Origin of the sequence: Alteromonas gracilis, assembly GCF_043642145.1 — a bacterium.
In the GTDB taxonomy this organism is placed as follows: Bacteria; Pseudomonadota; Gammaproteobacteria; order Enterobacterales; family Alteromonadaceae; genus Alteromonas; species Alteromonas gracilis_B.
This window is the reverse complement of sequence record NZ_JBHZRZ010000004.1, coordinates 403,701-444,503: the sequence shown is the minus strand read 5'-3', so window position 1 is coordinate 444,503 and position 40,803 is coordinate 403,701. Positions and strand designations below refer to the sequence as shown.

The window sequence follows — 40,803 nt, the reverse complement described above, 5'->3', positions numbered from 1 at the left end:
TTTACCGTGGTCAACGTGGCCGATTGTACCCACGTTTACGTGGGGTTTCGTACGTTCAAACTTTTCTTTTGCCATTTTTCTCGTTTCCTAAGTTAAAAGCCCGACCCACCAATAGACCGGACCGAACCTTCATTTAGATTAAATTCTAGATTCAATAATAGCCTGCGCCACATTGTTCGGCGCCTCAGAATAATTGAAGAACTCCATTGAGTATGAAGCACGACCTTGAGTTTGTGAACGCAAGTCAGTTGCGTATCCAAACATTTCTGAAAGCGGCACTTTTGCACGTATTATTTTAACACCTGCGACGCCATCTTCCATACCTTCGATCATGCCGCGGCGACGATTAATGTCACCAACTACATCACCCATCCAATCTTCTGGAGTAGTCACTTCAACTTTCATTGTGGGTTCAAGTAACACCGGATTTGCTTCTGCGGCGCCTTTTTTGAAACCCATAGAGCCGGCGATCTTAAACGCCATTTCAGAAGAGTCAACATCGTGGTATGAACCATCGAACAACGTAACCTTTACATCTAGTACCGGATACCCTGCAAGAACACCACTTCGCATCTGCTCCTGAATTCCTTTATCGACCGCTGGAATGAACTCTTTTGGTACCACACCACCGACGATTTCGTTCACAAATTCGTAGCCTGAGCCTTCTTCTTGAGGCTCAATGCGTAACCAAACATGACCAAACTGGCCACGGCCGCCTGACTGACGAACGAACTTCCCTTCAACTTCAACAGATTTACGAAGGGTTTCACGATAAGCAACCTGTGGGTTACCTACGTTACATTCAACTTTAAATTCGCGCTTCATGCGGTCGACAATGATATCTAGGTGAAGTTCACCCATACCAGAGATAATCGTCTGGCCTGTCTCATCGTCTGTCTTAACTTTAAACGATGGATCTTCTGCTGCAAGCTTACTTAGGGCAATACCCATTTTCTCTTGGTCTGCTTGCGACTTAGGCTCAACCGCAATTGAAATTACTGGCTCAGGGAACTCCATACGCTCTAGCGTAATAACATGGTTAGGATCACAAAGCGTATCACCAGTAGTTACATCTTTAAGGCCAATGGCCGCAGCGATGTCACCTGCGCGTACTTCTTTAATTTCTTCACGGTCTTTCGCGTGCATTTGCACGATACGACCAAAGCGCTCACGTTTGCCCTTTACAGGGTTGTAAACCGTGTCACCAGTGTTAACCACACCAGAATAACAACGGAAGAACGTTAACGTTCCCACAAACGGGTCGGTCGCTATTTTAAATGCTAGTGCTGAGAACGGCTCGTCGTCGCTTGAATGACGCTCTGCTTCTGTCTCATCTTTATCGTCAAGTACACCCGTGATGGCCTTAACTTCAGTAGGAGACGGAAGGTAATGAATAACAGCGTCGAGTACAGCCTGAACACCTTTGTTTTTGAAAGCACTACCACAAGTGGCAAGAACAATTTCGTTGTTCAGCGTACGCTGACGAAGGCCTGAACGAATTTCTTCTTCAGAAAGCTCTTCACCTTCTAAATACTTATTCATTAGCTCATCAGATGCTTCTGCAGCCGCTTCGATCATCTCGGTGCGGTACTGCTCAGCGGTATCTAAATACTCAGCCGGAATGTCTTCATAGGTAAATGTCATACCCATGTCTTCTTCATTCCAGTTGATGGCTTTCATCTTCACAAGGTCGATGACGCCATGGAAATTCTCTTCAGCGCCCATGTTGATTTGAATCGGAACACAGTTTGCGCCTAAACGCTTGCGGATTTGACCCACAACACGTTCAAAATCAGCGCCAGCCCGGTCCATCTTATTAACGAACACTAGGCGTGGCACTTGATATTTGTCAGCCTGTCGCCAGACTGTCTCTGATTGAGGCTCTACCCCGGAAGACCCACAGAATACAACGACCGCACCATCAAGAACACGCAATGAACGCTCTACTTCAATAGTAAAGTCAACGTGTCCAGGGGTGTCGATGATGTTGATCCTGTGTTGATCGAACTGTTGCTCCATACCAGACCAGAAACACGTCGTCGCAGCAGACGTGATAGTAATACCACGCTCCTGCTCTTGTTCCATCCAGTCCATGGTAGCAGCACCATCGTGCACTTCACCGATTTTGTGAGACAGTCCTGTATAAAACAGAACACGCTCTGTGGTCGTGGTTTTACCCGCGTCCACGTGAGCCACAATACCAATATTGCGATAACGCTCAATCGAGGTCTTACGAGGCATAAATCTCTCTCAGTTAAATAACGTTGATTACCAACGGTAGTGAGCAAACGCTTTGTTTGCTTCGGCCATGCGGTGAACGTCTTCACGTTTCTTAACCGCTGAACCTTTGTTATCTGCTGCGTCTAACATTTCAGCCGCTAGGCGTTGTGCCATAGACTTTTCGCCACGTTTACGTGCAGCTTCAACCATCCAACGCATACCTAGCGCGTTACGACGAACTGGACGTACTTCAACTGGAACCTGATAAGTTGAACCACCAACACGACGAGACTTAACCTCTACTGTTGGGCGGATGTTATCAAGCGCTTCCTCGAAGATATCTAGGTGTGCTTTGCCGGTTTTTTCAGCAACAATATCAAGCGCACCGTAAACGATTTTTTCAGCGACTGACTTTTTGCCGTCGAGCATTACGACATTCATGAATTTCGCAAGCAGTTGTGAACCAAATTTTGGCTCTGGTAGGATTTTACGTTGACCTACGACTCTTCTTCTTGGCATTTTCTATTCTCCGTATGAATTCAGGGAAAACCCAAAACTCTTAAACTTCAGTTTGGCCTTACTAACGGAGAACCGTTATGACTTAGGCTTCTTCGCGCCGTACTTAGAACGGGCTTGTTTACGATCGTTTACACCTGCGCAGTCAAGAGTACCGCGAACTGTGTGATAACGAACACCTGGTAGATCTTTAACACGACCACCACGGATAAGTACTACACTGTGCTCTTGTAGGTTGTGACCTTCACCACCGATGTATGAAGAAACTTCAAAACCGTTAGTTAGACGTACACGACATACTTTACGTAGTGCAGAGTTTGGTTTCTTAGGCGTAGTAGTATATACACGAGTACATACACCACGTCTTTGTGGACAAGCTTGTAGAGCAGCTACGTTGCTTTTTTCAACGGGCTTTCTACGCGGCTTGCGCACTAACTGGTTAACTGTTGCCATTAACTAGCTCCTGATTAAAAACTACGAAAACCCAATCACTGTGACTGGGTCCATATTAATGCGATTATTCGACTAATCGCTCTAGTTTGTGAATATTGTGCTCGTCAATATTCACTGAGCGCTGATACGAAAAACCGCGACCGTTTATCGAGCCATATGATGGCTATCCAAAATCGGGTCGCGGAATATTAAAGATCATCGCTCTGACTGTCAAGCTGTACAAAGGTTAAGCAGTTAATTTATCTGCAATCTGTACAACTGGACTGCCAAATTGTTAGGAGTACGTTAACGTACTCCTATGATCTTGCCTTATTCGGCAGTATCTTCGTCTGCACCAGCATTAAGCGCTTCGGTTAGTGCCTGCTCTGCTTCAGCAGCAGAAACTGACATTTCTTCGATTTGCTCTTTGCGACGCTGTGCACGGCGTTCGTGGTAAGCGAAACCGGTACCCGCTGGAATTAGACGACCAACGATTACGTTTTCTTTCAGACCGCGTAGGTCATCTTCTTTACCCTGAACCGCAGCTTCAGTTAGAACACGTGTTGTTTCTTGGAACGATGCTGCTGAGATAAATGACTCAGTAGACAGTGACGCTTTAGTGATACCAAGCAGTTGTGTTTCATACTGCGCTGGGATCTTGCCGTGTTTTTCGATTTCACGGTTAGCCACTTTAACGTTCGATACTTCAACCTGTTCGCCTTCAAGGAACTGCGTATCGCCTGGACTTGTGATAATACACTTACGTAGCATCTGACGAATAACTACTTCGATGTGCTTATCGTTAATCTTAACACCCTGTAGACGGTATACTTCCTGAACTTCGTTCACGATGTAGTTAGCTACAGCTGAGATACCACGTAGACGTAGGATATCGTGTGGAGACTCTGGACCATCAGCGATAACTTCGCCTTTTTCCACTTTCTCACCTTCGAACACGTTAAGCTGACGCCACTTAGGAATCATCTCTTCGTACGCGTCACCCTCAGCAGGTGTAATTACAAGACGCTTCTTACCTTTGGTCTCTTTACCGAAGCCGATAGTACCTGAGATTTCTGCAAGTATTGCAGGCTCTTTAGGCTTACGCGCTTCAAATAGGTCCGCAACGCGCGGTAGACCACCCGTGATATCACGAGTCTTCGAGCTTTCCTGAGGAATACGTGCTAGCACGTCACCTTCGTTAGCCACTTTGCCTTCTTTCGCTTCGATAGTGGTGAAGCTTGGAAGACGAATTTCTTGAAGACCGAACTCGTCGCTTTCAAGAATTAGCTTAGGCTCTTTAGCGTTAACTTTCGCAAGGTCTTTAACAACGATACGGGTTAGACCAGTAAGCTCGTCTTGCTGCATTTCGGTGTTAGAGTCATCAATGTCTGCGAAGCTAATCTTAGCTGCACGTTCAGTGATGATTGGGTGACTATGCGGATCCCAGTTAGCAACAATGTCGCCAGCTGCAATCGTTGCACCATCATCCACGCTAAGTACAGCACCGTAAGGTACTTTATAGCGCTCTTTCTCACGGCCTTGCTCGTCGATAACAGTAAGTTCTGTTGAACGAGAAACGATAACCACTTTGCCGTCAGAGTTACGTACGAATTTCGCGTTGTGTAGCTTAAGGCTACCCGCCGTCTTAACTTGTACGCTGTTCTCAGCAGATGCTCTTGATGCCGCACCACCGATGTGGAACGTACGCATGGTAAGCTGTGTACCTGGCTCACCGATTGACTGTGCTGCAATAACACCAACCGATTCACCGCTACCCACCATGTGACCACGTGCAAGGTCACGACCGTAACACTTAGCACAAACACCGAAGTCGTTGTCACAAGTGATTACAGAGCGAACCATGATTTGGTCAACTGAGTTAGCTTCAAGCATGTCTACTAACGCTTCGTCTAGAAGAACGTTACGCTCTACTAGTACTTCGTTAGTACCTGGCTTAAGTACATCTTCTGCTACCACACGACCTAGTACACGCTCGCGTAGTGGCTCAACAACGTCACCACCTTCGATTAGTGGTGTCATTTGAACACCTTCGAATGTGCCACAGTCGTCGTTAGTGATTACCAAGTCTTGTGCAACGTCTACTAAACGACGCGTTAGGTAACCCGAGTTCGCTGTCTTAAGTGCGGTATCCGCAAGACCTTTACGAGCACCGTGAGTTGAGATGAAGTACTGTAGTACGTTCAGACCTTCACGGAAGTTCGCCGTAATTGGGGTTTCGATGATTGAGCCATCTGGCTTAGCCATCAGACCACGCATACCTGCTAGCTGACGAATCTGAGCGGCACTACCACGAGCACCCGAGTCGGCCATCATGTAAACAGAGTTAAATGATGATTGCTCTTCTTCTTCGCCATCGCGGTTAATTACGATGTCAGTCTTAAGGTTATCCATCATGGCCTTAGCAACTTTTTCGTTGGCATTTGACCAGATATCGATAACTTTGTTGTAACGCTCACCCGCGGTAACAAGACCGTTTTGGAACTGTTCCTGAATTTCAATAACTTCTGCTTCCGCTGCATCAATAATGTCTTTCTTAGCAGCAGGAATAACCATATCGTCGATACCAACAGACGCACCCGCGATCATCGCGTAGTGGAAACCGGTATACATGATTTGGTCAGCAGCAATTACTGTGTCTTTCAAACCTAGCGTACGGTAACAAGCATTCAATAGTTTTGAAATTTGCTTCTTGCCCATCGCTTGGTTGATGATTTCAAACGGCAGACCCTTTGGAAGGATCAATGAGAAAATTGCACGACCAACGGTAGTGTCAGTTAGCGTTACTTTCTCAGTTTTGTTGCCATCTTCATCGATGTCATACTCAGTAATACGTACTTTAACGCGAGAGTGAAGCTCAGCATTACCTGTACGGTATGCTTTTTCTGCTTCATTCGGGCTGGTAAATACCATGCCTTCGCCTAAGCCGTTTACTTTGTCACGCGTTAGGTAGTAAAGACCCAATACAACGTCCTGTGAAGGTACGATAATTGGCTCACCGTTCGCAGGTGACAGAATGTTGTTCGTTGACATCATAAGTGCACGTGCTTCTAGCTGTGCTTCGATTGTCAACGGAACGTGTACCGCCATTTGGTCACCATCGAAGTCGGCGTTGTACGCCGCACACACTAGCGGGTGAAGCTGAATCGCTTTACCTTCGATTAGTGTTGGTTCGAATGCTTGGATACCCAAACGGTGAAGTGTAGGTGCACGGTTAAGTAGTACCGGGTGTTCGCGGATAACGTCGTCTAGTACGTCCCAAACCTCTGGTGCTTCGCGCTCTACAAGCTTCTTAGCTGCTTTAATTGTTGTCGCAAGACCACGGCCTTCAAGCTTACCGTAGATAAACGGCTTAAATAGCTCAAGTGCCATCTTCTTAGGAAGACCACACTGGTGAAGACGTAGTGTAGGACCAACGGTAATTACAGAACGGCCTGAGTAGTCAACACGCTTACCAAGAAGGTTTTGACGGAAACGACCTTGCTTACCTTTGATCATGTCTGCAAGCGACTTAAGTGGACGCTTGTTAGAACCGGTAATCGCACGACCACGACGTCCGTTATCTAGAAGCGCATCAACAGACTCTTGAAGCATACGCTTTTCGTTGCGTACGATAATGTCTGGAGCAGCTAGGTCTAGAAGACGCTTAAGACGGTTGTTACGGTTAATTACACGACGGTAAAGGTCGTTAAGGTCAGACGTTGCAAAACGGCCGCCATCTAGTGGTACTAGAGGACGTAAATCTGGCGGAAGTACCGGAAGTACCGTCATGATCATCCACTCTGGCTTGTTACCAGACTGTTGGAATGACTCAAGCAGCTTCAAACGCTTAGTAATTTTCTTACGCTTAGTTTCAGAGTTGATTGAAGGCAGCTCTTCACGCATAGCTGCAACATCTGCGTCTACGTCTAGTGCTGTAAGAAGATCGAATACTGCTTCAGCACCCATCTTCGCTTCAAACTCGTCACCGTGCTCTTCAAGTGCGTCCAAGTAATCTTCTTCGTTAAGAAGCTGGCTGCGCTCAAGCGTAGTCATACCTGGCTCTGTAACCACGTATGATTCGAAGTAAAGTACACGTTCAATATCACGAAGTGTCATATCAAGCATTAGGCCGATACGAGACGGAAGTGATTTAAGGAACCAGATGTGTGCAACCGGGCTAGCTAGCTCGATGTGACCCATACGCTCACGACGAACTTTAGTCAGTGTAACTTCTACGCCACACTTCTCACAGATAACACCACGGTGCTTAAGGCGCTTGTACTTACCGCAAAGACACTCATAGTCTTTAACCGGACCAAATATACGCGCACAGAACAGACCGTCACGCTCAGGCTTGAACGTACGGTAGTTAATTGTTTCAGGCTTTTTAACTTCACCGAATGACCATGAACGAATCATGTCAGGTGAAGACAGACCGATTCGAATATTATCGAATTCTTCAGTCTTGTTTTGTTGCTTTAGAAACTTTAATAAGTCTTTCACATTACTCTCCCAGCGGAGTCAGTCTCTAGAGCCCGGCGCAAGCGCCGGGCCATCTCATAACATTACGTGGCTAACGCCGTATTACTTTTCTTCAAGCTCGATGTTGATACCCAACGAGCGAATTTCTTTAAGTAGTACGTTGAATGACTCTGGCATGCCAGGTTCCATTCTGTGGTCGCCATCGACGATGTTCTTGTACATCTTGGTACGGCCGTTAACGTCATCCGACTTAACGGTAAGCATTTCTTGAAGGGTATATGCTGCACCGTATGCTTCAAGTGCCCACACTTCCATCTCACCGAAGCGCTGACCACCGAACTGTGCTTTACCACCAAGAGGCTGCTGTGTAACAAGGCTGTAAGAACCCGTAGAACGCGCGTGCATTTTGTCGTCTACTAAGTGGTTCAGTTTCAGCATGTACATGTAACCAACCGTAACTGGACGCTCAAATTCGCGACCGGTACGACCGTCAAACAAAGCAATCTGACCGCTTTCTGGAATATCAGCAAGCTTCAGCATTTCTTTGATTTCAGATTCACGAGCACCGTCGAATACTGGTGTTGCTACTGGAACACCCTTACGAAGGTTTTCCGCTAGACGGCGAACTTCGTGGTCTGTGAAGCTATCGATGTCAACTTCCTGGTGATTCTCACCAAGCTCGTACACCTTCTTCAAGAAGTCACGTAGTTCAGCCAGCTCGCGCTGCTCTTTAATCATGCGATCAATCTTCACACCAAGACCGTGTGCAGCCATACCCAAGTGCGTTTCTAGGATCTGACCGATGTTCATACGAGACGGTACACCTAGTGGGTTAAGAACGATATCTACCGGCGTACCGTTAGCATCGTATGGCATGTCTTCTACAGGCTGAATAGTCGAGATAACACCTTTGTTACCGTGACGACCGGCCATCTTGTCACCCGGTTGGATGTGACGCTTAACCGCTAGGTAAACCTTAACGATCTTAAGTACGCCAGGTGCTAGGTCATCACCTTGTGTAATCTTGCGACGCTTCGCTTCAAACTTCTTGTCGAAGTCTAGTTTGATTTCAGCGTGCTGATCAGCAATTTGGTCTAGCTCTAGCTGTGCATCTTCGCTGTTAAGTGCAATTTCAAACCACTTTTCACGCGGTAGGCTGTCAAGCTTAGCTTGGTCAACTCCAGCACGTAGAAGTGCAGTTTGTGCACGTGCAAAGATACCGTCTGCAAGAATTTCGAACTCGTCAGTAAGGTCTTTCTTAACCTGACGTAGCTGCATATCTTCAATTTCTAGCGCACGTTTGTCTTTCTCTACACCGTCACGGGTAAATACTTGAACGTCAATTACCGTACCGTGAACAGAGTTAGGTACACGTAGAGACGTATCTTTAACGTCAGACGCTTTTTCACCGAAGATTGCACGTAGTAGTTTCTCTTCTGGCGTAAGCTGTGTTTCACCTTTAGGTGTTACTTTACCTACAAGAATGTCACCACCTTTCACTTCCGCACCAATGTAAACAACACCTGATTCATCAAGCTTGCTAAGTGCAGACTCACCCACGTTCGGGATATCAGAAGAAATTTCTTCTGGACCAAGCTTAGTATCACGAGCGATACAGCTAAGCTCTTGAATGTGGATAGTAGTGAAACGGTCTTCCTGTGCTACACGCTCAGAAATAAGGATTGAATCCTCAAAGTTGTAACCATTCCAAGGCATGAACGCGATACGCATATTCTGACCAAGTGCAAGGTCACCTAGGTCTGTTGAAGGACCATCAGCTAGCACGTCACCTGCAACAATCGGGTCGCCAACACTACAGGTAGGCTTCTGATTGATACACGTATTTTGGTTAGAACGTGTGTACTTAGTCAGGTTATAGATGTCGATACCTGCTTCACCTGGAAGCATTTCATCTTCGTCTACTTTAATAACGATACGGCTGGCATCTACGTAATCAACCACACCACCGCGCTTAGCAACTACAGTAACACCAGAGTCAACCGCGATAGTTCTTTCCATACCGGTACCAACTAGCGGCTTATCAGCGCGCAGTGTAGGTACTGCCTGACGTTGCATGTTCGCACCCATTAGTGCACGGTTCGCATCATCGTGCTCTAGGAATGGGATAATGCTTGCAGCAATTGAAACGATTTGCTGTGGTGAAACGTCCATGTACTTGATGTCTTCTTTAGGCATCAAGGTAGTTTCACCGCGGTGACGACATGGAATTAGGTCGTCAACCAACTCGCCAGCTTCAGTTAACGCGATGTTAGCCTGAGCGATTGCGAATTGACCTTCTTCAATTGCAGATAAGTAATCGATTTCGTCTGTTACCACACCGTCAACAATGCGACGGAACGGTGTTTCTAGGAAACCAAAGTCATTGGTACGCGCAAAGCTTGCCAATGAGTTAATAAGACCGATGTTCGGGCCTTCCGGCGTTTCGATTGGACATAGACGACCGTAGTGAGTCGGGTGTACGTCTCGAACTTCGAAGCCTGCACGTTCACGTGTAAGACCACCCGGGCCTAATGCAGAAATACGACGCTTATGCGTTACTTCTGATAGCGGGTTGTTTTGGTCCATGAACTGAGAAAGCTGAGATGAACCGAAGAACTCTTTAACCGCAGCCGAGATAGGCTTAGCGTTAATAAGATCTTGTGGCATCACGTTGTCTAAATCGCCTAGGCTTAGGCGCTCTTTAACTGCACGCTCAACACGTACAAGACCAACGCGGAATTGGTTCTCTGCCATTTCACCTACAGAACGGATACGACGGTTACCAAGGTGATCGATATCATCTACTTCGTCTTTACCGTCACGAATCATTATTAGCTGCTTCATAACAGAAATAATGTCTTCTTTATCTAGTGTGCCTGCGCCAATAAGTTCTTCACGGCCAAGACGGCGATTGAACTTCATGCGGCCAACAGAAGATAGGTCGTAACGTTCATCAGAGAAGAACAAGTTATCGAACAAGGTTTCAGCTGCATCTTTTGTTGGTGGCTCACCAGGACGCATCATACGGTAAATTTCAACTAATGCTTCAAGGCGGTTAGTTGAAGAATCGATACGTAGTGTATCTGAAATGTATGAACCGTGATCTAGCTCGTTAATGTAAAGCGTTTCGAACTCTTTGATACCCGCTTGGCTAATTGCCGCTAAGTTCTCAAGAGTTAGTTCGTCGTTCGCACTTACAATCACTTCGCCTGTGTCTTCGTTTACGTAAGTAGCAGCGTAAACACGGCCAATTAAGTAATCGGCTGGAACTTCAAGCTCTGTAAGACCGGCTTTTTCTAGTGCACGTGTATGACGCGCAGAAATACGACGACCCGTTTCAACAACAACGTTGCCTTCACCGTCAATAATGTCAAAAGCTGCCGTCTCACCACGTAGGCGATCTGGAACCACTTCCATCATTAGTTTGTCTTTGTCGATACGAACGCTTACTTTGTCGAAGAAAGTATCTAGGATTTCTTCAGACGTCATTTCAAGTGCGCGTAAGATAATCGTTGCAGGCAACTTACGACGACGGTCAATACGTACAAATAGGTTATCTTTCGGGTCAAACTCGAAGTCTAACCACGAACCACGGTAAGGAATTACACGTGCGTTATAAAGCACTTTACCTGACGAGTGGGTTTTACCTTTGTCGTGATCAAAGAATACACCAGGTGAACGGTGTAGCTGTGACACGATAACACGCTCTGTACCATTGATAACGAACGTACCGTTCTCAGTCATCAATGGGATCTCGCCCATGTACACTTCTTGTTCTTTAATATCTTTTACGGTACCTGGGGCAGCGTCTTTATCGAACAACACTAACCGTAGTTTTACTCTTAATGGAGCAGAGAAAGTTACGCCGCGAATTTGACATTCTTTAACGTCGAAAACGGGCTCTCCCAGGCGGTAGCTTACATACTGAAGCTCTGAACTACCTGAGTAGCTTTTAATTGGAAAAACGGAACGAAATGCTGCTTCCAAACCGTATTGAGCATCTGCATCGATCTCAATAAACTTTTTGAAAGAATCAAGCTGAATTGAAAGAAGGTATGGAATTTCCAATACCTGTGGGCGTTTGCCAAAATCCTTACGGATACGTTTCTTTTCGCTATAAGAGTAAACCATGGGTTCCTCAGCCTGCTGATTTATGACCCAACCTGCTGCAAAATGCTTTAAAACGCGTGCTATGGGCTAAAAGCTACGTTTCAAATGGCGCACTAAGCAACAAACTTCCACAACCCTTTTTCGGGCAGATACACCAGCATACAACAAAATTTAACCAATTATTAGTTAACTTGTTGGATTTTTATGCTTTTTATGGGTATTTCCGAATGGCGCTTTAAGTAGTGTAGTCAAGGGTTAGATTCTACACACTATACAGCGCAAAAAGGCTGGTGGTTCAAAAAACCACCAGCCTTGCCGTCTCAGGCAATAATCTGACTATGTCAGATTACTTGATTTCTACTTCTGCACCAGCTTCTTCAAGCTCTTTCTTAAGTGCTTCAGCTTCATCTTTGCTTACGCCTTCTTTGATAGCTTTAGGAGCAGACTCAACTACTTCTTTAGCTTCTTTAAGACCTAGGCCAGTCGCGCCGCGAACTGCTTTGATAACTGCAACTTTGTTGCCACCGAATGAAGTCATTACAACGTCGAATTCAGTCTTTTCTTCTGCAGCAGCAGCGTCGCCGCCAGCAGCTGGACCAGCAACAGCAACAGCAGCTGCAGCAGATACGTTGAATTTCTCTTCAGCCGCTTCGATTAGTTCAACCAGTTCCATTACTGGCATTTCAGCGATTGCGTTTAAGATATCTTCTTTAGTTAGAGCCATGTTCTCTAAACTCCTGGGTATAAAATGTTAAAAAAATCAATATGCCAAAAACGCCAATTACTTGGTGTCTTTGACCGCCGCCAATACGCGCACAAACTTGCCAGGAACTTCGTTGATTGTTTGAACGAATTTCCCAACTGGTGCTTTGAAGGTTGCAAGAAGTTTTGCAAGCGCTTCGTCGCGGGTAGGTAGAGCTGCAACTGCGTCCAATTTCTCTGGACCAAGAAGACCACTACCAATAGAAAGTGCTGTAACTTTTAGCTTATCGTTAGTCTTACCGAAGTCTTTGAAAAGACGTGCCGCACCGCCTGGTGCGTCGATAGAGAAACCATAGATAAGCGGACCAGTTAAGGCGCTGTCTAAGTCTGCAAATTGACTGTCTGCTAGAGCACGCTTTGCAAGAGTATTACGTACAACCTTTAGGTATACGCCTTGCTCACGAGCTTTAACACGTAGGTCAGTCAGTTCTGCAACTTCCATCCCACGGTATTCAGCAACGGCTACGGATAGAGCGCGAGACGCAACTTCAGAAACTTCTGCTACGATCTCTTTCTTTGCTGCTAAACCTAGTGCCACTGAGTTCACCTCTTTGTATCTGACTTTGTTTGTAGTTACCTACTTACGCCGTCAGGGTTCACAGATTGATACCAACCCTCATGGTTGATACCGCTCTACGGTGTTTGTTACCCCAGAGAGTCTGAGTCAAACCACCGTCTGCGCAGGTTGTTGTATTAAGCAGTGTGTTGACTGTGAAAGTTCTCTTACCTCTTTCACCACACCGCACCTGCGGTCTAGGACGGGAGCTGCTTATTAGCACTGCTAATTGTCACAGCTCCAACCCATAACCTTTAAGAGATTTCGTTGAGCCTAATCTCAGCGAAATTAAAGACCTACAGAAGCCTTATCAAGAGCAACACCAGCACCCATTGTAGTGCTTAGGCTGATCTTCTTGATGTATGTACCTTTAGCAGAAGAAGGCTTAGCTTTCTTAAGTGCTTCAAGTAGCGCTTCAAGGTTTTCTTGAATTTGGTTCGCTTCGAACGCGATCTTACCGATGCTAGCGTGGATGATACCGTTCTTATCGTTACGGTAGCGTACCTGACCAGCTTTAGCGTTCTTAACTGCCGTTGCAACGTCAGGCGTTACAGTGCCAGTTTTTGGGTTAGGCATTAGACCACGTGGACCTAAGATTTGACCTAGTTGACCAACAACACGCATCGCGTCTGGGCTAGCAACTACTACGTCAAAGTTCATTTCGCCTTTCTTAACTTGCTCAGCTAGGTCGTCCATACCAACGATGTCTGCACCAGCTTCTTTAGCTGCTTCAGCATTTGCACCTTGAGTGAATACTGCAACACGAACGTCTTTACCAGTACCGTTAGGTAGTACAGTTGCACCACGAACGTTTTGGTCAGATTTCTTCGCATCGATACCAAGGTTAACAGATACGTCAACGCTTTCTGCGAACTTAGCCGTTGCTAGTTCTTTAAGAAGCGCTACTGCTTCGTTGATTTCGTACTCTTTAGTAGAGTCAACTTTGTCGCGGATTAGGCGAGCGCGTTTAGTTAATTTAGCCATTCGATTAGTCCTCTACGTTCAAGCCCATTGAGCGAGCAGAACCCGCGATAGTGCGTACCGCTGCATCTAGATCAGCTGCAGTAAGGTCTGGCTCTTTAGTTTTAGCAATCTCTTCCAACTGAGCGCGAGTAACTTTACCCACTTTTTCAGTGTTAGGACGGCCAGAACCACTCTTGATGCCAGCTGCTTTCTTAAGCAGGTAAGACGCAGGAGGAGTCTTAGTTTCGAATGTGAAAGAGCGATCTTCGTATACAGTAATTTCTACTGGTACTGGAGCGCCTTTCTCAAGGCTTTCTGTTTTCGCGTTGAAAGCCTTACAGAATTCCATGATGTTTACACCGTGTTGACCTAGTGCAGGACCAACTGGTGGACTTGGGTTAGCAGCGCCAGCTGCAACCTGAAGCTTGATAATACCGCTTACTTTTTTAGCCATTTTACATGCTCTCTTGTTTGGGTCTAACGCCTCGCAAATACAGAGATTATTTGCTCAATCGGCTTCCCGTTTCCGTTTAAAAGGGCGCGCATTATATAAGGTGATTAATTACTATGCAAGGGCTATTTAGAATAAAAAAACATCGAAAGGATAGTATTTTTAAAGGTTGGGCTTAGGGTCAACCGTTTGGTTAGATATTAAATTAAGAGTACGAAGTTTTTTAGACTTCAAGCACAATAGAAACCACGGCTGAATTCAAGCAAGCATTGACTGTTGAATCTAAAAAAACGGCCCTGTTTATGGGCCGTTGTGCATTAGTGGCGTTAGTTTTTATTATCTAAATTATCGCGTCAAAATGGCCCGTTCACCGCTATTTAAGTCAATTACATACACAGACTCTTTATTGAAGTCTGCAACAAATACGTTATTGGTTTCGCTATCCATCGACATACCATTTGAACCGTATAAAGGCATGGTAGCATTTGACTCTGAGATTACTGTTCTGTCGCCCGTTTCAATGTCTACAGCGACGAGTAAGTCTTGCTTAGCATCGGCCAATATTAAGCGGGAGTTTGATGCATCGTGTACCATCGTATACACCTTATCCAGTATTACCCCTTCGCCTTTTGCTTCTGAAGCAATTTCCACTCTATTGCCAGAGGTTATGTCAACACTAAAAACGGTCCTCACCGAGTAGTCATAGACAAAAAGGCGCCCGTTGCCCATATCCCCTGTCGCCGTCACTGCATAGTTAAGGGCTTCTCCACTGCCTAAACTAGCGTTAGCCACTACGAACGGCCTATTGGTAGAAAGATTATAGCCAACCACTTCATCGTAGCGATAATCTGCCCAATAAAGCGTGTCGTTTTCTCTATTGTAAACCAATTGATTGGTGTAAAAGTTAGAACCTATTTCCTCAGAGTCGACAACTACGCTTCCAACACCTGTCTCTGTATCCACTTCAACGATGACTTTTCGCGTATTAGAAAGTCGGTCAACAACAAACAAGCGATTAGCTTGCTCATTAAATTCAATCGCTTGAATATAAGAATAGTCGTCTTGCGAGAATACTGTTAAAGCAGGCGTTTCCGTTGCTTTATCAGCAACATAGATGGCATTTCTATCAGCAACAAACCAGCGTTCGTTCACACCATCCCAAAGTGCACTTGTTGGCTCCTTTAACGCGGCGTCTTCATCTTGGGTAGCTAAATTGGTGGTGGTCCCAGCTGCAATATCAACGTGAAATACGGTTTCAGCGCCACTATCCAACAACCAGTAGGCCTGATTGTCAGCGCTCAAAATAATATCCTGTAGATACAGAATATCGCTAGCACCGTCTGTGCTTGCGTCGTTAATAATTGAAATATCATTGGTTATTAAGTTAAATGCGTAGACCGCGGATTTTGGCTCAGCTTCGCTAGTTCGCCCAACAAAATAAAGCGTATTGCCGTCAGCAGATATCTCCATATTAAAGATATCAGTATAAATCTCACCACTTCCGGCAGCGCCGTCGGCAATTTGAGTACGCTCACCCGTTGTTAAATTAACACGGAAAATTTTGTCGACAGCACGCTCTGTAAAGTAGGCAACATTATTTGCACTATCGATGGTAACCGCATCAATGTTCGAGAAATTATCGCCAGAGCCTGTATTTGCACCTGTTACTGCAACACGAGCACCTGTGCTTGGGTCAATTTTCTCAAGAACGGTGTCGTAATTAGAGGTTAAATACAACGCGTCATTGGCAATATCAAAAGCCACATCGTTTGGCGTGAGGCGTTCAGACGTGTCTAGCAAATTCGATTCTATAAAAATTTCTCTTGAACCATCTGCTACATTTACTTTAATCACAGCATCTAGAGTCAAGTCTGCCACAAATATTGTGTTTCGCACACTGTCATAGGCTAGGCTGCGAGGCATATCTAGCGCTATTCCTGAACCAACACTTGGACCAGAGATTTCGGTGACTACGCCTGTGGTTAAGTCTATAGATACCACTGCATTTAACGAAGCATCTACAGCAAGAATGCGGTTATTGGCTTCATCCAAAATACCGCCAAGTGGCGATTCTAACGTGTAAAGAAGCGTTGAATTCGACACGGAAACGTTAGCTTCTGCTCGCACCTCTTCGATAACAAGCGCTCCTACAGATATAGTCATTTCTGTTGATGCAACCGGTATCGCTGACGCCCAAGTAGCAGACGCTAAATCAATAGTTGCTTCAGTTTCATTTACATTAATCACTGATACATCAGTAGGGAGTACAACACCGTCTTCTTCATCTATAATACTTCCTGATACGCTTACTGTTGTGGCATCCCCACCTAAGTTTGCGCCACTGGTAGGGTAATCAACATTAAGAGATAACAGCGACTCATCAAGAACTTCAATAACAATAGTACCTTCTGCTTCTGCCCCCGCTTCATCGATCGCACTAAATGCAACGCGGTATTCGTTTGTCTCAGCCGCACTGCTTGGCGTCTCAAAGTCGGGTGCACTTAAAAACACAAGCTCACTAGATGACGCATCAATAGTAAATAGAGCACTGTCTTCTTCACCCAGTAATGCAAACTCTAGAACTTCACTATCAACGTCTGAGACTAAGTTGTTCAAAAAGATGTTGGTAGACACGCTATTTTCCAACATTTGAGCATCTTCGCTGTCTTGCACAACAGGTGCATCGTTAACAGGCAACACGTTCAGAGTTACTGAAGCGGCACTTGAAGCAGCGCCATCGTCGTCTATTACCTGAAAAGTGAATACGTCTTCGCCATAGAAGTCAGCAGCTGGTGTGTAAACAAGGTTGTTTGCACTGCCTGATAATGTGCCGTGCATAGCTTGCGTTACAATCTCATAACTACCTATGCTGCCATCTGAATCTGTACCACTAAGCTCAATAGCAAGAGTGTTATCTTCTTCTAAAGTGAGTGATTGCCCTGTTGCAACAGGTTGAACGTTGGCAGGAGGCGTATTGTCGGGTGGTGTAGAGTTTGAACTGCCACCACCACATGCACTTAGCATGAATGCTGCGCAGCAAACAACAATGTTTGTTTTCATTATACATCCTTAATTGCTGTATTATTTTATGTGCCGACGAGTTAGCACAAGGCAGTGGTTATACCAGATAGCAATACAACAGTGTTCAATAGATGCACAATGAGGGTGCAGACAATTGTTACAAATTGTTTTCCTTGAATTTTGGGCATAAAAAAAGACGGTCAAGCCGTCTTTTTTCAAATCTTTATAAAACTTAGCCTTTTTCTACTTGGCCAAATTCTAGGTCTACTGGTGTAGAGCGACCAAAGATAAGTACCGATACTTTTACGCGGCTCTTTTCGTAGTCTACTTCTTCTACCACACCATTGAAATCTGCAAATGGACCGTCGATAACACGGATAACTTCGCCCGGCTCGAACAATGTCTTCGGTCTTGGCTTATCAACGTTTTCTTCAAGACGATTTAAGATAGCGTCAGCTTCTTTTTGAGTAATTGGCATTGGACGGTCAGACGTACCACCGATGAAACCAAGTACGCGAGGCACGCTTTTCACTAAGTGCCATGACTCTTCGGTCATCGCCATTTCTACCAACACATAACCAGGGTAGAATTTACGCTCAGATTTACGTTTCTGACCAGCACGCATTTCAACCACTTCTTCTGTAGGTACAAGTACCTGACCGAAGTAGTCTTCCATGTTGTGCATTTTGATGTATTCAAGCAGGGTCTTCTTAACGCGAGACTCGTATTGCGAATAGGCTTGAACTACGTACCATCTTTTCTTTACTGCTTCTTCTTCAGACATACGCTTATGCTCCTATTCCAGTAATAAAGCCAACTACACGAACGATGATGCCGTCTAGTCCCCATAAAATTAGTGCCATGATTAACGTCGCTGCAAGCACAATTAATGTGGTTTGATTCGCTTCTTGGCGAGTTGGCCACACAACCTTGCGAACTTCTGTGCGAGACTCTTTAGCAAAGCTCAAGAAGGTACTACCTTTTTCAGTAGTCGCCGCGATGAAACCAGCAACAGCAACAACGACAACAATTGCGATGGCACGGTAAAGTACCGAAATCTCACCGTACATTGTGTTGGCGGTTACTAAACCGGCAAGTAGTGCAAAAACCACTACCCATTTAAACATGTCCAACGCATTGGACTGATTTTCCGTCTTTTCGCTCATGTTACGATCCTAGCACTACAGCGTCGTTGTCTTACGCGCTCAAAGAGGGCGTAAATAATAAATTTGTTCATAAGTAAATTTGGCAGGGGTGGAGGGACTCGAACCCCCAACCATCGGTTTTGGAGACCGCTGTTCTACCAATTCGAACTACACCCCTGTGGTGTCAAATAGACAAAATTTACTTACACTGCCCTTGTGAGTTGTGCGTCTTTTCTTAGGAAAGTGCGGTATCGCAAGGGAGGGACGCGTATTATACTTAACCACTTTCAAGATACAAGCGGTTTATCTCTCCCAGCTGCGATTGCTCGCGATTTCATAGCTAAGTTATTCAACGCCGATAAAGCCGCCTGTTTGATGCGCCCAAAGCTTGGCGTATATACCATTATAAGCGATCAGCTCAGCATGGGTGCCCTGCTCCACAATGTTCCCTTTATCTAACACAAGTAACCTGTCCATTTGGGCAATCGTTGATAATCGGTGAGCAATTGCAAGCACGGTTTTGCCCTCCATCACTGTGTCTAAGCACGCCTGGATAGCCGCCTCTACTTCCGAATCTAGTGCTGAGGTTGCCTCGTCAAGCACGAGAACCGGCGCATCTTTTAGCAATACGCGAGCTATAGCAATACGCTGACGCTGTCCGCCAGAAAGTTTCACACCACGTTCACCTACGTGGGCGTCGTATCCGGTTCTCCCATGGCTGTCTGTCAAGGTAAGGATAAAATCATGGGCTTCAGCCTGTTTGGCGGCGCGGATCATATCCTCTTCAGTCGCATCGGTGCGCCCGTAAAGAATATTGTCGCGCACCGAGCGGTGCATCAGCGAGGTGTCTTGCGTCACCATACTGATTTTTGCGCGAAGGGTTTCTTGGCCAACTTGAGTAATGTCTTGCCCGTCAATCACAATGCGGCCACTTTGCGTGTCGTAAAAACGCATAAGCAAATTAACAAGGGTTGACTTGCCCGCGCCTGAACGCCCAACTAACCCCACCTTTTCACCCGGCTTAATCGCTAGGTCTAAGTTGGTGAATACATCAATGGGTTTGTCGTCGGCTCCCGAGTAAGAAAAATTCACATTGTCAAAATTGATACCACCGCCGTTTACTTGCAATGCATTCGCTTTCGGCTTGTCTTTTACCGCAATAGGCTGAGCTAGGGTATTAATCCCATCCTGTACAGTACCTAAATTTTCAAAAAGCCCAGACACTTCCCACATTACCCAGTGCGACATGCCGTTTAGTCGTAAGCATAGACTAATCGCTATGGCGATATCGCCAGGGCTCGCAACATTTTCCATCCACAAATACACAGATAGCGCACCAATGGTGAAAATAAGAATGGCATTGGCCATTTCTACGCAAAACTCTAGCACGGTAACTAAGCGCATTTGCGGATATACCGTTTTTAAGAAACCGTCCATGCTTTCTTTCGCGTAATCCGCCTCTCGGCGACTATGCGAAAACAGCTTTACCGTGGTGATATTGGTATAGCTATCAACAATGCGTCCAGTCATAAGCGAGCGGGCATCTGCTTGTTTTTGCGACACGTCTTTTAATTTGGGCACCAGCACTTTCAAAATGCCGATATAAACAAAAAACCACACAATTAATGGCATGGCCAAACGCCAATCCGTGCTAAAGATAAGCACAACCATGGATATGAAATAAACGCTAATGTACACCAGAAGGTCCAGCACTTTTGTCACGGTTTCTCTTACCGATAGTGCGGTTTGCATTACTTTGGTGGCAACGCGTCCAGCGAACTCATTATGAAAGAAGGTCAGACTTTGGCCTAACAAATATCGGTGCGCTTGCCACCGAATACGCATGGGGTAGTTACCCATCAACGATTGGCGAGAAAACAAAGAGCGCAATAATATGAACAAGGGAATAAAAATGAGAACCGTAAGCCCCATGCTGATAAGCGTAAACTTTTGGTCTTCCAAAAACGTTTCGCGGTTTTGTTCTGAAAACCAATCGACTAACTGACCAAGGAACCCAAATAGCGCCACTTCCAACATGGCGACGATAGCACTTAATATCGACACTGTGAGAATGACTTTCCACATACCTCTGGTGTAATACTTACAAAACGCAATAATGCCCTTAGGCGGCTGTGTCGGAGAAGCATCGGGAAAAGGCTGTGTTAGCCTTTCAAAAAATGAAAACATGTAAAACTCGTTTTTTTAGCCAATTAAAGTGCGTTTTGCCGCACGCCAATTTTTCAGAATTCAGTACGCAATTCTACACGATACGTTCAAATATTGATTGGGAACTTATTAAATAACCGTTATTAGAAAATGGCTCACTGAACGAGATAGCATTCTCAATCACACCTTAAGAAAAACTTTAAATTACGCTGCGCTTGCGTAAAGACGGAGGCATTTTATTGGCTACGGCGATTCAGCATTTTCTGATGATGACAACCCGGCTTATATCGCACTGAGCAAACTGTGTTTATAAAATTCAGCTACGCGTGGCTTTATTAGGCCATGCGTAGCAGCGATAGCTTTATGTATTAGAGCATTTTGCATATCGACAATTATTTATTCTTCAAACCCTAACTCAGCCAGCGTTTGTTCAACTTTCTTCGAATGCTGCGCTTGCCATTGCTCTAGCGTCATCGACTGGTCTTTCTCCATACGCGCAAATGCAATATCAAAGGCTTTAGCGGCGTTGGCTTTTGGAATAACAGCAATACCCTCTTCATCTGCCACAATAATATCTCCTGCGTTAACCACAACACCACCGCAGTTCACCGGCTCATTCAGCGGCGATATACGTTTCTTGGCGCCAGGTTTCGGAACCACACCTCTAGCAAACACTGGAAATTTATTTTCGCGAGTTTCGGCAATGTCGCGGATAACGCCATCAATGACGAAACCTTTTATTCCTCGTGATTGAGCAATAGCACAAACGTTTCCTCCGGCAACCGCAAATTCGTCATCGGCTTTAACAACAATAATATCGCCAGGGCTTGCACGATAAATAGCGGCATGCAGCATAAGGTGATCACCCGGCTCACACTTTACCGTAAAAGCTGGCCCAGCTATTCGCGGCATGCCTTCCCACAATGGTTTTATCGCGTAATGCATGAACTGCTCTCTTGGCAGTGCGTCTGCGTACTCGCAAGGCGACACTTGATGAAAAGGTTTATCGTGTAGGTCCATTTTTAATCCTTTTTAAACGAGATGCGTGAAAAAACCACTATAGCGAACTTGGGGTTACAAGTTGTTACAAGCTATGTATTTTCAACATAAATACTTTTTCTATTGCCTTCGCCATGCTAAAACCTAACGCGACAATTAAAAATAGAAAGGAAAACTCGACATGTTACGTAGCGTTTTAAGCTTAAGCGTGGCACTGGCTTTAACGGCTTGTAGCCCACAAAACTCATCAACAGAACAACAGTCTGAAAGCGTTGCCAACGAAACCGCACAGCAGCAACTTTCTTCAGGTGTAATCAAAGAAAACATGGATCTTTCGGTTGACCCTGGTGATGATTTCTTTCGCTACGTAAACGGCAAGTGGTTTGATAATTTCGAAATTCCAGCCGACAAGTCTAGCTATGGTTCGTTCGTTATTTTGCGCGATGAGGCGCAAGATCATGTGATGGACATCATTAAGTCTTCTGCAGAAGGTGATTTTAAAGCAGGCAGTGACGAGCAAAAAGTGGGGGATTTTTACCGTGCTTACATGGACATGGAAACCCGCAACGCACTGGGAATGACGCCACTTAAACCTGAGCTTGAAAAAATTGACGCTATTGAAGACTACTCTGGCCTAGCGGAGTACTTTGCCTACGCCGCTCGCTACGGCTACGGCACACCATTTAGTTTAACCCAATACCCTGACCTGAAATCGCCAAAAGAATACCTGATGTACACATGGCAAGCAGGTCTAGGCCTTCCTGAACGAGAGTATTATTTTAAAGACGATGAAGCATCGCAAACCATTCGCGACGCTTACGTTAAGCATATTCAAACCATGTTTGAATTAGCTGGGTTTGAAGCACCTAAAGAAAGTGCTGAGATGCTGTTTGCGCTTGAAACCGAAATTGCCAAGCTGCACATGAAAAAAGAGGAAGCCCGAAATTTCGCGGCTAACTATAACAACCTCACCATTGAAGAGCTAAAAGCATTAATGCCCCAGTTCGATTGGGACGCGTATTTAGCTCAGGCCGAGTTGGGCGACGTTGCTTCGCTGGGCATTTTGCAAAAAGACTACATGCAAAACCTTGATAGCGTTATTGCACAAACTTCGCTAGAAGACTGGAAAACCTTCCTTAAATGGGGCTTGTTGAATGCGTCAGCCAGTAAACTTAACGCCGAGCTAGATGAAGCCAACTTCAATTTCTATAGCAAAGTACTGCGCGGTGTTGAAGAGCAGCAACCACAGTGGCGTCGCGCAGTTAGCTTATCGAATGCGCATGTTGGCGAACTTATTGGTAAAGTTTACGTGAAGCAGCACTTCCCGCCAGAAGCAAAAGAACGCATGCTGGAAATGGTAAACAACCTATTATTGGCCTACAAAGAGAGTATTGAAAATCTTGATTGGATGACAGATGAAACCCGTGCGCAAGCGCTTGATAAACTGTCTAAGTTTACGGTGAAAATTGGCTATCCGGACCAATGGCGAGACTATTCTGCCCTAACCGTAAATGCGAGTGACTTGTTTGGTAACCTGAAACGCTCTTCTGACGTTTTGTATGAAGAAATGCTTAAGAAACAAGGGGGCCCGGTATGGACGCACGAATGGGGTATGACGCCACAAACGGTAAACGCTTACTACAACCCGCCATTAAATGAAATTGTGTTTCCTGCCGCTATCCTTCAACCGCCTTTCTTCGACATGAATGCAGAAGACGCGGTGAATTACGGCGGCATCGGTGCAGTTATCGGCCACGAAATTGGTCATGGCTTTGACGATGCGGGCTCTACTTTCGATGGTGACGGCGTATTAAGAAACTGGTGGACTGATGAAGACCGCAGCGAGTTTGAATCACGCACCGCAAATTTGATTGAGCAATACAATCAGTTTGAAGTACTGCCAGATTTACATGTAAACGGTGAATATACCCTAGGCGAAAACATTGGCGACCTTGGTGGAATTAGTATTGCGCTTAAAGCGTACCACTTGTCTCTTGATGGGGAGCAATCCCCTGAACTAGATGGTTTTACGGGTGATCAGCGAGTATTCATTGGTTATGGTCAAGTATGGGCAAGCAAATACCGTGAAGAAGCATTGCGCACCCAAGTTCAAACCGATACCCATTCACCTACGAAGTTCCGTACTAACGGTGCAGTGCGTAACGTACCTGAATTCTACGAAGCGTTTAACGTAACAGAAGAAGATGCGTTGTACTTGCCACCAGAGGAACGCGTAAAAATTTGGTAATTCACGTAAGTAAATAGCCAACAAGAAATACGTTACCTGAAGCCCCGTGTTTGATGCGTCAAACTGGGGCTTTTTTATTGTTTACTAGTAATTTCGCAGTTTCAGAAGGCCAATTATGAATGTAAAAGCAACCATCGTCTTTGTTAGCTTTGCGCTGGTTTATTTAACAACGCTGCCGCTTGCACCCTACGCGTCGCAATTTCTACCTAAGGCTATCCCTATTGGCGTACTGGCAGTTATCGCGTATGTGAAGCTTGATGCCATGCCTCGATATATGGTGCTAACAGCGCTACTTTGCAGTCTGGCTGGTGATATCAGTCTCGCCTTACCCATTGCTGACAGTTTCATTATTGGCTTGTCGTGCTTTTTTCTTGCGCATTTGGCCTATGCGGTATGCTTTGCTTCGCTGCATCGCTACAAACGAAAAACGCCTACCAGCGATATCATATCGCGCAAAGTGAAGTGGCTAGTAAGTATTGTCATTGTTAGCTTTGCCGCAATAATGGCAGCCCATATACTGCCAGCATCAAAAGCCTTGTGTTACCCAGTAGTTGCCTATATAAGCGTTATCACTTTGATGGGTATGACCGCGGTATGGTTGGCGCAAACCAAGCTAATTGTAACCGGTGCGTTACTTTTTGTAATATCAGACGCCATTCTTGCCCAGTCGGTTTTCAAAACCCCGCTTCCACTGTCTACATTTTGGGTAATGACGACTTACTATGGTGCGCAATATTGTTTAACGGTGGGGCTTATCAATATGTTTTTGAGAAAAGAGCACAAGCAGAACTAATCGGACAGCGAAGTTAACACCTCTAGCGCTAGGTCGACTTTTTCGGCGGGCACAAAAATGTGGTCGTGATAGTAAGCTGCCACCACGTTGGCACTTATCCCGGCTTTACCTAACGCAGTAGACATAGCTGCGGTCATACCTACCGCTTCTAAGCTAGAGTGAACTTCGCAGGTTATGCAGCGATAACAACCTTCAAATTGAAGCTTGGCTTGTTGGGCTTCAGCTACCGGCAAAATAAGCGTGGTGCCTTCGCGCTCTTGAAACATGCCCTTGGCCACTGAAATCAACGTACTGGTTAGCTTGTCAGCCGGCAAAGTAGTGAAAACGTAATTTTCACTGCTTGCTACAGGGTTCAAGTTTTCAAGCAACACGGCTAAATCAGTTTCAGCGACCACGCTTAGCGTCCTTTGTGTTAATTATAGATTCTCTATTAAAGCTTTCTGGCTCTAATTCGCTTTCCTTTAATCTTACCTTCCCTAAAGTGCGCCATGGCTTTTTTTACGCTTCGCGTTTTTACTGCTACAAAGCTCATGCTGTTTTGCACTTTAATTTTTCCTAGGTCATCGCCAGGGATCCCCGCATCTTTGGTAAGGGCGCCCACTAAGTCGCCGGGGCGAAGCTTTTCCTTTTTACCCGCACTTAAAGATATACAGGTAAAATCAGGCTGAGTAATTTTATTCTTATGAAAACGTAAGCTTTGCGCACCTTTAAGCGGAATATCGCTTTCTTGCAACACTTCTATCTTTCTTAAAAAGTGCTCTTCTTCATCGCTAACCAGTGTTACCGCCATGCCTTGTGCACCCGCGCGTGCCGTACGACCAATACGGTGAATATGAGTTTCAGGCTCTTCACTTACGGTGTAGTTTATAACACACGCCACATCATCAATGTCTAGTCCGCGTGCAGCAACATCGGTGGCAACCAGTACTTGAAGCGCGTCGCTGGCAAACTGCATAAGTACCGCCGTTCGCTGATGCTGCTCCATATCACCCTGCAGCCCAGCTGCGCTAAAACCGTCTTCAAGCAACTCGTCTACCACTTCGCTAACCTGCGCTTTGCGGTTACAAAATACAATTGCGTTTTTCGGTTGATAATGCGTAAGTACAGCTTTTAGTGCCTGGGTGCGAGTGTGTGCCAGCACATTAAAACCTAGTTGAGTAATAGCTGGCTTACTCTCTTGGGCTTCCACTTTACAGGTTACTGGGTTGTGCAAGTACTGCTTAGCAACGCGCTCAATTTGTTCGGTAAACGTCGCTGAAAACAGCAGCGTTTGTACTTGCTTGGGTGTTTGGCCAAAAATAATTCGAAGGTCGTCTTCAAAGCCCATATCCAGCATACGATCGGCTTCATCAAGCACGCGCAGTTTTACATTGCTTAAGTCTATGCGGCGCTTTTCAACATGGTCCATCACCCTACCTGGCGTACCTACGATGATATGAGGGCTATGCTTAAGCGACTGAATTTGTGGCCCCATAGGCTGCCCACCGCACAGAGTTGTCACTTTAATGTTACCAATGTGTTTAGCTGCAGCACGGCATTGCTGAGCAACTTGATCGGCAAGCTCACGGGTTGGGCAAAGCATTATTGCCTGGGTTGTAAAGTCGTTTACTTCAATTTGCTGCAAGGCAGGAATAACAAAGCATAAGGTTTTACCACTGCCCGTTTGCGCTTGCCCAACTACATCTTTGCCTTGAAGCGTTTCAGGAAGCGATTGAGCTTGTATTGGTGAGAGTTGGTAAATGCCTTGCGAGTCTAATGCCTTTACAATGGCGGGGTTGATGTCTAAATGCTTAATTGTTTCAACTGTCATTAATTTGGGTTCCAAAGGTGCACTACACCACGTTCGGTATGATGAGCAATGCCGTATTCTTGGGAAACCATGTCACTCCACGAAGAAAGCCGCTCATTAAATTTTTCACTCATCTTCACTTCGGCCGCCGCTAACTTGAGCTTTTCTAAAACTAAAACACAGGTGTCTTTCTTTGACAGTGCTAGGTAGGCCGTTGAAGTATCGTATTTACTCGTTAGGGTTATTGTCTCACATTTAAATTGATTTGGGTTACAACCAAATTCAATTGCACCTTGTGAACCAAATACGGTATCTATTTCATTATTAATTAATGCTGTCACCAACGCCTGCCACGAGTCGTAAGCTTTTACTCTAAACCCTTTGCTAATGGCAACGTCGTATCGATAATCTGCAAGCAACGTACCTACCCTATACGTTCGCGGCACTTCATCGAAAGAATCGAAATAGGGTTTGTTTATTCCATAAAGGCCGTGCATATTTCGCGAAACCGGTGTAATCCAGTGAAAGACTTCATCGCGCTCATCGGTCCGGATAATAGAAAAGACCAAAACATTCGATTTCGACATGGATTCTTTGGCTATGCGCTCCCATGGCGCAGAGAGAATTTCCTGTGACAGCGCCATTTTATCAAGTACATCTTGCACCAAATCAGCTGCTATGCCTTTTAACTCTCCCCGCTCTCCCCTTTCTGAGAACAAAGGAACGATGTCTGCAATAATCCAGAGGTCATTCGCATCAGCATGTAAGCGGCCAGCAAAACTTATAATTCCATGTGTGACCTCTGCACTTGGAAAGCTTTTCTTCAGCGAGTCTTTTATCTCTTGTGCTTGCGTTGAGAATTCACTGGTACTTTTATACTGGCCGACAAGCTCGCTTAAGCGTTCAGCATATTCAAAGGACACCTTCGTTTTATCAATTGCAATGTAACTCACAGCAATTGACGCTGATGGCCCACCTGCATTAGGAGTACATGTCATGCCGACTTCACAGTCGAAGGCAAAGAGTGGCGATACCCAGTAGTAATCTTGCTCGTTCTTATCGTCTCTAATGAGGTTAAACAATACTTGAGGTTCTCTTGGCTCGTGCTCTAAAGCGTGTTTTGCTTCAAGAGGAATGCTCGATGAGGCGGTTTTTAGTAAATCTATCGAGTATAGATCGATAGTATCGATATCCGCTTGAGAAAATGAATTGGGGAAGTTGTGAACGTAGGCATAGGACAGTGTTTGTGCCCTACTAGCAAAGCTAAATAAGGCACTTAAACAGACAATAACAATTAAAACTACGCTTGAAATGCCTTTTCTAATTTCCACTGCAACGTTTGCCCCGCAAAAAATGGAACCATATCGGTGCCATCAGCTAGGGTAACTTGTTCTGGCACCGTCCACGACTCTTTCACTAATGTCATTGTAGTCGTATTTCGCGCTAAACCATAGAAATCTGCGCCATAATGGCTCGCAAAACCCTCTAGCTTATCTATTACACCAAGCTGCTCAAATACTTCTGCATATAGTTCTATCGCAGACCAAGCACTATAGCAACCAGCACAACCACAAGCGTTTTCTTTTTTGTGTTTAGCATGAGGTGCAGAGTCAGTGCCTAAGAAGAACTTTTTGTTTCCACTGGCTACCATATCACGTAAGGCTTTTTGGTGGGTGTTACGCTTAAGCACAGGTAGGCAATAGTTATGAGGACGCACGCCGCCCACAAGTAAATCATTGCGGTTTAGCAACAAATGTTGAGGGGTAATCGTAGCACCAACAAATTCGCTAGCACCTGCAACAAAGCTTGCAGCATCTGCGGTAGTGATATGTTCAAACACGACTTTTAGTTTTGGAAAAGCCTCTACAATTGGCCCTAAGTGCGTATCGATAAACACTTTTTCGCGATCGAAAATATCGATGTGATGCTCGGTTACTTCGCCGTGAATTAACAACAACAAGCCTTGTTCTTGCATGGCTTGAAATACAGGGTACAACGCCTGAATGCCTTTAACTGCAGCATCTGAGTTGGTTGTTGCTCCCGCTGGGTACAGTTTGCATGCCGTAACGCCTGCTTGTTTTGCATCAACAATATCTTGAGGCGTAGTTTGATTTGTAAGAAACAAGGTCATTAAAGGCTCAAAATTGCTGCCATTAGGTCGTGCAGCTTCAATGCGCCCTTTATACGCCATTGCCATTTCAGCATTCACCACGGGTGGCACAAGGTTCGGCATAACAATAGCGCGCTGAAAACAACGGGCAGTAGCAGGCACAGTTTCTGCCAGCATTTCGTTATCGCGAAAATGAAGATGCCAATCGTCTGGCGTAGTAATGGTGAGCGTTTGCATGCCTTGTCTCTCTTAGTACTTATTCAAACAGAGGGGAAGTTGCGCGCAATAATAGCACAATTCGCACTTTTAGCGCAGAACAACCCGCCTCAATTAGACTAAGAGTTTGTTTGGCCGTGCTCAACCCAAATAAGTTTGCTTACGTCGTATCCGGAAGCCTTTGCTTTTTGTAACAACTGGGCGCGTACCTCATCAGAAATCGAAGGCGTTCGCGCTAAAATCCACAAATAATCCTTATCAGGGCCCGTAATCAACGCATATTGATAACCCGCTTTATCTAGCTCCATAATGACGTAGCTGGCGTAAAAGGGGCCAAAAAAAGACACTTTCAGATGACCCATAGTAGCAGAATCTACAAAGTATGCCTTGCCCTCTGCTTCATCCCATGCGTTATCTTCTTCTGAAAAACCTCGGTTGATCACTTTAACGCCGCCATCATCGCGCATGCTATAGGTTGCGGTAACTTCGCTTAATCCCTCTTCAAAACTGTGATCAAAACGGGCTATTTCATACCACTTACCTAAATACCGAGGAAGCTCGAAACCTTCAACAGGCGTCACTTTATCAGGTACGCCCGTACAGCCCGATAACCCAACAAACAAAGTGCTTGCGAATAATGCAAAACCAATTTTTTTCAACATATGCTCTTTTTCCATGGAATACTGCTATTGCCAACCGTTAACGACGGTTAGGCACCGTAGTACTTAATTCTTACGTGATCCTAAACCTTCCCAATAAGCCATAAACAAGCCATATGCACGCTTAGTGGGCAAATTGTCGATTGATAAATCACACTCGCCTTGTTGAACTTTTAAAACTGTGCTGCTCGTATTACAGTGACATGAGCAATGAATTAATACGGCTTCGAGTGCAAATTAAATCTTGCCCACTTGCAATTTCTTTAACAGGGAGAAGAACTAATGAATGCACATTTTCCTCATGCTAGTCGCCTCATTTACGGGTGTATGGGCTTAGGCGGCGGATGGAACGACGCACCTGTCACAAAAGCCGATATAAGCCAAGCAAGAACTATAATCGACACCGTGTTAGCTTTAGATATTAACGTATTTGACCACGCTGATATCTATACCTTTGGCAAAGCTGAAACCGTTTTTGGTGAGGCGCTTAAAGAGGCGCCACGTTTAAAAGACAACATGATTATTCAATCTAAGTGTGCAATACGCTTTGAAGATGAATTAGGACCAAAGCGTTATGACTTCTCCGCCAACCATATTCATACTTCGGTGGAAGGTATACTTTCACGTTTAGGTATTGAACAACTGGATATTTTACTCCTTCATCGCCCAGACCCTTTGATGGAATTAGAAGAGGTAGCAGGCACACTTCAACTTCTTCAGCAACAAGGCAAAATAAAGCATGTTGGCGTTTCAAACATGCACGGCCATCAAATTAACTATCTTCAGTCTGCTCTCACTACACCTATTGTTGCAAACCAACTTGAAATGAGCCTTGGTTTTAGAGACTGGTTAGAAGACGGTATTACTACCAATAGCAGTGCAAATCGCAATATGGGTTATGCTGCCGGTACGCTTGAGCATTGTATGATGAATAAAATACAGCTTCAGGCGTGGGGAAGTTTAGCGCAAGGTAAATACACAGGCGCAAACACAGAGAACCAAGAAGACCGTGCTACCGCAGACCTAGTCAGTAAACTTGCCAGTGAGTATCAAACGACACCTGAAGCAATTGTGCTTAGCTGGTTAATGCGTCACCCAGCGAATATCGCGCCCGTTTTAGGCAGCACGAACGTAGACAGAATTAAAGCCAGTCAAAAGGCTGTGAATGTTCATTTAAGCCGTGAGCACTGGTATCAGCTATTTGAAGTTGCTCGTGGGCAAGAAATGCCGTAGGCATAAAACTAAAAGGAAATAGTATGTTAAAAGGCTTTCATCACGTTGCTATTATTTGTAGTGACTATCCACGCGCTAAGGCGTTTTACACCGATGTACTCGGCTTTTCAATTATTGACGAAAACTACAGAGAGGCCAGAGACTCATACAAATGCGACCTAGGCCTGCCCGACGGCAGCCAAATTGAATTATTTTCGTTTCCAGGTGCGCCGCAACGTCCCTCTCGCCCAGAAGCGCAGGGGCTTAGGCACCTTGCGTTTAAAGTAGATGACCTTGATGAAATGATTAACCACCTAACCAATAAACGTGTGGAATGCGAACCGGTAAGAACCGATGAATATACCGGCAAACGTTTTACGTTTTTCCAAGACCCCGACGGTCTCCCACTGGAACTCTACGAACTGTAAACGTCACACTGGTAAGTGAAAATGCCGAATAAAGACCGTTTCTATTCGGCATTTTTTACTTAATTCTTGATGATGCTCAACTTTATCTAATCAAGCATTCTTACTTCCCTTTGCGGGAATGGAATATCAATGTCATGCTGTTGAAGCGCGTTAAAAATAGCCTGATTTAACGCATAGCGCACTTCAAAGTGTTTCACCGCTGGTGCCCACACACGAACACCAAAGTTAATACTGCTGTCGCCAAAATTATCCACACCAATAGCCGGCGATTTTTCTTCACTTATTCCCTCTACGCCTTTTACAGCATTGCGAATTACCTCAATGACATTATCGACATTGCTTGAATACGCTACACCTATTTCCAGCTCAATAAGCATATTTTCTGCTGAGTTATGCAGTATTTCACCCACAATCAGCTTATTAGGAATTTGAATGTGTACGTTGTCTTCATCGATAAGGATAGTGTACGGCAGCATTACTTCATCCACTACGCCTGCGACACCGCGAACGCGAATGGTATCCCCAACAACAAATGGACGGGTAATTATTATGGTAAAGCCAGCCGCATAGTTTGCCAGCATACCTTGAATGGCTAAACCAGCACCTAGTCCCACGGCACCCACAGCGGCGATAAGTGGAGTAACGCTAATACCAACGTTACCAAGGGCAATAATAATAACAATGCCTAACACCACCAATTTACTTGCACCACCAGTAAAGCGGCTAAGGGTAATGTCGATGTTTCTATTGACCATAAGGTTTTCAACCGTACGGCCTATTTTATTCGCTACCCACCAACCCAGCAGAAAAATGATGATGGCACCCACAATTTGAAAACTGTAGGTCACTGCAAATTCTACAAGAGTGTCGTAGAGAGCTTGCGCTTGTTGTATTTCATCCATGGAACGTTATGTCTATATATCATACAAAGTGAATGAAAGAAGCTTAAACAACAACGTGTGTAAAAACCAGTGCTGGTAGGTCTACAGTCAAAATGGCTGCCTTTGAATGCCGACCGTCGCTTCTAAACCTTGAAACTACCAAAATTAAATTACGGCCGATTAAACTTGATTAAAAAACTTAATCGTTTAAGCTTTGCGTTATAAAAACATTAACAAGATGTAAATCGAGATTGCAAGACGCTGTTGAGCGTCGTACTTTGGAGTTTTCTATGAGTTATGCTGCTGACAGTCGTTTATGTTTAGACCGCATATTGGCATCGACAGATTTAAGTAGCTTGCCAAAAAAAGAGGCGACCACGTTTACCGAACGCTTGAGGGTTAACTTTCCTCGTCTTTTTGACAAATACACTCATGTATATGGCCACCAATACGATTGCTATTTCCATTTACAAAAGCTTGTTGAAATTTTACGTGATGGCTTTATTAACCGTAAGCCAGCATTAAAAAAACTAGACGATGAAAGACTGGATTCGCCACTGTGGTACCGCCATGAAAAAGAGGTGGGAATGGCGTGCTATGTCGATCTTATTGGCCCAACGCTAAACGATTTACACCAAAAAATTCCGTACTTTAAAGCGCTAGGCATCACTTATTTGCACTTAATGCCATTGTACGACGCCCCTAAAGGAGATAGCGATGGGGGTTACGCGGTGTCGAATTATCGTAAGGTTAAGCCCGCCCTTGGAACAACAGAAGACCTAGAGAACCTGGCTTCTGCGCTTCAAAAAGAAGGGATAAGCTTGGTCCTTGATTTTGTTTTTAATCATACATCAGATGAGCACACATGGGCTCAAGCGGCGTTAGATGGCAACGAACAATATCAAAACTATTACTATCTGTTCGACGATAGAACCCTTCCTGATCAATACGAACAAACCCTACGTGAAATATTCCCCCAAGTAAGGCGAGGCAGCTTCACTTTTAATGAACGCATTAACAAGTGGATATGGACGACCTTTAATAGCTTTCAATGGGATTTAAATTACAGCAACCCCGAAGTGTTTAACGCTATCACCTCAGAAATGTTGTTTTTGGCGAACCTTGGTTGCGCGGCATTGCGCCTAGATGCATTGGCCTTCATTTGGAAAGAGCTTGGGACTAACTGTGAAAATCAAGAAAAAGCGCATGTTTTAATTCAAGCTTTTAACTGCTGCTTGCAAATTGTGGCCCCTGCCGTGGTATTCAAATCAGAAGCCATTGTTCACCCTGACGAAGTGCTCAAATATATTGATAAAGATGAATGCCAGCTTTCCTATAATCCGCTTTTAATGGCATTACTTTGGAACTCTCTTGCCACACGTAAAACCCGTTTGCTTACAAGCTCAATGAAAAAGAGCTTTGCGATATCACAACACTGTACATGGGTTAACTATGTGCGTTGCCACGACGATATAGGGTGGACTTTCGACGATGCTGTTGCCCAAGACTTGGGTATTAACCCGTTTGATCATCGTTTCTTTTTGAATCAATTTTATACAGGTCGTTTTGACGGCAGCTTCGCAAATGGCGTACCGTTTGCTGAAAACCCATCAAATGGCGATTGTCGAGTTTGCGGCTCACTAGCATCACTTTGCGGTTTAGAAGGTGCGTTAAAAGCGCAAGACACAAAAGGCGTTGATGAAGCGATAAAACGCATGCTACTGCTTTACGGCATAACGTTTAGCATTGGCGGCATTCCATTACTTTATTCTAGCGATGAAATAGGCAAACTAAATGATTACAGCTATCGCGCTGATGACAACAAAAAACACGACGATAGATGGGTAAATCGCATTGCCGTCGATAACGACGATGTGGCCTTAGCGCTTGGTGACACTTTGCCTTCAAACCTCACGGAAACCGCCAGGCTGCGTGTATTTAATGGCTTACAGAACATGATAGCCATTAGAAAGCAGCACCCTGTTTTTGGTACATCTAGAACACGTGTAATAGACACGAACAACCAGCACTGCTTCGCCTTTCTACGGGAAAGTGAAGAGAATCAAAAAATGCTCGTGGTTTGTAATTTTAGTGAGCATGCGCAGTCAGTGCAGTGTAGTTTTTTTGCAACGTTTGGCACTTCTTTGTGCACAGACTTGCTTACCAACCAGACCATCGACATGAATACACATTGCGTGCAGCTCGCCCCCCTTCAACAAGTATGGCTGTTACCGAACTAACAGCTAACTTGCGGTTATTCTTTCTCGGTAACCGAATCAAATGCGAGCTTAAATTGTAACGTTTCACATGAGAATCGAGTTAATTACGTTTCACCCCAATTACTTAGCAAATAAGCGCTAATTTCACAGGCAGCGAACTATTTACCCACTATACTTTAATAAGTGATAAAAAATTTCACTTATCTTCACAAGATAATTGTTTGCTTTACTTCGCTCAGCTCGTTATCACGCTGAGAAGAGGAAAAGAAGCGCTTTTGTTTTGTGAATGGTTTGGTTCTTGCTTCTCTTGCGTAGATAAGGCAACACCGCATGTGTTTATACAATGCGGCTTTTAACGATTGTCATATGGATATGTTCAACATGGTAACGGATAAGACGATGCAAAGTGATAGCGCTTTGGAATACATGTGCCCCTACTGCGGCGCCATAAATGATTTCCAGCTTGAGACTGTTCGCGATATGTATCACGAACAACATGAATCCTGCGGGTGCTGTAAAAAAGTGCTTAGCCTAACGGCCGCTGACGGAATAGGCGGGCGAATTAATCTTATCGTCGATGCTATTGATATTGAATCAGTAATTAAATAGCTTAATGTGAAGACACAAAAAAGCCGCTAATGAGCGGCTTTTGTATAATAAGTTGTAGATATTCATTTCTACTGACTAAAGAACTCTCGTTTCAATTCACTATCTGTAAGAAAGCGACCACCTAGTGCAGACGTTTTCGTGTACGAGTTTGTATCGCGAATACCTCTGGCTTTTACGCAGTAATGCGTAGCGTTGATACTTACGGCTACGTCGTCGGTGTTGGTTAGCGTTTGTAACGCCACCAGCACTTGTTGCGTTAAGCGCTCTTGTACTTGAGGGCGTTGCGCAAAGAAGCCTACCAAACGATTTATTTTGGAAAGCCCAATAACGGTATCTTTAGGAATATAAGATACTGTTGCTGTACCATCGATAGTAACAAAATGATGTTCGCAAGTGCTTGTAAGGCTTATGTTAGATACCTGAACAGGCTGATCTATCTGCATCTTGTTTTCTATTGCAGTTATCTTGGGAAACTTCATATAGTCCAACCCACCGAAAATCTCGTTCACATACATTTTCGCGATTCGAGACGGTGTGTCGCACAGGCTGTCGTCAGATAAATCAAGGCCAAGCGTGTCCATAACATCACGCATAGCACTTTCAATTCGTTTGCGCTTTTGATCGTCAGAAAGTCCATTAACAACCATTGGGGTTTCTAACCCTTTGGCTTCTAATGCTTCTCGTACACGTTGAGCTGGCTCTGATATAGAGGGGTCTAGTGCGTCGCGCACAATTACCGCTTCTTTTGCTAACATTACTTTATCCGTTGTTACTTCTTTTTTGATCTTCTACGCGCATCAACGCGTTACAGATCGATTACTTGGCAACATGACTTTTATTTAATGTCATTGCTACCTAACGTGCACTTAGCACAATATAGTTAACCTATTACCTTTCACAAAGAAGGACATTATCTTGAAGTCACCTGTATTAATAACAGGCGCAAGTCAACGTCTTGGCCTAGCCATGGCCGATAGTTTACTTGAGCAAGGTCATCACGTTGTCGTGACATATCGTACACCTCGCTCTAGTATTACAATGCTTAAGGATAAAGGCGCTACAGTTTTAAAAGCGGATTTTAGCACCGAGGCGGCTATTGATCGAGCAATTGATGAGATTAAGGCAATCAATAAAACCTATCGAGCCGTTATTCACAATGCATCAGACTGGGCGCAAGAAAAAGACAATAGTGATAAACACAGCTTAATTGAGCGCATGATGATGATTCATGCCGTTGCGCCTTATCGCATTAATTTAGCGCTTGAATCTGCACTTTGTAATTACGAAGGGCAAGCCGACATTATTCACATGACCGATTACGTTCAGGAGACGGGAAGTGAAAAACATATGGCATATGCGGCAAGTAAAGCAGCACTTCACAATCTCACGCTCTCGTTTGCAAAGAAACTTGCTCCAAACGTAAAGGTGAATAGTATCGCGCCGGCGTTACTTATGTTCAACCAGGGCGACGACGATATATATAAACAAAAGGCTCGTAAAAAGTCATTACTTGAAACCGTGCCAGGGGCGCAAGAGGCGGTTAAAGCCATGAATTACTTGCTTGAAAGTGACTATATGACGGGGCAAACCCTGCATTTAAACGGTGGACGACACCTCAAATAGCAAGTTCTTTTGTCTTTGTTAAAAAGCCGCACTCTGATGGCTTAAAGTAATCGTTACCGCCAATTAATTTCATCGCCATATGCCTTGGTCTCGCGCTGAGGCATCGCTATAATTCGAACTTTATTTGTCGTTAATTGGAACAATACTATGCATGGCAACCGCATTATGGCGCCTGAATGGCATGACGTTGATGCTGTTATGTTGGCATGGCCGCATGCACAAACCGATTGGGCTCCTTGGCTAGAAGAAGCCAGAACCACCTATTTAAACGTGATTGCTGCGGTAAATCGAAACGGCGCTGGCGTTATTTTGTTGTGTGCGCCTGAAGATGTAGACGGCTTAACATCGCGACTGCCTGAAAACGTACGAGTGCTAATCGTTCCCGCGTCTTACAACGACACATGGATGCGTGATTATGGCTTCATTACCTGTAAAGACAAAGATGGTAATGGCTCACCAGTAGAATTTCGGTTTAACGGTTGGGGCAATAAGTTTAACGCGAGCCAAGATAACCTTGCTAATCAGCGTTACTTGGCCGCTATGTGCAAATCGGTACTTCGCAGTAGCCCTATTGTTGCTGAAGGCGGCGCATTAGAAATTGATGAGACCGGTCATTTACTTAGCACTGCACAATGTCTGCTGAACCCAGAGCGCAATAGCGACATGACCTTAGGTGCTTATGAAGATGCCTTTAAAGACATGTTGGGCTGTAGCAAAGTAACCATTTTGCAGCATGGTCATTTAGAAGGTGACGACACTGACGGCCACATCGATACGCTTGTGCGTTTTACACCGAACAAAGGGCTAGTCATTCAAGCGTGTAATAACCGCCCTAACGACAGTCACTTTGAAGGGTTAAAGGCGCTTTGTGATGAATGTGCACTTGAATTACCTGAACATGAGCAGTTTCATTTGCCACTGCCGCACATTGAAAATGAAGAAGGCGACCGTTTGCCAGCTTCGTACGCCAATTACTTAATTTGTAACAAGGCTATCTTACTGCCCGTTTACGGTGAAGAAGAAGACGCGTTGGCTATAGAAACGGTTCAAAAAGCACACCCTCAGCATATTGTTGAACCAATTGACTGTAGTGTACTCGTAAGACAATACGGCAGCTTGCATTGCATTTCCATGCAAGTACCCACAAATACGTTGAAAGACTCGATTATCACCACCTTAAAGAAAGGAGTGTCATTACATGCGCCCAGCTAAGCTAAAAGTTGGTCTGGTACAACAGGCCGTTGCCGATAATGATAAGGCAACGAACTGGAATAAAAGTGCCGAGCAAATTGCCAAATTAGCGGCTGAAGGCTGCGAATGTATTCTGCTTCAAGAATTGCACAGCACCTTATATTTTTGCCAGCAAGAAGATACTGATGCCTTCGATTTGGCCGAGCCAATTCCTGGCCCAGCGACAGACTTTTTTGGCGAACTAGCCGAAAAGCACAACATCGTGTTGGTGACGTCGCTTTTTGAAAAGCGTGGCTCAGGTTTGTATCACAATACCGCTGTAGTATTCGACCGCAGTAAAGAAATTGCCGGCAAATACCGTAAAATGCATATTCCTGACGACCCTGGCTTTTACGAAAAATTTTACTTCACACCGGGCGATATGGGCTTCACACCTATTGAAACCAGCGTGGGTAAACTTGGTGTATTGGTTTGTTGGGATCAGTGGTATCCAGAGGCTGCCCGCTTAATGGCGATGGCGGGAGCAGATTTACTGTTCTACCCTACCGCAATTGGCTGGGACTTAACCGACACTGAAGAAGAACGTAGCCGTCAGCACGGAGCATGGGAAACTATTCAGCGCTCCCACGCTGTCGCAAACTCTGTACCTGTTATTGTGGCAAACCGCACTGGCTTTGAAGCCTCTCCTGTTGAAGGTGACCCAGGCATTCAGTTTTGGGGGCAAAGCTTTGTGGCAGGCCCGCAAGGTGAAATCTTGGCAAAAGCAGATGCCGACGGTGAGACTACCCTATCGGTTGAGCTAGACATGGAGCGCACCGAGCAAGTGAAGCGTATTTGGCCTTACTTCCGTGACCGCCGCATAGACGCTTACGACGAGCTAACCAAACGCTGGCGCGACTAACCCATAAAAATGGGGTTAAAAATGGGGTCAGAGTACTTTTTTTTGCACTAGTGCACTTTCGCAAAATGTACTCTGACCCCAATTTATTTGATAGTTTTACACTTTAAAGATGATGTTGTCGTAAAGCATAAATACCTGCCGCGAACGCTTGGGTAGCAGTGCGCACATTACATCTTCGTCAATATTTAGGCCACCGGTAAACTGTCCGAAGGCTGGCATAACAAAAAGTGACGCATTATTGGTAAAGCACTTTCCGGCATAGCGGCGTCTAGAAATTGTGGTGCGCTTTTTGGGGTGGTAGTGACCAATCACCTGTGCGCGCTCTTCGCTTTTCTCAGGCTCGTGTCTAAACACCATGTTGTCGAGCACTACCTCAAAGCACGGCGTACCTGGAATACCTTCGGGTAAATCGGGGTCGTGATTACCTTCAACCCACATCCACTCATCCACTTTATCAACTAACCTGCAAAGGTGCAGACTGTCTTCTTGCGTCATGCGCGACATACTGTGCTTATCATGGAAACTATCGCCCAAGCTTATCACTCGCGCAGGCTGATAATCATCAATGATGTTTTCTAAACGCTTCAGCGTAGCGGTAGAGTCTAGACTTGGCAGAGGGTTCGCATAACTGCGTAGATAGCTGCCTTTTTCTAAGTGAAGATCAGAAACAATTAACCAATCACATGCAGGTAAATACGCTACACCACGGGCGTCTAACAACCACAGGTAATCTGCGTATTTTGTAATGGTGATATGGCGCTGGCTAACTTTTTCAGTAAGCCATGTATCGCTTATTGCCAAATTATCCTCTTGTTCTTTTCGGTTGTGAGTTCACTGGCTGTTAGAGAACCATAGATTGTGATATTTCAATGCTTTTAAAATGCTGAGTACTGACTACTGAGTTAACGGTTAGCTCTCAATATTGATTGGGCTGTACTAAGCCACTACCTATCAAGCACGCACTTTAATAGCTCCGCCAAATTTACTTTACGGCAGACCCCGACAGCAGTGCGCGAACTTCATCAAGCATGGTTTCAGCTTCAGCATAAAGGTTCGCTTGTTCAATAATAGCCTGCGCTCCTGCGCCTTTCACTTGCTCGCTTCGTACATCAAGCACGATAGGAATAGCCATGGGCGACGGCTTTTCAAGGTTAACAAGCGTAGCCGAATCTACATAACGGATGAGTAAGTTAGCTAGCCGTCTTAAGTCTAATAGCTCACGTTCAGCGTCAGCCCGAGCCACTTTTAACAAAATGTGGTCACGGTCATGCTCACGCAAGGTGTCGTAAATAAGGTCGGTAGAAAACGTCACCTGTTTCATGGTTTTTTGGCTAGCGTGATAGCGCTGTTCTGTCAGACCGCTCACGACCGCGACTTGCCTAAATGAACGCTTAAGCATAGGCGCTTGTAACATCCAATCTTCAAGTTCGTCTCCTAAAATATCAGGCTGGAAAAGCTGCTGTAGCTGCGCTTGGGAAATAGTATTTACCGAGGCTACCGACAATCCATAGTCGGTCACGCTAAAGCTTAACGGTTTAATCCCCATCTTCTCCATTCTTCGGGTTAACAACATGCCCAATGTCTGGTTCGCTTTTCTGCCATCGAAGGTATAGTACAAGGTATAAAACGCCTGCCGGAACGGAAACTGCTCCACGAGCACATGATCGGGTTTAGGCAGCTGTGAAAATGCTTGCTGAAGCTTGAGCCACTCTTGAACTTGCGAAGGCAACGCTTTCCAAGTTTTTTGTGAGGCAAGGATAGCCCTAACACCTTCAGCTAAGTAGGTTGAAAGCGGCATCTGCCCACCCGCATAGCTGGGTATTTTCGGCTCTTTCGCTTTTGCTGGCTTTGCGTGCAGCTGCATGTCGCGAATAGCTTCAAAACGCAATACTTCTCCAGCAAAGTAAAAGGTATCTCCCGGCGTTAATTGTTGAGCGAAATACTCTTCCACTTCACCAATAATCTTGCCCTGATTTCCTCTTCGAATACGCTTTACTTTCAGCCTTCCTGCCTCAACGATAGTACCAATGTTTTGTCTATGACGCTGAATAACCCGCCTATTTGCAGGCGAAAATAGCCCATCGTCACTAATGCTTAGACG

Annotated in this window: 32 protein-coding genes, 1 tRNA gene and 1 pseudogene (1 of these 34 cut by a window edge); 9 read left to right on the top strand and 25 right to left on the bottom strand. The window is 45.1% G+C overall.

Features of this window, described 5'->3' with window-relative positions; all coding sequences use genetic code 11:
* From ACHUFN_RS11345 to ACHUFN_RS11270, 16 genes and pseudogenes are all read right to left on the bottom strand, one after another.
* Positions 1 to 75: pseudogene (locus tag ACHUFN_RS11345) on the bottom strand (GTP-binding protein); the annotation flags it as partial.
* 63 nt (positions 76 to 138) lie between these two features.
* The gene (gene fusA, locus ACHUFN_RS11340; RefSeq protein ID WP_039217587.1) at positions 139 to 2,241 is read right to left on the bottom strand and encodes an elongation factor G; all 2,103 of its coding nucleotides are present in this window, start codon (positions 2,239 to 2,241) and stop codon (positions 139 to 141) included.
* Positions 2,242 to 2,268: 27 nt separating this feature from the next.
* Complete coding sequence (rpsG, locus tag ACHUFN_RS11335) at positions 2,269 to 2,739, bottom strand: 30S ribosomal protein S7 (protein WP_014951036.1); 471 nt, start codon at positions 2,737 to 2,739, stop codon at positions 2,269 to 2,271.
* A 75-nt stretch (positions 2,740 to 2,814) separates the two neighbouring features.
* Positions 2,815 to 3,189, bottom strand: a complete 375-nt coding sequence (gene rpsL, locus ACHUFN_RS11330) for a 30S ribosomal protein S12 (protein WP_014951037.1) — start codon at positions 3,187 to 3,189, stop codon at positions 2,815 to 2,817.
* A 309-nt stretch (positions 3,190 to 3,498) separates the two neighbouring features.
* On the bottom strand, positions 3,499 to 7,671 hold the full coding sequence (gene rpoC, locus ACHUFN_RS11325) for a DNA-directed RNA polymerase subunit beta' (RefSeq protein WP_394222481.1): 4,173 nt from the start codon (positions 7,669 to 7,671) through the stop codon (positions 3,499 to 3,501).
* An 81-nt stretch (positions 7,672 to 7,752) separates the two neighbouring features.
* Positions 7,753 to 11,781 (bottom strand): DNA-directed RNA polymerase subunit beta, encoded by a 4,029-nt coding sequence (gene rpoB / locus ACHUFN_RS11320; RefSeq protein WP_394222480.1) that lies wholly within the window; start codon positions 11,779 to 11,781, stop codon positions 7,753 to 7,755.
* A gap of 325 nt (positions 11,782 to 12,106) precedes the next feature.
* Complete coding sequence (gene rplL, locus ACHUFN_RS11315; RefSeq protein ID WP_015068303.1) at positions 12,107 to 12,484, bottom strand: 50S ribosomal protein L7/L12; 378 nt, start codon at positions 12,482 to 12,484, stop codon at positions 12,107 to 12,109.
* A gap of 57 nt (positions 12,485 to 12,541) precedes the next feature.
* Positions 12,542 to 13,060 carry a 50S ribosomal protein L10 gene (rplJ, locus tag ACHUFN_RS11310; protein WP_014951041.1) on the bottom strand — a complete coding sequence of 173 codons (519 nt, stop codon included), beginning with the start codon at positions 13,058 to 13,060 and terminating at the stop codon, positions 12,542 to 12,544.
* Between the two features lie 306 nt (positions 13,061 to 13,366).
* Positions 13,367 to 14,062, bottom strand: coding sequence for a 50S ribosomal protein L1 (gene rplA, locus ACHUFN_RS11305; protein WP_014951042.1), 696 nt, complete (start codon positions 14,060 to 14,062; stop codon positions 13,367 to 13,369).
* 4 nt (positions 14,063 to 14,066) lie between these two features.
* On the bottom strand, positions 14,067 to 14,495 hold the full coding sequence (gene rplK, locus ACHUFN_RS11300) for a 50S ribosomal protein L11 (RefSeq protein ID WP_014951043.1): 429 nt from the start codon (positions 14,493 to 14,495) through the stop codon (positions 14,067 to 14,069).
* Positions 14,496 to 14,837: 342 nt separating this feature from the next.
* Positions 14,838 to 17,552 carry an Ig-like domain-containing protein gene (locus tag ACHUFN_RS11295; RefSeq protein WP_394222479.1) on the bottom strand — a complete coding sequence of 905 codons (2,715 nt, stop codon included), beginning with the start codon at positions 17,550 to 17,552 and terminating at the stop codon, positions 14,838 to 14,840.
* Between the two features lie 193 nt (positions 17,553 to 17,745).
* Complete coding sequence (gene nusG, locus ACHUFN_RS11290) at positions 17,746 to 18,297, bottom strand: transcription termination/antitermination protein NusG (RefSeq protein WP_014951044.1); 552 nt, start codon at positions 18,295 to 18,297, stop codon at positions 17,746 to 17,748.
* Positions 18,298 to 18,301: 4 nt separating this feature from the next.
* A complete protein-coding gene (gene secE / locus ACHUFN_RS11285) occupies positions 18,302 to 18,679 on the bottom strand; it encodes a preprotein translocase subunit SecE (RefSeq protein ID WP_394222478.1) in 378 nt (125 codons plus the stop codon).
* A gap of 80 nt (positions 18,680 to 18,759) precedes the next feature.
* Positions 18,760 to 18,836, bottom strand: a tRNA-Trp gene (locus ACHUFN_RS11280).
* A 167-nt stretch (positions 18,837 to 19,003) separates the two neighbouring features.
* Complete coding sequence (locus ACHUFN_RS11275) at positions 19,004 to 20,845, bottom strand: ABC transporter ATP-binding protein (protein WP_394222477.1); 1,842 nt, start codon at positions 20,843 to 20,845, stop codon at positions 19,004 to 19,006.
* A 375-nt stretch (positions 20,846 to 21,220) separates the two neighbouring features.
* The gene (locus ACHUFN_RS11270) at positions 21,221 to 21,844 is read right to left on the bottom strand and encodes an RraA family protein (protein ID WP_394222476.1); all 624 of its coding nucleotides are present in this window, start codon (positions 21,842 to 21,844) and stop codon (positions 21,221 to 21,223) included.
* Positions 21,845 to 22,004: 160 nt separating this feature from the next.
* Between ACHUFN_RS11270 and ACHUFN_RS11265 the strand changes: the two genes are divergently transcribed.
* Positions 22,005 to 24,071, top strand: a complete 2,067-nt coding sequence (locus ACHUFN_RS11265) for a M13 family metallopeptidase (protein ID WP_394222475.1) — start codon at positions 22,005 to 22,007, stop codon at positions 24,069 to 24,071.
* Positions 24,072 to 24,186: 115 nt separating this feature from the next.
* Entirely contained in the window at positions 24,187 to 24,864 is a 678-nt protein-coding gene (locus ACHUFN_RS11260) for a lysoplasmalogenase (RefSeq protein ID WP_394222474.1), read from the top strand.
* Here ACHUFN_RS11260 and ACHUFN_RS11255 read toward each other — a convergent pair.
* The 5 genes from ACHUFN_RS11255 to ACHUFN_RS11235 form a co-directional block, all read right to left on the bottom strand.
* Positions 24,861 to 25,259 carry an ACT domain-containing protein gene (locus ACHUFN_RS11255; protein WP_394222473.1) on the bottom strand — a complete coding sequence of 133 codons (399 nt, stop codon included), beginning with the start codon at positions 25,257 to 25,259 and terminating at the stop codon, positions 24,861 to 24,863. The genes ACHUFN_RS11260 and ACHUFN_RS11255 overlap by 4 nt on opposite strands.
* A 35-nt stretch (positions 25,260 to 25,294) precedes the next feature.
* Complete coding sequence (dbpA, locus tag ACHUFN_RS11250; protein ID WP_394222472.1) at positions 25,295 to 26,674, bottom strand: ATP-dependent RNA helicase DbpA; 1,380 nt, start codon at positions 26,672 to 26,674, stop codon at positions 25,295 to 25,297.
* Complete coding sequence (locus ACHUFN_RS11245; RefSeq protein WP_394222471.1) at positions 26,674 to 27,984, bottom strand: substrate-binding periplasmic protein; 1,311 nt, start codon at positions 27,982 to 27,984, stop codon at positions 26,674 to 26,676. Before ACHUFN_RS11245 ends, dbpA begins: the two co-directional genes overlap by 1 nt.
* The gene (gene pyrC, locus ACHUFN_RS11240; RefSeq protein ID WP_394222470.1) at positions 27,954 to 29,000 is read right to left on the bottom strand and encodes a dihydroorotase; all 1,047 of its coding nucleotides are present in this window, start codon (positions 28,998 to 29,000) and stop codon (positions 27,954 to 27,956) included. The genes ACHUFN_RS11245 and pyrC overlap by 31 nt, the downstream gene beginning before the upstream one ends.
* Positions 29,001 to 29,098: 98 nt before the next feature.
* Positions 29,099 to 29,641, bottom strand: coding sequence for a lipocalin family protein (locus tag ACHUFN_RS11235; protein ID WP_394222493.1), 543 nt, complete (start codon positions 29,639 to 29,641; stop codon positions 29,099 to 29,101).
* 279 nt (positions 29,642 to 29,920) lie between these two features.
* On the opposite strand from ACHUFN_RS11235, the gene ACHUFN_RS11230 reads away from it, so the two are divergent.
* Both ACHUFN_RS11230 and gloA2 read left to right on the top strand, forming a co-directional pair.
* Positions 29,921 to 30,871, top strand: a complete 951-nt coding sequence (locus ACHUFN_RS11230; RefSeq protein WP_394222469.1) for an aldo/keto reductase — start codon at positions 29,921 to 29,923, stop codon at positions 30,869 to 30,871.
* A gap of 23 nt (positions 30,872 to 30,894) precedes the next feature.
* Positions 30,895 to 31,278, top strand: a complete 384-nt coding sequence (gene gloA2, locus ACHUFN_RS11225; RefSeq protein WP_394222468.1) for an SMU1112c/YaeR family gloxylase I-like metalloprotein — start codon at positions 30,895 to 30,897, stop codon at positions 31,276 to 31,278.
* A gap of 86 nt (positions 31,279 to 31,364) precedes the next feature.
* Here the strand turns inward: gloA2 and ACHUFN_RS11220 are convergent, their stop codons facing one another.
* Positions 31,365 to 32,180 (bottom strand): mechanosensitive ion channel family protein, encoded by an 816-nt coding sequence (locus tag ACHUFN_RS11220; protein ID WP_394222467.1) that lies wholly within the window; start codon positions 32,178 to 32,180, stop codon positions 31,365 to 31,367.
* Positions 32,181 to 32,449: 269 nt separating this feature from the next.
* Here ACHUFN_RS11220 and ACHUFN_RS11215 point away from each other — a divergent pair, with 269 nt between their 5' ends.
* Positions 32,450 to 34,399 carry an alpha-amylase family glycosyl hydrolase gene (locus tag ACHUFN_RS11215; protein WP_394222466.1) on the top strand — a complete coding sequence of 650 codons (1,950 nt, stop codon included), beginning with the start codon at positions 32,450 to 32,452 and terminating at the stop codon, positions 34,397 to 34,399.
* Positions 34,400 to 34,744: 345 nt separating this feature from the next.
* The gene (locus ACHUFN_RS11210; RefSeq protein WP_394222465.1) at positions 34,745 to 34,987 is read left to right on the top strand and encodes a hypothetical protein; all 243 of its coding nucleotides are present in this window, start codon (positions 34,745 to 34,747) and stop codon (positions 34,985 to 34,987) included.
* Positions 34,988 to 35,055: 68 nt separating this feature from the next.
* Here the strand turns inward: ACHUFN_RS11210 and folE are convergent, their stop codons facing one another.
* Positions 35,056 to 35,742, bottom strand: coding sequence for a GTP cyclohydrolase I FolE (folE, locus tag ACHUFN_RS11205; RefSeq protein ID WP_394222464.1), 687 nt, complete (start codon positions 35,740 to 35,742; stop codon positions 35,056 to 35,058).
* Positions 35,743 to 35,902: 160 nt separating this feature from the next.
* On the opposite strand from folE, the gene folM reads away from it, so the two are divergent.
* From folM to ACHUFN_RS11190, 3 genes are all read left to right on the top strand, one after another.
* A complete protein-coding gene (folM, locus tag ACHUFN_RS11200; RefSeq protein WP_394222463.1) occupies positions 35,903 to 36,610 on the top strand; it encodes a dihydromonapterin reductase in 708 nt (235 codons plus the stop codon).
* Positions 36,611 to 36,757: 147 nt separating this feature from the next.
* Positions 36,758 to 37,822, top strand: a complete 1,065-nt coding sequence (locus ACHUFN_RS11195) for an agmatine deiminase family protein (RefSeq protein ID WP_394222462.1) — start codon at positions 36,758 to 36,760, stop codon at positions 37,820 to 37,822.
* Positions 37,809 to 38,702, top strand: coding sequence for a carbon-nitrogen hydrolase (locus tag ACHUFN_RS11190; RefSeq protein WP_394222461.1), 894 nt, complete (start codon positions 37,809 to 37,811; stop codon positions 38,700 to 38,702). The genes ACHUFN_RS11195 and ACHUFN_RS11190 overlap by 14 nt, the downstream gene beginning before the upstream one ends.
* A gap of 96 nt (positions 38,703 to 38,798) precedes the next feature.
* On the opposite strand, the gene pdeM is transcribed toward ACHUFN_RS11190, so the two are convergent.
* Both pdeM and ACHUFN_RS11180 read right to left on the bottom strand, forming a co-directional pair.
* A complete protein-coding gene (gene pdeM, locus ACHUFN_RS11185; protein WP_394222460.1) occupies positions 38,799 to 39,503 on the bottom strand; it encodes a ligase-associated DNA damage response endonuclease PdeM in 705 nt (234 codons plus the stop codon).
* A 181-nt stretch (positions 39,504 to 39,684) separates the two neighbouring features.
* Positions 39,685 to 40,803, bottom strand: partial view of a ligase-associated DNA damage response DEXH box helicase gene (locus ACHUFN_RS11180; RefSeq protein WP_394222459.1) — the final stretch only. 1,374 nt of this gene lie beyond the right edge of the window; 1,119 of the gene's 2,493 nt are visible here — the last part of the coding sequence; its start codon lies off the right edge, out of view — the gene reads right to left on this strand; its stop codon occupies positions 39,685 to 39,687.

What these genes read in the sequence shown, in the direction of transcription:
- ACHUFN_RS11190 (WP_394222461.1), top strand. Translation starts at nt 37,809, where the DNA reads ATGCGCCCAGCTAAGCTAAAAGTTGGTCTGGTACAACAGGCCGTTGCC.
- ACHUFN_RS11265 (WP_394222475.1), top strand. Translation starts at nt 22,005, where the DNA reads ATGTTACGTAGCGTTTTAAGCTTAAGCGTGGCACTGGCTTTAACGGCT.
- rpsL (WP_014951037.1), bottom strand. Translation starts at nt 3,189, where the DNA reads ATGGCAACAGTTAACCAGTTAGTGCGCAAGCCGCGTAGAAAGCCCGTT.
- nusG (WP_014951044.1), bottom strand. Translation starts at nt 18,297, where the DNA reads ATGTCTGAAGAAGAAGCAGTAAAGAAAAGATGGTACGTAGTTCAAGCC.
- dbpA (WP_394222472.1), bottom strand. Translation starts at nt 26,674, where the DNA reads ATGACAGTTGAAACAATTAAGCATTTAGACATCAACCCCGCCATTGTA.
- secE (WP_394222478.1), bottom strand. Translation starts at nt 18,679, where the DNA reads ATGAGCGAAAAGACGGAAAATCAGTCCAATGCGTTGGACATGTTTAAA.
- fusA (WP_039217587.1), bottom strand. Translation starts at nt 2,241, where the DNA reads ATGCCTCGTAAGACCTCGATTGAGCGTTATCGCAATATTGGTATTGTG.
- ACHUFN_RS11260 (WP_394222474.1), top strand. Translation starts at nt 24,187, where the DNA reads ATGAATGTAAAAGCAACCATCGTCTTTGTTAGCTTTGCGCTGGTTTAT.
- ACHUFN_RS11230 (WP_394222469.1), top strand. Translation starts at nt 29,921, where the DNA reads ATGAATGCACATTTTCCTCATGCTAGTCGCCTCATTTACGGGTGTATG.
- ACHUFN_RS11195 (WP_394222462.1), top strand. Translation starts at nt 36,758, where the DNA reads ATGCATGGCAACCGCATTATGGCGCCTGAATGGCATGACGTTGATGCT.
- ACHUFN_RS11270 (WP_394222476.1), bottom strand. Translation starts at nt 21,844, where the DNA reads ATGGACCTACACGATAAACCTTTTCATCAAGTGTCGCCTTGCGAGTAC.
- ACHUFN_RS11295 (WP_394222479.1), bottom strand. Translation starts at nt 17,552, where the DNA reads ATGAAAACAAACATTGTTGTTTGCTGCGCAGCATTCATGCTAAGTGCA.
- rplL (WP_015068303.1), bottom strand. Translation starts at nt 12,484, where the DNA reads ATGGCTCTAACTAAAGAAGATATCTTAAACGCAATCGCTGAAATGCCA.
- rpoB (WP_394222480.1), bottom strand. Translation starts at nt 11,781, where the DNA reads ATGGTTTACTCTTATAGCGAAAAGAAACGTATCCGTAAGGATTTTGGC.
- rplK (WP_014951043.1), bottom strand. Translation starts at nt 14,495, where the DNA reads ATGGCTAAAAAAGTAAGCGGTATTATCAAGCTTCAGGTTGCAGCTGGC.
- gloA2 (WP_394222468.1), top strand. Translation starts at nt 30,895, where the DNA reads ATGTTAAAAGGCTTTCATCACGTTGCTATTATTTGTAGTGACTATCCA.
- rplA (WP_014951042.1), bottom strand. Translation starts at nt 14,062, where the DNA reads ATGGCTAAATTAACTAAACGCGCTCGCCTAATCCGCGACAAAGTTGAC.
- ACHUFN_RS11215 (WP_394222466.1), top strand. Translation starts at nt 32,450, where the DNA reads ATGAGTTATGCTGCTGACAGTCGTTTATGTTTAGACCGCATATTGGCA.
- ACHUFN_RS11210 (WP_394222465.1), top strand. Translation starts at nt 34,745, where the DNA reads ATGGATATGTTCAACATGGTAACGGATAAGACGATGCAAAGTGATAGC.
- ACHUFN_RS11235 (WP_394222493.1), bottom strand. Translation starts at nt 29,641, where the DNA reads ATGTTGAAAAAAATTGGTTTTGCATTATTCGCAAGCACTTTGTTTGTT.
- rpsG (WP_014951036.1), bottom strand. Translation starts at nt 2,739, where the DNA reads ATGCCAAGAAGAAGAGTCGTAGGTCAACGTAAAATCCTACCAGAGCCA.
- folE (WP_394222464.1), bottom strand. Translation starts at nt 35,742, where the DNA reads ATGTTAGCAAAAGAAGCGGTAATTGTGCGCGACGCACTAGACCCCTCT.
- ACHUFN_RS11220 (WP_394222467.1), bottom strand. Translation starts at nt 32,180, where the DNA reads ATGGATGAAATACAACAAGCGCAAGCTCTCTACGACACTCTTGTAGAA.
- pyrC (WP_394222470.1), bottom strand. Translation starts at nt 29,000, where the DNA reads ATGCAAACGCTCACCATTACTACGCCAGACGATTGGCATCTTCATTTT.
- ACHUFN_RS11275 (WP_394222477.1), bottom strand. Translation starts at nt 20,845, where the DNA reads ATGTTTTCATTTTTTGAAAGGCTAACACAGCCTTTTCCCGATGCTTCT.